Origin of the sequence: Moorella sp. E308F (assembly GCF_006538365.1) — a bacterium.
GTDB lineage: Bacteria > Bacillota > DSM-521 > Neomoorellales > Neomoorellaceae > Neomoorella.
Genome location: NZ_BJKN01000002.1, coordinates 820411 through 877786 on the forward strand (window position 1 = coordinate 820411; position 57376 = coordinate 877786).

A 57376-nucleotide genomic window follows, 5' to 3' on the forward strand; every position below is an offset into this window, starting at 1 on the left:
GTGTGCTCTTCCCGCTGCCGCCCCGGCCGCTAACAATCAATTTAGGCATCTTTAACCAAACCCCCTCAAATTTTTATTTTTTGAACCAACCAATACGCGCCCCCGAAATACTATCCACATCAGAAGAGTAGGGTTCTTTTAGAAAGTAACCCCACACTGCTGCTCGCCAACTCCCGGACAAAAGTAAGAGCCACGGAACCTCCCCTCCTCCATTTTCAAGGGGATTAGGCCTCCGTGGCCCATATACAGAGAAAAGCACCACTTGGATGCTCCTTCGTAAAGACTCAACACCTTCATGGTGCTTATCATTCTTCCTTGCTTCCTTAATTTTGCTTCCCGGCGGCTCCGGCCGCTTTTCTACTCTTGATTATATTCGCTACCTAACCTTAATTTCCTTCTAACCAAAGTTCGATCTTCCTGAAAGATAGCTGCCGAACAAAAGGCCCGCTCCACCTATGTGTGGCTCATTAATTTGTCTGATGACCCGGACGTTACCGATGTTCTGCGCTTCTTCAGGGAAAGAGAGTCGTCCACTTCCAGCGCTTCGGCGAGACGTTAAACCTGATCCAAGAGTACCTGGAGCGTAAAAAATACTATTAAAGCTAAAGCCTCGGTAAGGGGCTTTTCTCTTTATCTCCCACTTTCAATTGGATTGATTATTATTTTTATTGCGTCTTTAGTCATACTGTTGATCTAAGCAGGATTTTAGCGCCTTCTTGTCGTATAATACTATCATATCTTGCTAATAGTCTTAGGCGATGGAGTTCGCCTTAAATCTGCGGCAAGCAGTGATGACTCCTACCAAAAGGCGGGCTAATTTTATGCCCCGAAGGTAGGATTTTTTTGTTAGTTTTGCAACTCCATGTGGAGGTGATTAAGTTGCTCTACATATATATTGGTATTTTTGGCTTTTTGGGGGCCATAGCCAGGTTTGAACTTGGCCGCTCCATTGCTACCTTATGGCACTCATCCTTTCCTTTAGGGACCCTAATAATAAACATTTTGGGATGTTTCGCTATGGGCTTTATTCTTACCTATAGCTTAGAACGCTTTACCTTAAGTCCCGAATTAAGGTTAGGTATAACAACAGGCTTTATGGGCGCCTTTACGACTTTCTCCACCTTTAGTTGGGAGACGATAACCCTTTTAACTAGCGGTCATATTGCTTATGCCGCCATCTATATTCTGGTATCCACTTTGGGAGGTTTAATTGCTGCAAGGGCGGGAATAATCCTGGCTAGAATACCAATTTTATTGGCATTCAAAGTACAGCAAACCAGGGCAGAAAACAGGTAGGAGATAAGAATGCAGTATTTTTATGTAGGACTAGGCGGGCTTTTGGGTGCTATTACTCGATACGCTTTAGGACAGGCATTATCAGCAAGAAGCAGGGGTAATTTTCCTACAGGCACTCTAATAATTAACCTAACTGGCGCTTTTCTGTTAGGACTACTTTTAGGCACACCGGCATTTACCCACAGATTTGGTACCAGCTTGACTTTAGCGTTGACTACGGGGTTTTTAGGGGCCTATACTACCTTCTCTACCTTTTCCTATGAAGTTGTCCGGCTTCTGGAAGATGGGGAAGTTATAAACGCTTTAACCTATTTACTGGGCAGCATCATCTTAGGTCTTTTGTTCGCCCTGGCAGGGCGTGCTATCAATCTAATCTAATCTAATCCCTTAAATTTAAATTACACTTTACCCACCTCGACCCCATTATTCCCCACTTTCCCACCGCTTTTACTCCGGTTTTGCGTCTATTTTCATAATTAAATATGACTTAACCCTCCCAAACCGGTAACAGCCAAGCCAGGTATGCCAGTGTTGCTGGCAGCACTCAGGTGTCTAAATGCCAGGCCCCTGATCCTGCAAAGGTATCGTGATGCTAATGCAGGTGCCCTTACCTGGCGCGGTGTTAATCTTCATTTCGCCGTTTAAGAGCTGGACCCTCTCACGCATGCCTACGAGGCCGTAGCCATTACCATTTTTACCGCCCTGGACAGAGTTTAGATCAAATCCCTTACCCGTATCCCTGATTGAAACCGTAATCTTATCGGGCTGCATCTCCATCTTGACCACGGCGCTTTTGACCCGGGCATGTTTTTTAATGTTATTTACGGCCTCTTGAATAATGCGAAAAAGTGCTATCTCAATGGTGCTTTCTAAACGGCGCTCTTGTCCGAAGAAAAGAAACTCAATTTCCAACCCGTACTGTTCTTTATAGGAGGCAAAGTAACGCTTCAACGCCGGAGCAAGGCCCAAATCATCGAGAACCATGGGCCGGAGGTCAAAAATAATCATACGGACATCCTGCAAACTTAGCATGACTATATTCTGGAGGGCCAGCAATTCCTCTCGGACCTTTTCCGGGTCCCTGTCTAAAAGTTTCAGACAATATTCGGCCCGCATTATAATATTGGCCATGGTTTGGGCCGGACCGTCGTGAATTTCCCTGGCAACACGTTTGCGTTCTTCTTCCTGGGCCCGGATAATATCAAGGGCCATTTGTTGTGTTTGTTGCATTTCACCAATCTTCAAGCTCAAGTCATGGAGCCCGCCGTTCAAATAAGACAGAACCACTCCCACCTGCGAGATCAGCTTTTCTGCCTTCTGGATGGTCGCTTGTAAACGGCGCAAGCTCATTTCCAGATGATTGCGCCGGTATTGTAGCACTTTTTCTTTTTCCCTAAGTTTAATAAGTTCAATTTGCAAATTATAGGCTTTATCGTAGGCGGCTTTGATATCTTGCTCGGTATAGCGGTTAAAGTCTTTGCTTACTTCGGCCAAACGCAACCGGGCTCTTCTTTCCTCCCGCTCCAGCTTATCTACCTCCGCGATAACAGCATTTAACTCATTTTTGACGCCAGACAATTCACTACTAACCAGGTTCGCCTCAACCCGGGTATTTTCAGCGATTTCATAAATCTGTACCTGACTACGCTCAATGGCTTCAATAGTTTCTTTGACGATGCGATCGAGGGCATTGATGTCCAGCAACGGGTTCACCCCGCACCAAAGGATTCAGGTTTTATACTGCCATGCTAAAGCTTTGAGCCAACACCTTGCTGCTTACATTAGTATTGATTATATAATCTATGTTACCATAAGATGCAAGCTTGTGAACAAGATCCATTAAAAATCAAGACTTCCAAAATAAATATATTCGGCTTCAAGGAAAATTCAAGCAAACAAGTATTGATTGCCCGGCTACGGAATCACAGGGATACCTCATATCTTAAGACCTAATAATTTTAAAATTGACTCCGGCCTTTAAATGATCTAAAATGGCGATTGAAGAATTGAATTGCAGTTCATTGCTTGAAAATTGGGGGAAGGGTTTTTGGTTTACCGGCGGACGAAAAAGGTAGATCAAAAGATAGAGGCTCGCCTGCAGGCCATTATGCAGGCGGCAAGGGAAGAATTTGCCCGCAACGGGTTTTATGGTACTTCGGTTAAAGATATCGCTCGCCGGGCGGGGGTGGGCATCGGCACGATTTACTTGTACCTGCGCAATAAGGAAGCCCTTTTTACCGCCCTGGTCAACGAAGCTTATGAGATGGTCCTGGAACGTATTGCCCGGGCCCGCAAAAAAGCCACCGGTGGACGCCAAAAACTACAGGTCTCTATGGAGGCAGCCCTGGCGGTCTTACAGGAGAACCATGACCTGGCCCGGGTAATGCTGGTCCAATCGCCGGCGGGCCACCCGGCGGTGGCAGAACAACTCTACGACTTGTTACGCCGTCTAACCAAGCTTGTAGAGGAAGACGTGCTGGAGGGTATCCAGAGGAAGGAGCTACCACCCCAGGATGCCCATGTTGCAGCTTTAGCTTTTGTAGGTACCTTTTACCAGGTGGTCATTAGCTGGCTGAAAGATGGTATTCCGGCTGATTTAACGGCGGCGGGGAAAGAGCTGGTAGCCTATAACTTGCGCGGTCTGGGTTATCGCCTGGAAGGAGACTTGGAGAATGATTGAAGAAAGGGTGCAGGCGGATATTGGCTTTATCGGTGGCTCGGGCACCTTTAGCCTGGATTTTCCCGAAGCATTAAAGGATCCTGGAACAGAGGTACTGGCCCGGGATATGGTTTTTACCACCCCCTGGGGTCCCAGTGCACCTCTAACTCTTTTTACAACCGGCGACCCGCCACGGCGCGTGCTGGCGGCCAAAATGCATGGGAGGATTCCCGGCGTCTCCTGGGGCGAGAGTTCGCAGCGCCTGTTCCATGCCTTTATGCAGGCTAAAGTCCGGAAGATCATTGCTGAGGGCGGGGTGGGAAGCGTAAATCACCTCCTGGATCCCCGGGATATTGTAGTGGTTACAGATTATATTGATTTTTCCATGCGCCGGGATGTGGGGCTCCAGGAGGGCTTCCTGTCAATAATGCGCCAGCCTATTTGCCCTTCTCTGCACAAGACTTTGGTAGAAACGGCTAGAGAGACCCCTCTGGGGCGGATCTTTGACCGCGGCGTTTACCTGGTGACAGATGGGCGCCACTTTGAGAGCGTAGCCGAAGTAAACATGTTTCGCCAGTGGGGGGCGGATGTCGTAGGCCAAACCCTCTGCCCCGAGGTCTACCTGGCGAGGGAAATGGGGGCCTGTTACGCCGGCATCTACCTGGTAGTAAATTACGGGGAAGGTGTGGTGAAACCCTGGGAACACAGGGAGTTAAGGGAGATCTTTTTTGATGATGCTCCGGCTTTCGGCCGCATTATCCTGAAGGCCCTGGGACGAGTGACTTTTGATGAGGACTGTGGTTGCGCTACGCTGCGTAAACCCACCCTTTTGCGCCCGGAGAATATTGGTAAGTATTATAAACCCCGCATAGAAGGGAGTTGACAGGTCTTGTCAGCCTATATTGACCAAATACGTTCGGAACTCTCCCGGGGAGAATTGGCGGCCATAGCTGCCAAGGTGTATGCCGGGGAAAGGCTGAGCCGGGAAGACGGTATTCGCCTGTTCGAGAGCCAGGACCTCCTGGGCATCGGGTTCCTCGCCGACCTGGCTCGACGGCGGGTGTGCGGGGATGACGTTTACTTTATTAATAATGCCCACATTAATCATACTAATGTTTGTCAAAATCTCTGTGATTTATGTGCTTTTGGTAAGGAGGCAGGTAGTCCGGAGGCTTACACCCTTACCCTGGCTGAAGTCGAGGCCAAGGCCAGGGCGGCGGCTGCCGCAGGGGTCACCGAGATTCACATTGTCGGAGGTTTGAATCCGGAACTGCCTTATGAATACTACCTGGACCTGATCCGTACGGTGCGCCGGGTAGCGCCCCGGGCCTGCATCCAGGCCTTTGATGCCGTAGAAATTGACTTTATAGCGACCCAGGCCGGCCGGCCTGTAGCCGACGTGCTCCGGGAACTCCGGCAGGCGGGCCTGGATTCCCTACCCGGCGGCGGGGCCGAGATCTTTGCCCCGGAGGTACGCCGGCGCCTTTGTGCCAGAAAGATTGACGGCCAGCGCTGGCTCCTGATCCACGAAACCGCCCACCGCCTGGGTATACCCACCAACGCTACCATGCTCTACGGCCACCTGGAGACAGCGGCCGAGCGGGTGGACCACCTCCTGGCCCTCCGGGAACTCCAAGACCGGACGGGAGGCTTTTTGGCCTTTATACCCCTGGCCTTTCACCCGGCCAACACGGCCTTCAGCAACCTGCCGGGAACCACCGGGGTGGAGGATCTAAAGATGCTGGCCATCAGCCGCCTGCTCCTGGACAACTTTCGTCACATCAAGGCCTTCTGGATCATGATGGGACCGAAATTAGCCCAGGTGGCCTTGCATTTCGGGGTCAACGACCTGGATGGTACCGTACGGGAAGAACGTATTTTTCATGACGCGGGGGCCGCTACGCCCCAGTACCAGCCTGCCGAAAGCTTTTTGCGCAGCATCCGGGCCGCCGGTAGGATACCGGTGGAACGGGATACTCTGTACCGGGAAATCAGGCGCTATGCCTGAAAGGAGGATGGACATGGAATGGCCACGGCTGGGCCGGGTGAGTTACCTGAATTGCCTCCCGCTTTTTTACGCTCTGGAGACAGGACAGGTAAAAGTACCGGCCAAAATAATTGCTGACCACCCGGCGGTTTTAAATAAGGCCTTCCGGCAAGGGGAACTGGAGGTCACGGCCGTCTCTTCCCTGGCTTACGGGCAGTTTGCGGAAGAAGCCCTGGTTCTACCAGGATTATCTATCTCCTGCTACGGCAAGGTTGGCAGCGTGGTCCTGGTGAGCCGGGTACCGGCAAAGGAACTCGGGGGCCGACCCCTTTCCCTTACACCTTATTCGGCTACCAGCGTAGTTTTATTGCGTATCCTCCTGCAACGGTTTTATCATGTTGCGCCAGACCTATTTATTCGCCCGGCCGGCACGCCCCCGGATTGGGGCCAGCCGGAAGCCTTGCTTGCCATCGGGGATGAGGCCCTGCAGATTGTCCGGGCAGGTCGCTACCCCTTTGTTTATGACCTGGGTGAAGAGTGGCGCCAATTAACCGGCAAGCCAATGGTCTTTGCCCTCTGGGTCGCCAGGAAAGATTTTGCGGCTGCCCACCCGGAAAAGCTGGCCGGAATCTGGCGGTCCTTACAGAAGGCCAAGGCCTGGGGAAAAAGGCACCCGGGGACCTTGGCGGCAGTAGGGGCCCAGATGCTGAGGGTGGAACCGGAATTCATCGAGGATTATTTTACCCTGTTAAACTATGACCTGGATTGGCCGCACCTGGAAGGCCTTTTAACCTTCTACCGCCTGGCCCATGCTGAGGGCTTACTACTACATCCGGTAGCGCTGGAAATCTGGGGAGGAGAAGATGAAGGAAACTATCGCCTGCAAAGTGCTTGACGGTGAGCGTTTGAATTTTCACGAAGCGGAGCACCTTTATCAAGAGGCCGGTTTGCTGGAACTTGGTTACCTGGCCAACCGGGTTCGCCAGAAGCTGCACCCCGAGGGGACGGTCACCTTTGTCGTGGACCGGAATATCAACTATACCAATATCTGCGTAAACGCCTGCCGGTTCTGCGCTTTCTATCGCTTGCCCGGAGATCCGGAAGGGTACCTCCTCAGCCGGGAGGAAATCGGCCGTAAAATCGAAGCGACTTTGGCTGCAGGTGGGACTCAGATCCTGATGCAGGGGGGCCTGCATCCCGATCTAGACCTGGCCTGGTTTGAGGACCTCTTTTCGTGGATTAAATCCCGCTATCCGGTCACCCTTCATTCCCTATCCCCCGTAGAAATCGATGACCTGGCCAGGAAGGAAGGGCTGCCGGTGGCAGAGGTTTTGCAGCGGCTGAAGAGAGCGGGTCTCGATTCCTTGCCTGGCGGAGGGGCAGAGATCCTGGTCGACAGGGTTCGTAACCGGGTCAGCCCTAAAAAGACTTCCACGGCCCGCTGGCTGGAGGTGATGCGCACCGCCCATGCCCTGGGGATGAAATCAACAGCCACCATGGTTTTCGGATTGGGAGAAACAATGGCTGAGCGGATCGCTCACCTGGAGGCTATCCGGCAGCTCCAGGATGAAACGGGTGGTTTCACAGCCTTTATTCCCTGGAGTTTCCAACCAGGCAATACCGACCTGGGCGGTGAGGAGGCAGGCGCCTGCGAATACCTGCGGATACTCGCCCTTTCCCGGATTTACCTGGACAACTTCCCCAATATCCAGGTGTCCTGGGTAACTCAAGGAACCAAAGTGGCCCAGACGGCCCTTTTCTTTGGAGCCAACGACTTCGGTTCCACTATGCTGGAGGAAAACGTCGTCCGGGCGGCAGGGGCTTCCTTCCGCGCTGATCAGGAGGAGATCCTCCGCTGCATCCGGGCGGCCGGTTTCCGACCCGCCCAACGCGATAATGAGTATCACATTTTGCGCTACTACGAGGCAGGGTAGCAGCTGCTGCTTATTCCTGGGGGCCCATGACCAACCGGGCCAGCGGCTCAAAAAATTTGATGATTGCCTCCGAAGGAAAGAATATTTTATGCCCCAGGGACCAGGGAACCCCCAGGGCCAGCCCCATGAGGGAGAGGACGGCAAAAGCGAGTAGTTCCCGCCAGGCCCGGCGCCGGACCAGGGGCGGGACATCCAGGAGAAAAATAATGGTATATACAACCACTAAAATAAACAAGCCTGCCATTAAGGCACTCCTTACATAGCAAGTCTCAGAAGGGAGCCGGCTGCTTTAACTACTAGCGCGCCCCGGGCTGCCAGGGACGACCAGTCATACCAGTACGTCTCAATTTAGCTTCGACATTGATGGTAACAGGCAGCTTTTTAAATTCTTCGTTCCAGCGTCCCTGTAACTGGCGCCACAGTTCAGGTTGTTGGCGATGGAGGGCGCCGCCGAAGCCGAAAACATCAGTTCCCACCATCTTGGCCTGATTGAGGGCACTGCTGATTTCAGCCGTAATCTGAGCTGCCATGCGGCTTTCTAGCGATTTAATGGCCTCTTCCCTGGTAAATTCCAGGTTGCACTGCTGTTCCAGAAGCTCGCCCTCCACCCTGAGCTTGATCTTACCCTGGAGCTGGCTCCCTTGCATGTCGACGCTGACATCGGCGTGGGCTTCAGTTATATCTACGGCAACCTTGGTATTATTTCCCTGGCAACGTAACGCCAGTACGGCCCGCCGTACTTTATTGCGCACCCAGGCCCAGCCGCGGGCCTGATCTTTATCCAGCCACGCCACCAGTTTGTCGTGGTAAAAAAGGCCGGCGCCGTTGAGGCGCACCGTCCTTACCGTTTCCGGTTCCTCTACCCGTCCCTCTGTACCCCCGGTTCCCCGGGAACCGCCGCCGCTTGATGTCGCAGCAGTACCAATAAGGGGCGGGAACGGCTGGGGACTGAGCTCCAGTACCGGCAGGACAGTGGTTCCCGCTCCATTGGATAAATCAAAAAAAACGTCGTTAACATTAGGAATAAAACCGTAGCCACTGCTCTGCACCCACTTGCGGAGACCGCTTATTTCCTTGCCCAAGGTTGTTTCCATGTCCCCCTGCACTTTTATTAATATCTCCCGTGCCGCTCCCCGGGTAAGCATAATCAAAGTCGTGCGGCGCAATTCCGGGTTCCGGTCAATAAAATCGAGTAACTCTCTCAGGCCCTGGCGGGCCATTTCTTCTCCTACCAGGACCGCGTTAGTATGGGCAAGATAAACCCGGCGGGGAAGACCGGTGGTAATTTGCCGGCAGGCGGTTATAAGGGTTTCTCCCCTGCCACTGCGGAGGGTAGCCTGGCGATGAGGTAAAGTTCCCCCTCCTCCCCTTTCGCCCCCACCGGTAGCACCCGGCCGGACGAATTCATAGGTTAAAAGACGCTGCTCTCCTGCCAGGTCTACCGCCATGCTGGACAGGAAGGCCAGTTCATTTATCTCCCGGCGATCCCAGCAGCCGCTCAAGAACAAGGCCGTCAAAAGGGCTACCAGGCCAAAGGTTACGTATAAAAAATATTTGCTTCCGGCTTTAAAAACCAATATACCACTTCCCGGTCGATCTCGCCCATCAACGCCATAAGGCCTCTCTGGCAGTTAATTTATCTCTTCCTCGCCAGCTTCCTCGTTTTTTTTCTTCTTCCCTTCCTGGTGGTAACGCTTTTCCCTTTGCCTTCACCCAACTGCGTTTCCAGTTCATCCTGGGCATTTTTATCTCTAGCTGTAATAAAAGGGTGCAGGCCTGGTTTAATACGCCGCAAATCGCGCCAGCCGGTGAGTACAGGCCGCCAGAGCATGGCCCACCAGGGCACCCTCACCACCAGGTCTTTTTGCGCTTCCCAAATAAATGGTGCCAGGGGGCTGAGATAAGGCTCACCAAAACTCCTCAGGCTCACCAGGTGGATTAAAATGACCAGCAAGCCGGCAAAAATACCAAGCAGGCCCAGAAAACCGGCTAAAAGAATCATCGGCAGGCGAAGCATCCTCACGGCCTGGCTCAGGCCAAATGTAGGTATGGTGAACGAAGCGATGGCTGTAGCGGCAATAACAATAACCATTGCCGCCGACATCAGCCCCGCCCGGACGGCTGCTTCACCGATTACCAGGGCTCCTACGATGCTAATCGCCGGTCCGATGGCCCGGGGTAACCTTATGCCGGCTTCAATGAGAATTTCAAAGAGCACCTGCATGATTAAAGCTTCAACAACGGCCGGGTACGGCACCAGTTCACGCTGGGCAGCGATAGAAATTGCCAGGGGGGTAGGAATCATTTCCTGGTGGAAGGTAGTCAAAGCTACATAAAGGGACGGTAGGAGCAGGGCGATAAATATTCCTAAAAAGCGGAACAGGCGCACCCCTATACTTAAAGGCCAGCGCTCATAATAATCGTCCGGAGCATGCAACTGGGATACCAGGCTGCCCGGGAGGATCAGGGCAAAGGGTGTACCATCAGTCAAGACGGCTATCCTCCCTTCTAATAAATCGGCAACCAGTTTATCCGGCCTTTCCGTGCGGTTAAGCTGGGGAAAAGGAGAATGGGGAGCGTCTTCAATGAGTTCCTCAATATAGCCGCTTTCCAGGATACCGTCAATATCAATACGCTGCAACCGGCGGCGGAGTTCTTCCAGAATTCCCTTTAATACCAGTCCTTCCAGGTAACAGATAACCACCTTGGTGTGGGTGCGCCGGCCCAGGTTCATAGCTTCAAAACGAAGCTCGGGCGCACGCAGCCGCCGCCTGATGAGAGAGATATTCGTTGCTAAATTTTCAGCAAATCCCTCGCGGGGGCCACGGATACTAACTTCATTGACAGGTTCTTCGACCGGCCTTTTTTCCCAACCTTCTATACTGAGCAGCAGGCACCGGCTATATCCTTCAACCATTAAAACTGCCTTACCGTCCAGCAAGCCGGTGATTATCTTTGACCACAGCCTCTCTTCTTGAAGATCGCCGATGGTTAACCTGGCGCGGATCAACCGGCTAAATTTGGCCTCGTCCCCCGATAGCGGTATTGCCTGCAAGGCTAACAGGGAACGCAGGATATCCCGCTGGACCACATCCCGGTCGATCAGGGTTTCCAGGTAAACCAGCGCCAGTTTTTTACCTGGCAGTTCTATCTCCCTGATGACCAGGTCCTCACTCTGGCCAAAGGTTTTTTTAAGGTAATTAATGTTAGCATCAAGCCTGGTAGTTATCGGCAGGGCGTGTTCGTTCGAAGTTTGCTTGCCCGGGGTGGCTTGGCGCCATAAACGGTGCCATATCCAGAGCAAAGCCAGCACCTTCTCTAGCCAAAATTGTGGAACTGGATGGAACTAGTATGAAACCCGGTATGGCTTTATATACCAAAAGCAGCTGTATATTTTCCCTTTTAGTGGAAATATTAGTTATGAAATACTGGCTGGTCACCAGGGGGAAGCAATCGTGGGTGAAAAAGGCAGGATATCTCTCTGGCAATTTTTTTTGCTGGTTACCGGGTACCTTATTGGTACCTCTACCCTGATCGTCCCTGTCGGGCCGGCCAAACAGGACGCCTGGATATCTTATCTTCTAGCGGGAACCCTGGGCCTGGGTGCGGCCTATTGCTATACTGCCCTCGGCCGGCGCTTCCCGCGAGAATCACCGGTGCAATATGCCTCCCGGGTTTTGGGGCGATGGCTGGGAACCTGCTTGAATATTATTTTTCTCTGGTACGCCCTGCACCTGGCAGCCCTGGTTTTGCGTAACGTTGTTGATTTATACAAGCTGATCGTTTTGCCCCAAACGCCAATGGAAATCGTTGCCGGGGTTTTTGCCGGCCTGGCCGCCTACGCCGTTCGGCTGGGGATAGAAGTCCCGGCCCGGATGGGTGAACTCTTACTTCCTCTTGTAATTGTTGCCATCTTAGTTCTTACTGCCCTGGCTGAAGCTGTCCCGGGACTGGCTCACTGGGAAGCCCTCCTCCCGGTTATGGAAAGGGGGCCGCTACCTGTTCTGCGTGGGGTCTACCCGGCCTTTGTCTTTCCCTTTGGCGAGACCGTTTTCTTTTTGGTTCTTTTACCTTTTTTAACCGAACCCAAAAAAAGCTTTGCTCCCTTCGCCCGGGCCGTAATCATAGCGTCATTGCTCACTACGCTGGTACTGGTACGTAACATCATCGTCCTGGGCGCTTCCGAAACGGCGCGCATTAATTTCCCCAGCCTTATAGCCATCCAGATGATTAATATTGGCGACTTTCTGCAACGCCTGGAACCGGTCATCATTTTCGTCTGGAGCTTTACCATTTTATTAAAACTGACTGTTGTCTACTATACCTTTACCCTGGGCACGGCCCAGCTTTTAGGCCTGCAAGATTACCGCCCTCTGGTGTTGCCGGCAGGCCTTCTGCTAACCTTTTTAACCATGAGCCTCTATGAAAATTTTTCCCAAATGTTAATCTTTGCCGGTCGCGCCTTCCCGTTTTATTTCCTTCCTGCTTACCTGATCTACCCGGCTTCGCTGCTCCTGGTAGCTAAAATACGCAATATTAAAGGGTAAGACTACTGCCAGCAAGTACATAATTCCCTGCTTGTAACGGCACAATATTGCGGGGGTGATTAAAATGAGCCACAAAAAGGATAATGACCGGCTGCGGACGGAAAGACAGCTCGACAAATTGAAGTGGGAAACGGCCAAAGAATTGGGTCTGGATGATGACCTGGCCAACCCGGGGGATGAGTTGACCACCGGGGAAGCCGGTAAAATCGGCGGCAATATGGTGCGCAAACTGGTGAAGGCGGGGGAAAAGGCCCTGGCGGAAGAAGGCGAGCGTAAAGCCCGTTTAAACCTGCAGGATGAGCTGTAGCCGGTCATAAACCGGCTTATTTTTTTGGTTTTGTAGCCGCGGTCAGCTAAGCTGTACCATGGCCTTTTAGTCCGGGCAAAAAACTGTGTCTCCCGGCATAAAGTTTAGCAGGCAAGAAACTTCCGGGAGGGAGAGCCATGTTGACGGAAAGTATGGAAGATTACCTGGAGATGATCTACAGGCTAATCCAGGAAAAAGGTTATGTCCGGGCAGTCGACCTGGCTGAAGCCCTGAACGTCCAGCCCTCATCCGTTACCAGGATGATTCAGAAGCTCCATGAAGAGGGTTTTATCCAGTACGCAAAGTACCGGCATATTGCCCTCACCGATAAAGGGAAACGGCTGGGGTATTTTCTCGTCTGGCGCGATGCCGTGCTCAAAGAGTTTTTAACCCTCCTCAACGCCCGGGTAGGGGTGGAAGAACAGGTAGAAGGCATCGAGCATTACATCACGCCGCCTACCATGTGCCTGTTTCGCAACCTGGTCCAGTACTTTCGCACCCATCCCGAATGCCTGGAAGAGGTCCATGCCATGAGTCGGCTCAACAAGTATCCGGAAGGAGAAAAACTGGAGGACCTCAGGGCCTGGCTGTTCCGCCACAGCAGCGACTAAGTCCTACTTTCATCCCGCTTTTCCTGGAGGTACTCTTCATGGTGCCGGCAGGAGGTCATCCTGCCGCGACAATATCCAGCAGGCCTGCCAGCAGCTTTACCAGGAAGCAGGCAGCCAGGCCCAGGGCCGTCGGGATTACAGCCGCCAGGAGGGGCCATTTCAGGCTTTTCGTTTCTTTATAAATGGTCAGCAGGGTGGTCCCACAGGGCCAGTGCATAAGGGAAAACAGCATGACATTAAGGGCGGTAATCCAGGTCCATCCGTGTCGCACCAGGATTTCTCCCAGCGCGGCCAGGCTATTCACCTCTGTGAGCATACCTGTCGAGAGGTAACTCATCAACAGGATGGGGATGACGATCTCATTAGCCGGCAGGCCCAGGATGAAGGCCAGGAGGATGTAGCCATCCAGGCCAACCACCTTGCCTAAGGGCTGCAGCCAGCCGGCCATGTGGTCGATAATACTGAAAGCGCCCAGGTGGACATTGGCCAGGACCCAGGTAAAGGCTCCGGCCGGGGCGGCCACCAGGACAGCCCTGACCAGCACATAGAGGGTCCGGTCCAGGACGGAGCGGATGATTACCCGTAACACCTGGGGCGGCCGGTAGGGGGGCAATTCCAGGGTAAAGGATGAGGGTACACCTTTCAGGAGGGTCCGGGAGAGCAACCAGGAAGTAAAAAACATCAGTACAATACCCAGCAAGATAATCCCGACCACGGTGAGAGTTGCTGCCGCTACCCCGGCCGCCGTGGTGAGCAAACCGCCCATAAAGATGCCGGCCAGGGTAATTAGCGTGGGAAAACGGCCGTTACAGGGGGAAAAATTGTTGGTCAGGATGGCCAGTAGCCGTTCCCGGGGGGAATCGATGATGCGGCAGCCCACGACGCCGGCGGCATTGCAGCCGAAGCCCATGCACATGGTTAAAGCCTGCTTGCCATGAGCGCCGGCCTTTTTAAAGAAATTGTCCAGGTTGAAAGCAATGCGCGGCAGGTAACCCAGGTCCTCCAGGAGGGTAAACAGGGGGAAAAAGATGGCCATGGGCGGCAGCATGACGGCAACTACCCAGGCCAGGGTGCGGTACATGCCCAGGACCACGATGCCATGTAACCAGGCAGGGGCATCCAGCCGGTGAAATAAGCTGGTAAGTATATCTTGAAAAGCAAATAGTAAGCTGGCCAGCAGCGCGGAGGGGTAATTGGCCCCCTTAAGGGTCAGCCAGAAGACAACGGCCAGTAAAGCTAGCATGATGGGATATCCCCAGAGCCTGGAGGTTAAAATGGCATCCAGCCGCCAGTCAAGTTCCCGCCGCGGCGCAGGTGCCTCCTTGACGGCCCGGGAAGCAATGGCTTCCGCCCGGGCGTAAAGGGCCGCCACAATCCGGTCGCGGTAAGAATCCTCCAGGTCACCGGCCAGGCGCCGGGCCTCAACAAGTACCGGGTCGGTTTTCTGACCAGCCATTATACCAGCACCTCTTTTACCTGTAACTTTATCCCGGGCTCAGATAAGTCGACGCCTAAAAACTGTTGTATTCCCTGTAACAGAGTTGCGTCGCCTTCCAGCAGGCGCAGGGCCACCCACCGGGCATTAAGCCGGCCCCTTAAAAGCGGCTGCAATTGCTTTGCCAGCCGGCCGGCGGCCGCTTCAATATCGGCGTCATAAATTATGGGTGCGGGGCCCGGGCAGAGGGCGCCTGTTGCCACAGCAGCAATCGTATCTTTTAAATGAGCCAGCCCCTCCCCCCTTCTTGCCGCCGTTGGTACCACCGGCACTCCTAATTCCCTGGCCAGGAGGGGGACATCAATAGCTATCCTTTTTCGCCGTGCTTCATCCATTAGATTCAAGCAAACCACCACGGCGTTTGTCGTTTCTGTTACCTGGAGGACCAGGTTGAGGTTGCGTTCCAGGCAGGTGGCATCGACGACTACCACCGTGACATCGGGCCTGCCGAAGCAGATAAAATCCCGGGCCACCTGTTCCTCGACGGAATTGGCCAGTAAGGAGTACGTACCCGGGAGGTCTACCAGGGTAAAGGTATGGCCCTGGTGGGTAAATTTGCCCCGGGCCTGCAAAACAGTCTTACCGGGCCAGTTGCCGGTGTGCTGTTTTAAGCCGGTCAGGGCATTGAAAACCGTGCTTTTGCCGGCATTGGGATTCCCGGCCAGGGCTACCAGGTAGCCGCCGGTGCTGGCCGGGAGAAAGTTTTCCCGTAAAGTACGAAAGCCTGTTGCCTGGTTTGTTAGCCCCATTCCGGCCACCCTCCTGCCTTACACTTGCTGCACCAGGACCTCCCGGCCTTCTTCCCGCCGCAGGGCAATGGTCGCCCCGCGGATAAAAAAGGCCGTAGGGTCACCACTGGGACTGCGGCGTAAGGCCACCACCCTTGTGCCCGGTACCAGCCCGAGATCCAGGAGGCGGCGCCGGGCCAGGCCCCGGGCCTGTAAGGAAACTACTTCGCCGGAACTGCCCGGCCTGAGGTTGCTGAGGCTAGTGATCGTACTCATTGGCACTCCCCTCTTCATAGCCTGATAACTGATCGCCCGGCTTCCTTAACCCACATTTTTGCTTGCCACGCAATCCCTTGCCGGCCGGCAACTTTCTGATATCAGGCTATGCCGCCCGCCGGGCCAGTGTTACCCCTGCCTTTTAAACCGGGAAAGTAAAATTTTGGCTTAGAAAAAGTGTAGCTACACCATGGTGGTATAAATTCATGGTATAAATTTAAAAGGTCCTGAGTTCAACTCAGGACCCGCTTTCCTCTCTTTCCCGCAAATCGCCTGCTTCATATTTCTCAATTGCCTCTATTACCCGGATGCGACCGCGGTCTTTGAGCACCTTTACCTTTTTTTCCAGCCTGACGCCTGCTGCCTCAAGAAGGGCTAAAGCGTGCACGCTTATTTCCGGCTCCAGCTCCAGAGCCAGGCCGCACAAGGAACTCAGCTCCCGGGGCATTGGTATGAGCCGCCCTTGAAGTCCGGCACCCTGGACGGTCTTTTCCGCCTTTAGGGCATAATGGGTGGAAGGAAAGGTCAGCAATACCAGCTCGTCAGGCATCCCGCAGCACCCCTACCAGTTCCCGCACGGCAGCCAGGGTGGTCTCGATTTCGGCCGAGGTATTAAAGTACCCCGGGCTCAGCCGCAAGGTACCTGTCGCTAGGGTACCGGTGGTCTGGTGGGCCAGGGGGGCGCAGTGGAGACCTGAACGAGTTGCAATTTCATAATGATCCGCCAGCCAGGCGCTGGCCTCCCCTGCCGAGATACCCCGGATATTGATTGATATCACCGGTACCCGCCTTTCCGGCTCCGCAGGGCCGTAGACAGTCACTTCCGGGATTTGCTGCAAGCCCTCTAAAAGCTGGCCTGTCAGCTCCCGGGTATGCCGGCGGATCTTCTCTAACCCGGTTTCCTGGATAAATCTTACCCCCGCCCCCAGGGCGGCAATGGCCGGGGCATTGATAGTGCCGCTTTCAAATTTGTCGGGCATTATTTCTGGCTGGGTAAACAACTCCGAGCTGCTTCCCGTACCACCATAGATGAGCGGCCTGATAGTATCCGGGTAGCGGATATAAAGACCGCCGGTACCGGGAGGACCCATTAATCCCTTATGGCCGGTAAAGGCCAGCAGGGTAATCCCGGCCGTTTCTACATCTACGGAAATTTCCCCGGCCGTCTGGGCCGTATCTACCAGGTACTGGAGGTGGTGGCGGCGGGCGATCTCTCCCACTTCATGAATAGGCATAATGGTGCCAGTAACATTGGAAGCATGGGTGAGGCAGATCAGCCTGGTACGCGACTGGATTGCTTTTTCCACCGCCAGGGGGTCCAGGGTGCCGTCGGCGGCACAGTTAACGATGGTAAATTCCACTCCCTTGTTTTTCAGGGCGTATAAGGGCCGAACCACGGCATTATGTTCCATGCTGCTGATAATGACATGGTCCCCGGATTCCAGCAGTCCTTGGAGGGCCAGGTTCAGGGCTGCGGTAGCATTGACCGTGAAGACTATCTGTTCCGGCTCCCGGATGCCGAAAAGAGCTGCCAGCAATTCTCGCGTTTCCAGCACTACCCGGCCGGCGTCCAGGGCCCCTTTATTGCCCCCGCGGTTAACGCTGCCGCTCAACTGTCGTAACCTGGCATCAGCCGTCTGGTAGACGACTTCCGGTTTGGGCCAGGAGGTGGCGGCATTATTCAGGTAAATCATGCGCTAATCCCTGACGCTCCCTATCCCGGCTGGAAGAGCCGGGTTATTTTCCGGCAGGACTCTCCTGCTGTCATATAATATTCTTTTTTTAACCGCGATACCCTGTATACGTGGTATAACTTTTTGTTATAAGTCTTTCCTCCCCGGTAAGAAAGTTACTTCCAGCTTGCGGCGATAGCGCTGCAGTATTTTCACGAAGCTGGAGCCAAAAAGCAGATAAAAGGTAGCGTTGCCTGCGGCATGAAAGGTATCAAGCCAGAAACTGGCAGCATAAGTGGCCACCAAGGATTGCCAGGTCAGGGGATGAATAAAGCCCGTCCAGGTCCACAGGTTCATTATCCAGCCAAAAAGGTATCCCCACAGAAAGCTAAATACCGTCATAACCTTTTTGCCCGCCCGGGGGAAGATAATCCCCATCACCCCTGCCGAGGTGCCGGCCAGCCCCCAGGCAAACATCTGCCAGGGCGTCCACGGGCCCTGGCCCAGGAAAAAGTTGGATACCAGAGCCGCTGTGGAACCGACCATAAACCCGGCCCGCGGTCCGAAGACAAAGCCAGAAATGATTACCATAAAGGTGGCCGGCTGGATATTGGGCAAAGCAGCAAAAGGAACCCGGCCAACGGCGGCAATAGTACCCAGCATGGCGATTACGGCTACCTCCCGGGAAGAAACCCGTCCCTGTTCAAACCCCCAGTACAGCAAAACCAGAGCCATAATAATTATTACCGAAGCCAGCAAACCCCACCCCTGGCCCAAAAGAAGGGCGTTTATCTTGATACTGGCCAGCAACAAGCCCAGGATAAACACCAGGGCAAGGGGCAACAGCATTCTACGCCAGAAAGCCACAGGTAATAACCTCCCAAAACGCCAGCCGGGTCGTATAAGGCGGCACAGGCAGCCTGGAAAAAATCGCAAAGAACATCCCATGCAATGGGAAAGCCGTACTCGCTAACCGGCCCGCCGGTACGGGCCGGGCGGCGGTCCCTCCGGATCCCTCACCTTACTTCTGGAACTGCCTGCCTGGCAGGCCATACGGGTTCCAGCCTGTCCAGGGCATCTTGCAGGGTCAGGACACCGTCAACATAGCCGCGGCACATTTTACCAATCTGGGTGGAATAAAAAACCGACTGGCCCAGGACCTGGTGTTTAGATCCATCGGCTACGATCCGGCCGGCAAACAGCAGCAGCACCCGCGTGGCGTAGGCGGCGGCAAATTCTACATCGTGGGTCACCAATACCACACTTACTCCCTCCCTGCTTAAGCCCGTCAACATTCCTCCCAGCTCGTCTTTCAAACGATAATCCATCCCCCGGGTAGGTTCGTCCAGTACCAGAAGCCGGGGCCGGGTCACCAGTATCGAGGCCAGGGCTACCCGCTGGCGCTCGCCGCTGCTTAAATCGCGGGGGTTTACCCGCCGGTAGCGCTGTAAGCCGAGCTTCTTCAGGAGTTCGTCAACCACACCGTCATCGGTTAGACCGAAATTTTTTAAGGTGAATAGTAATTCCTCTTCCACGGTATCCTGGAAGAGATAATCATTGGGATTCTGGGAAAGGTAGGCAATCCTGCCGTCCCCGGGCCGGCACTCGTTACTCAGGTCGCGGCCCATTACCAGCACCCGGCCCCGTCCCGGTTTTAACAAGCCGGCCATGGTCTTCAGGAGGGTGGATTTACCGGCGCCGTTATTACCCAGGATAGCCACCAGCTCACCGCCGGCAATTTGCAAACTGATGTCCTGCAGGGCTTCTTTACCGTTGGGATAGGTAAACCATACCCTGCTCATGGTCAAAACCGGTTCTCCCGGATTTTCATTTACTACCGGCCTTAAAGGAGGAAACTTCCGGTAGTTAAAGTTGGACCGCAGTAACCGGCGTCCTTCCTTGACGGTAACGGGAACAGAGGGGAAACCTAGCCGGGCAAAAAAACGAGCCACGGGAGGAATAAAAGGAATTTCCCTTGCTACCGCCCAGCGGGCCAGTTGTTCCGGTGTACCCTCATATTTGACCTGGCCGTCTTCCATGAGCACTACCCGATCAGCAAGGTGGAAACACCTTTCCAGCCGCTGCTCGATTAAAATTATGGTCAGGCCCATCTCCTCATTTAACCGTTTAATGAGATTAAAAAATTCCTCGGCCGCTACTGGATCCAGCTGGGAGGTAGGCTCGTCTAAAACCAGCGCTCTTGGCTGCATGGCCAGGACGGCAGCCAGAGCCAGCTTTTGCTTCTGCCCGCCGGAAAGGTGCGCGGTAAATTCCTGTCTTACCTCTGCCAGATCCAGAAAGCTCAGGACTTCGGCTACCCGCCGGGACATTTCTGCCTGGGGCAAGCCCAGGTTTTCCAGGCCGAAAGCGATCTCGGCCTCGACACTGGTCATAACCAGCTGCTTTTCCGGATCCTGGAAGACTATCCCTACTTCCCGGGCCAGTTTTCGCCGGTCCATCTGGCCCATGTCCCGCCCTTGAAAATAAACCTTGCCCCCAAACCTGCCGCCGTAAAAGTCCGGGATCAGTCCGGCCAGCGCCCGCGCTAAAGAAGACTTGCCCGATCCCGAACCGCCGGTTATAAGCAAAAACTCCCCTTCCTCGATACTTAAATCAATGCCTTTTAAGGCCGGTTTTTCCCTATCCGGGTAATAATAGGTCAAATTTTCACATTGAAATAAGGGCAACGCTGCCACCCCCAGCTCAATACCATCGGAACGGATAAAGAAAGAATGATAATGATTAAAATAATTATGGTCATAGGGCCTTTAATCAAGTAGTCCAACTGCGGGTAAAAAATGAAGGTGCTGAATCCTTTGGCCTGACCATAAACGGCCGTTGCTAAAGCCAAGAGGGCCCCTCCAAGGCAAAGGCTGTCCCGCGGCCGCCAGGTATCCCGCCGGTAACAGGAGCGCCGGCCGCTGCCAAAGGCCCGCGCCTGCATAGCCTCGGCTATTTCCAGGGAATCTTCTAGGGAAGAGAGGAGCAGGATATTCATCAGAGCAGCATATCTGTGCAGCCTTTCTTTTAACGTTCCAGTATGAAAATCAACGCCCCTTATCATTTGCACTTCCTGGATGTTTGCCATTTGCCTGACCATGGTCGGAAACAATCTGGTAGCCAGGGACAGCACCAGAGCCGATCTGGAGGCAAAGCGTGCCAGCAAACTTAAAACTTTATCCGGGTGAACTATAAGATTATAGAGGCAAAAGATGCTGATGATGGCTAAAAGCCGCACGCTCATAGCCGCTCCGTAACAAATGGCTTCCAACGAGACGGTTAAGCGGCCGAAAACCGGCAGGCGCGGTCCCCACCAGATTATCGTCTTCCCGGCATGGGTCAACAGGGCGTTGACAATAATCACCGGCAACAGCAAGCCCAGGCTGAGCCGCAAATAAATTTCCCAGACCGCAAGACCCCGGGCAGCGCTAATGGCCAGGACAACGACCAGTAATAACCCCAGCAGGTAAAGGGGGTTGGTGAACACCAGGGCCAGCACAAATAAAATGCCCAAGTAAGTCAGGGCTGCCGCCGGATGCAGGCTCTGTAAAAAGAGACCTTTGTCCTGGTAAAAAAATTGATTGAACATCTTCAGTGAAGCCCTCCAAAATGTGCTCCTGCGGAAACTGAAATACTATTTTTCGCCCGTTGGATGTTCCTTGCGGAGCTGACGATTGCCGGCATCGGCTGTTGCCATAAAGGTGGTTTAGTTTGAATTTTTTATGCTCACCGTTTGGGAAATTGCATCCCAGTCTACCTGGTAGCCAAAGGCTTCCGCTACAAACCGGGCCGGGAGATAGGTACGACCTTCTCGCAGCAGGGGAGCGACGCCGATGCTCCTGGGCTGGCCATTGATGTAGCCGGTCTCTTCGCCAATAACAAGGGTTACTGTAACGCCATCCTTGCTCAGTTTAACAGCAGAAGATTTCTCATCCCAGCTAACACCATCACCAGGCACGTCCAGGGCATAAGCCAGGTAACGCACGGGTACATACGTCCGATCGTTGTCAATGAAAGGGGCTGCATCCATCGCCTTTACATCTTCTTTCCCCTCGGCCACAACTGTATAGCTCCTGTCGCCAACAATAAAACGTGCTTTATACCGGTTAGCAGCAGGCGGCGTGGCTAATCGAGCATAAAACGGCTGACCAAAATAGAGGCTGGCCAGGGCCATTAAGGCCTGACTGGTAGCCATTTCATTACTTCCCGCCCCAGTGATGTGTTCAAAGGAACCGTCAGGCAACTGGAAGCGAAGGAGGGCAGTTAAAATATTTCCTCCTGCTTTGTTAAAATTGCCTTGAAGTGGATCAATGCCAACTGCAGTCAGCCCTTCAATGACCATGCAGGAGCTTTCTGGATTTTCCGCCCCCCAGGACTCAAAACCGCCATTTTCTTTTTGGGCCTTAGCCAGGTAAGCCACTGCCTTTTGGACAACCGGACTATCTTTTTTTTCACCTAAAGCCCCCAGGGCCATTAACGCCATACCGGTAGAATCCACATCGGACGTTTCTTTATCTGTAGCGTCCCAGTAAAAGGAACCGTCGGCGTGCTGCCTGGCCACCAGCCAGCTTAGGGCCTTGCTCTTATCGGGAATATCAGCGCCGGCAGCATGCAGGGCCAATACCGCCCAGATATGGGCATTAACTAGCTGTTCACCGCCATGAGCTATATTGTCAGCAAACTTACCACTGGCGAGCTGGGCATCCTGGATCTTTTTTATAAGGTTCTGGCCCTGGTAATTATAGGGGTTCCCTCCAGCAGCCAGAACGGCCAGGACCAGGGTGGCATAATCATTCATTTCCCCGGATGCGGTAGCAGCAGCCAGCATTTTTTCACAGGCCTGGCCGGCCAGCGTACCTTTTAAATCCCTTCCTGACGCCGCCAGGGCAATATAGCTCCAGGGAGACAAAATACCTCTGGCCTTCTCTCTTGTTAACAAATAAGCGGCAGCGTTATTTAATGATTTTCCGGCGCTATCCAACCCGGCAAGGGCCCAGGCTGGCGTGGCGGCGCCAGCGATAAGTAAGAATAAAATTAAAAAAGCCAGTGCCAAATCTGAAATCCTCTGTTTTAACATGCCTGTGTACCCCTTTCCTGATAAATCAAGGTGAAGCCGCCTTCAACTCTTCCCAGGTGGGCCCGGTACTGTTCAGGGTTTCGCTATACCACCAGATAATCTTATCACCTGACCGAATCCCTTTCTCGCTGGCCGCCACCATGGGGATCTCCTCGTTAACCTTATACATCCAGCCGGCCATACCTTTATTGTCTTGCCCGGCTATACCCAGGACAAAATTGCCGTATACAGGGCTCATGCTGTATTTCAGGCCGCTGGCATCCAGGGCCCCGAGGGCCGTCAACCCCCATTTGTTGTTTTTAGCAACCGTCACCGTAGCAGGACCATAAAGGAGTTGCCCTTTCATGCCAACTACGGCAATATCCACCCGACACCCGGAGGCGGCAGGAGAATCCTGGTTATAACTGCTGTTGCCGTCTTTCTTAGCTGCTGGTAGAGGGGCGCTGCTGCCGGCATCACTCTGGCTGCCAGCACTCTGCGCCAGCTGTGTCGCCTGGGGAGTACCGGCAGGTCCCGAGGCTTTCCCCCCGCCGGTTATAGCGCTGTCACCTGACTTCTCCCCCGCCGTTTTTTCCGGCGGCTTGAGGGTCTCAGGCGCTTTTTGATTGCCGGCACTTTCCGGAACGCTGCCGGCAACAGCATTCTCCGCTGGTAAGGGAGCCCCGGTGGGTGGTGTCCGGACATTATCAGCCCCGCGTGGCCCGGTATAGAAATTGGAGATTGCCGGCCCTATTAAGGCCAGTAAGACGATCAGGGCCGCTACCAGGTAAATAAATTTTTTTTGCATTTACGATTCCTCGCTATGCCTGTATTATCAGTCCCGTTAAGGCCACCTTGTCTGGGCCCGTAAGATCTCTAGCAATGATGAGGAGCACCGCTGGACTCGCCGGCGCTCCCCACCGTTTTAATCATTCTTTTCTATCTACTCTGCTACTAGCATCCTGTAGACCATCACTGCACATTCTGCCCGGCTGGCCGCCTCTCCGGGCCGGAAAGTCCCATCTTCAAAGCCTTTAACCAGCCCGTGGGCGGCAGCTGCACCCACGCTCTTTCTGGCCCAGGCAGAGACTTTGTCGTTATCTTTAAAGGATAGTTTCTCCTCGCCCTCAGGCAAGTTCATGGCCCGTACCAGCATAACCGCCACTTCTTCGCGGGTAATGGTCTTTTCCGGGCGGAAGGTGCCGTCCTCATAGCCCTTGACCAGGCCGTTGCCGGCGGCGGCAGTTACTGCCCCGGCGTACCAGGCGTCACCTTTTACGTCCTTAAAGGGGTTCTTCGTCCCTTCTTTCACCTCCAGGCCCAGGGCCTTGACCAGGAGGCTGGCAAATTCCGCTCTGGTCACCGCCCGGCCCGGCTCGAAGCGGCTGCTGTCCACCCCAGCCACAATGCCAGCCCCGGCCAGGGTTTCAATGGTATCCTTCGCCCAGGCAAACGAATTATTAGTTACATCCTCAAAAGATTTCCTGGCTTCCTTTGCAAACACGGCATAGTCGGAGAAGTGGTTTATCCGGGCCAAGATTAAGCCTTTAGACATGTCGACCACGGCCGGTATAGCTACCCACTGGCCTTTTGTCTTATCGTACCAGGCCAGGGCCAGGTTTTCCGGTTTGGCCAGGGGCGGCAAGGCAATTTTTAAGTTTAAGGTCACCGGTATGTTGAAGGTAGTTCCGTCGGGTCCAAAATTGTAAATTGCCGATATTTGCTGGTAGCCTGCCGGCGGAGGAGCCTGGGCGGCATTACCCCCGTTATTTCCAGCGCTCGCAACAACAGTATTCTTCTTAATGGTAATCTCTAAATCGTTTTGTAATGCCTCGGCTGGTATGGACAGGGCTATTTCTTCTTTAGCATCAGTTATGATTGCTCCCGCTGAAGCGGTGACCTTCTGGGCCAGATCAATTTGGTTTTGGGCCAGTTCTTTTCTCAGGGCGGCAATTTCAGCACGGCTCATGGCTTTTTCGCCGCCAGTGACTACCACGGCTTTTTTAACTTCGCTTAAAGGAGCGATCTGGAAGGTACCCTCTGTTAATTCCAGCAACTGGTTAATTTTCGCTAATGCATCCACGGCAACTTGGGGGGCCTGTAGGGCTACTGGGAGTTTTTTATTTTGCTCCTTTAGATCGGCCGGTACAGACATAGCCGTCGAGGCAGATGTGCTGCTTTTTACCAGACTTTCCCACACTGGTCCCGAAGAGCTCCAGTCCGTACTGTACCACCAGATGATCTGGTCGCCCTCCTGGATCGCTTTCTGGGAAGCGCCCACTATGGGTACGCTGCCGTTGACTTTGTACATCCACCCGTTCATACCACTGTTGGCCTGGCCGGCGATGCTTTTAACAAAGCCGTTATCGTCGACGTAGGAAAGACCGGTGGCGTCCAGGGCTCCCAGGGCCGTCAGGCCCCACCTGCCGTTTTTGCTCACCATGACCGAGCCGGGCCCATAAAGGAGCTCGCCGTTCATGCCTACTACGGCAATGTCGACGATGCAGTAATCACGATCCGGAGTGGATGAGGTGGGTAAGGTAATATTGAGAATGGCCGTCGCCGTCAGGCCGTTATAAATAGCCTTTACCACCGTCTGGCCGGTATTGAGGGCAGTGACCAGGCCGTAGTCGCTGTCAGAAACACTAGCGATGCTGGTATCGCCCACCGACCAGACGGCCTCGTTGGTCACGTCGCTCCTCGTGCCGTCAAAATAAGCCAGTACGGCCTTAAACTGCTGCTTGCCGTTGAGATTGAGGCTGGCAGCAGCAGGTTGAACAAGAAGGCCCAGGGAAGTTCTGGGGTCGATTGTTCCAGCCAGGATAAGATAAGTATAAAGGGCCTCGCTGGCGTCCAAAACATTTCTATATGCACCAAAGCTACCATCATCGTTCAAGGCTTTGAGCATCATGTAGGATACCGGCGATAACCCCGTAGGGCTTCGCCAGCTCAAAAGATCATGTCCCAGCCTTTTCAGGGTAATAATCACTTCGGTGGTATCTACTACCGGATCTTCGGCCCAAGACTCGGTGCGATAATACACGCTGCCGTCAGGCTGCAGCCACTTCTTTAAATAGGCCAGGCCCTTATCGATGGCGCTCTGGATTTGCGGGTCATTTTGTTGATAACCTGGCAGATAAGTCAAGGCCCGGATCGCCTGGGCGGTAGACATAAAGTCGGGGTAAAAAGTGTTACCCACCGCCTCTCCCCAGGCGCCATAAGTGGCCTCGGCCACGCTTTGCTTGCCCAGGATGTAATCGTGGGCATAAACATCATTGATTAAGGTTATCTGGCCCGCTTCCCCCAGAGCAATATAGGCCCACATGTCGCTGTAAACGCTGTTGTCAAAACCGTTAGGAGAATGCCGTTCCTTTAAAAGATTTGCCAGCTTATTTACCCGTACTGTATCACCCCATCTATTTAAGGCCAACAAGCATTGGGCTATAGTTTTCGTTCTTGATCTTTTCACCCATGGAGAACTGCTGCCGGCATAATCATTATACGTTTTACCTAAAGATTTTAAGGCAATCAGGGTTTCGGCCGTAGAAAAGGTACTATCCCACTGGGCCGGGATAGCGCCAGTGTCTACGTCCTGGATATCTTTAAGGTAAGCCAGGCCCTCCTGGATGGTTTTATAAACGTCGCTACCTTCTACCTTCGCCCCGTCAAAGTAGCTGAGGGCCGTAAGCACCTGGGCCGTTAAATCCGGTTCCTCCGCGGTATAACCGCTCCATGCCGCTCCGGCTGGCTGCCCCCAGGCGTTTTTATGTTCATGTTTAAACCCATTAAGGTAGTTCAAGGCATACACCTGGTCAATGACACTAAGCCTGCCTGCTTTGCCAAGGGCGGTTAAAACTGTAACATCGTCATAAATGCTGTTGCCAAAATAAATCGTTCCATTAGTAGTCTTTTGTTTAGCAATAATGGCGTCGGCTAGCATATTAATGTAACTTGAAGTCGGATCTACGGCATAAAGGGCGGTTAATTCTTTCGCCAGATAGACGGCATCCAGTACGGAGGGATTGCTGGCAGCAGCCTCGGCAGAGGCAATAACGACATTTTTCAAAGATTTACCATTATAGACCCACCCGCCTCCAGAAAGGTCTTCACCGGCGTTGACCAGAGCTTCTACGCAGCGATAATCAAAGTTCCAACCGTTGACCTCATAAGTTAAACTGCCATTCTGGTAACGATTTTTAAAATAAGAAACTGCCTTGCTAATGCTGTCCTGGACCTGGTTATAAACAGGATCATTAACCGGCAAATCAGGTTTTACCAGCGCCAGGGCCTGCAGCGGTGCCTTGGTGCCATAATCATTGGCCAAAGGGCCAAAGCTACCGTCGGCATTCTGGGTCGCCATAATGTAAGTAATTAAACTATTATTATTGCCAAGTAAGTCGGCCAGTTTTTCGATGCTGCTTTTTAACGTTTCCTCATTCTTGGTCCATTTTACTTTATCTTCTAGATTTTCTCCCGCCAGGGTAAGTATGTAGGCCGTGTAGCCGTCAATCTTCTCCCCGGCCTGGTAGCGGTCGTTAATAAATTTTATGGCTTTGGCGGCCAGTTCTTGGGCAGTATAGGCAACGGCCTGATCCGCGGCCATAGCCTTGTCCGGGACAACAAAAGGTACAAGAAAGCTGAAAAGAAGGCAAACCGTTGTTGCCAGGGATATAAAACGCCTGTTGAACCTCTTATAGGACATTCCTGCCACCTTGCCTTTCATAAAATTTAGCCAGAGAATCAAAAGGGTCTTAACGGGTGTCACACCTTTACGACGTGCTCCAGACCCAGCACCTGTCTGCTTGCAAAAATGAAAAAGACGGCCTCATGCTAACACCTCCCTGCAATACTCCCCGGGTGGGTTAGAATAGGCCGTCCATCTACCGTTCCCGGCGCATCGTGAACATCCAGTTGTTGTCCCTTGTTGGAAGCTCCTTGCCGGGCCGGCTGGCAGCATTTAAGCCGGCCCCTCGGGGCCAGGCGCCTACCCTGATAAAATTAAAACCCCTGCTCCAAAGAAATCAGGGGTTATGCCGTTTCCCCATCCTGCGTAGGGAGCACCAGCTACTTCGGCAAGCACCAGGTCTCCTGGCTCGGGTTCACCGTTCCCCCACGCCTTCCCAGCCCGCACTCAGCCTAAAGAAGTTAACCCGTTACAAAAACGTACTGAGTAGCGGTCCAGTGGCCTGATGCGGGGTCACTCCCCCTTACAGTGGCGCGACCGCGCCGGATTTGCACCGGCTTCCCTTGATGCCTGCACCGTTATTCATTTTTCTTTATATAACCATTCTACAGATACTACCAGAATCCTCCCGGCAAGAACTTTTTTATTTGCCCCATATTTATTTGCCCCATAAAGTCCTCTTACTACTTTCCTATCCTTGCCAATTGTACCATCAAGCTATCCCACATGGCTTTGACGGCATTTGCTGCCGCCCCGTGGGAACAGGCCGTAAGCGGCACGGCATTTACCAAGGCCCTGGCCACGTCGGCATCGAAAGGTATTTTACCGGCTATGGTAAGGCCCTGCTCATAACAATAAGCTTCAATCTCCCGGCTTTTCTCAGGGGCCAGGTCATATTTGTTAATACAAACGGCCACCGGTACTTTAAAGTGGCCGGCCAGCTTCACCACCCGTTCCAGGTCGTGCCAGCCGGCTACCGTCGGTTCCGTCACCACCAGGGCCAGGGTTACCCCGCTCAGGGAGGATATGACCGGGCAGCCGATGCCGGGCGGGCCGTCGGTAATGATCAGCCGGGCCTTATTTTCCTCCGCCAGCCGCCGCGCTTCCTGGCGTACCTTCGTCACCAGCTTGCCGGAATTGTCCTCGGCCAGGCCTAGCTGGGCATGTACAAGAGGGCCGTGAGGTGTTTCTGAAATATACCAGTACCCGGCTAGGTTGGGTTTCATGGTAATGGCCCCTGCCGGGCACGTCAAGGTGCAGACCCCGCAGCCTTCACATGATAGAGAATCCACCTGAAAAACGGAGCCCCTTGACCCGTTATCTGCCTTCGTGATAGCGCCAAACCGGCAAACTTCGATACAGCGGCCGCACCCGGTGCAACGCCCGGCATCAGTAACCGCTTTGTTGGAGCCGTAAAATTCATTGACGCTCTCCACCTCCGGCCGCAGGAGCAGGTGCAGGTCGGCAGCGTCAACGTCACAGTCGGCCAGGACTTTATCCTCCGCCAGGGCTGCCAGGGCAGCAACGATAGAAGTTTTACCGGTACCGCCCTTACCGCTAATTACCAGCAGCTCTTGCATGTTGTGACACCAGCCTCTCTATCTCCTGCCAGAGGCCGACAAAAGGCGGTACCCAGTCGGGATAATCTTCCACCAGGCATCTCCCTCTGGCATAGGTGGCAGCATATCTTTTGTCAAAGGGGATTTTCAGAAGGACCGGAATCTTTTCCTGGCGGCAATAACGCTCCACCCGCAGGTCACCCAGGGTGGAACGATTGATAACCACCGCAAAAGGAATACCCAGTTCTCGCACCATGCCGACTGCGAGCTTGAGATCATTAAGGCCGAAAGGAGTGGGCTCCGTAACCAGCAGGCAAAAATCGCTGCCCTTCAAGGCAGCTACTACCGGGCAGGAAGTACCCGGCGGGGCGTCTATAAGGGTGAGCCCTTCTTTGTGGGCGAGCCTTTTGACCGCTCTGATCACCGGGGGTGCCAGGGGCACGCCCACATCAATCTTGCCGTGGACAAAATCAATCTTGCCGGCCTGGCCCCTGGCTACCGCCCCGATACGATAAGGTTTCTCTGTAATTGCACCCTGGGGACACACAATGGCGCAGCCGCCGCAGCCGTGGCACATTTCCGGAAAAGTAATAACCTTACCCCCGGCGACGGCCAGGGCGTGAAAAGCGCAAACTTCGCTGCACTTGCCGCAGCCGTTACATTTGGTATTGTCCACTTCCGGGACCGGCAGGGTCACTTCCTCTTCTTCCTGGAATACCGGATGCAGGAAGAGATGGGCATTGGGCTCTTCTACATCGCAGTCGAGTACCTGCACCGGTATTTTCCTGGCCAGGGCCAGGGCCAGGTTGGTAACAATGGTCGTTTTCCCCGTGCCCCCTTTGCCGCTGGCCACAGTGACAAGCATTCCCTTCACCACACTTTAATCAAGACTGAGAGCATTATTCGGGCACTCATCAACGCAGGCGCCGCACTCCAGGCACTCGTCGGCATTAATAGTCGCTACTTCTTCAACGGTAATGGCTTCTACCGGACAAACCTCGACGCAGCTGCCACAGCCGGTGCACTTATCTTCATCAACCCTGGCTGCCATGTTACTCTCCTCCGTTTATTTTAATGATTGCAGCCATCATGGTCATGGCTGCAGGTACTGCCGGTACTCTTGAGATTACCGCTCAGGTAAGCATTCACTGCCGCCTCTACGGGGCCGGAAGCACCGCTTATTACTTCAATGCCCCGCTCACCGAACAATTCCACGGCGCGGGCGCCGATGCCGCCGACAATAACGCAGTGAACACCTAAATTTGCCAGATAACCCGGTAAGAAGCCAGGCTGATGCCCGGGATTGGCAATAACTTCTTTACTTATTACTTTCCCGTCTTCAACGGTAAACAGGCTGTACTGGGAACAATGGCCAAAATGCTCGGCTACCATTTTTCCCTCGGTTGCTACGGCGATCTTCACCATCTGTTACCTCCCCGACCCATACCAAAATGAGACCCTACGTTAGCCTGGGAAAATAGCGTGGCCTCTCCGGCCTGCCACTGCTGCAACGCCGCCTGGACCGTCGGTGCTGTAGTTGAGTAAACCTTAACTCCGGCACCCTGCAAAACCCGCAGGGCATTGGGCCCAACATTTCCGGTAAGGACAACCTCCACACCCCGGTTGACCATGGCCTGGGCTGTAGCCACTCCCGCCCCGCCGCCGGCGGCCATGTTATCGTTGGCTACGGCCTCAAAGGTATTCCTTGCTGTATCGGCAATAACAAAATACTGGCAGCGACCGAAACGGGGGTCCACCGCTGCCGCCGCATCTTTACCCTGGGCCGTAATAGCCACTTTCATTAATTTCGCCCCCTTCTATAATGGTCATTTGTCCAATAGCATTATATAGTTATTTTGACCTTATGTCAATAAAATATTAAACAAAAAGAGCCGGGATGTAAATTTATGACCCGGCCCCGCATTTTGGGTTTACCTACAGGTCCTCATTTTCCGGATCGCGGGCCTTATCTTGCCGCTCTTCCTGCTGTAAAGCCTTCAGCTGTTCTTTGACCGCTTTGAGCTGGCCTTCAAGCACGGCCGCCTGCTGCTTTAAAAATTCCACATCAGGCGCCGCGCCCTGGGGCGGTAAGGCACCGGGAAAGGGTGCGCCCCACCAGCCACCGGGAAACCAGCCATAAGACGGCGGGGAAAAACCCCAGGCCCACCTGCGGCCCAGGCCCAGGCCTAAGCCCCGGCCGCGACCCAGCCCAAAACCCAGGCCCCGTCCAAAGCCGAAAGCAGGATTCATAAAGCCCGGTACGGGGAAACCGTTACAAAAGCCGGCTCCGCGGCCGGTGCGTGGCCCGAGACCCCACGGACCGGTCCTGTCACCACGTGGCATTTTTACACCCCCTTTCGGTCTTATGTTCATTATTAGTATAAGTCTATTATGGCCATTTGTCAATAATAATATGCCATAAATAAAAAACCCGGAGGCCATCTCCAGGGTGCGATGATTACAGTTAACCCAGCGGTATGATTACCGGGATGTTTCTCATTTTTGCCATCACCACCGGTACGCCGTAAACATGGGCGATGTTATGCGGCGTCATCTTTTCCATTCCACTACAGGCGAAAACCTTACAGTATTTCAGTAAAATGAATGCTAAACTTGACTAATATTGTTATTAACCCCATGGGCAAATTTAGTAATAAAGGGTATAATATAAATATATGTCTTGGGGAAGGAAGGGAGATATTTTGACGCTCCAGGAAACGTCCCGCTCACCGGAACCACAACGCAAAGCCGACATCAGCATAAAATTATCGGAATTTGAGATCCCTCCCATGCAGGACATTTTACTCGTTGGTAAAAGAGCCCCTATTGGTCCCGAAGCCGTCAGGCGGATGGTTGATGCAGTCTCGCCGGAACAATATGAGATTGTTCGCCTCAATCACGAAGTTTTTGAAGCTGTAGTAGTTAAAAAATCTCTTTTAAGGCTCCTACCCAAAGAAAAACTTTTGCCAGTTGTAATCGACGAAGGAAACCGCATCGCCAGCGAGAATATGGTAATTAAGGCACAGGTAAATATTACTATTCAGATCAGCAGGACGGTGGATTTGTAGTGCCCACGGTAGAAGGCCTGATAAGCGAGAAGCTTTATACCATCGACCCTGTGGCCAGTGTCGGCCGGGCGGCACTAATCATGGAGCGTTATGGTATAGGTAGTCTACCGGTAGTTGAAGAAGGAAAACTGGTAGGCATCATTACTTCAAGGGATATAAAAAGATCTCACCCCAACCGGCTGGTTGCCGATGCTATGACTCGCAAAGTGATTACTATACCGCCAACGGCTTGCCTCACTGAAGCGCAAAAATTAATGGCCAAACATAAAATTGAGCATCTGGTAGTTACCAGAGAAAGTGATATTATTGGTGTCGTTACTCACACTCAAATTATGTCAGAATTGGGTAAATATACCGATGGCCTTACCGGGTTAAATAAAGCCGAAATCTTTTACGAAAAAGCCCTGGAGTTATTAAAAAAAGGCCAGGAGATTACGGTAATCTTCCTGGATTTAGATAACTTTGGCTTTATTAATAAAGAGTACGGCCACATCTACGGCGACAATGTCCTGCGCCAGACTGCTCTAATCTTAAATAGCTTAATCGACAGCAATAAGGAAACTCTATGTCGCTATGCGGGCGACGAATTTGCAGCCGTAACTAACCGGCCCCTGCCCGAAGCCGAAAAACTTGCCCGGCAAATGGTCCTGGCCCATGCTAATGAAAACTGGCCCGGGAAAATAAAGGTCGCCATTTCTGCCGGCGTAGCCGGAGGCCGCTGTTCAGAACTACACAATTCTGGTGAAGACAGTAGTTACATAGTCAAATACCTGGTCAATACGGCCAGCCTGGCTTCAACCAGAGCCAAAAAACTGAAAAAACCGGTAGTAGCTGTGAAGGCAATTGAGTTTAATAAAACTGTAGGTATGTAGGTATATTGGCCGTGACCTGGCGACAGGTTTGCTCCCTGCACGGTTGTCTTTAGCGCCGTAAGACAGGTTGCCATTCATACCTTGAAGCGCCCCACTTGTTCTTCTAATCGCCTGGCTACCCTGAGGACCTCCTGGGCTGTTGAGGCTATCTCCTGGGTTGATGCTGACAGTTCCTCAGCCGAGGCCGAAATCTCTTGTGCCGAAGCTGAAGTTTCTTCCGACACAGCACTTATGCTCTGAACCCGTTCCAGCATCACGTCCTTGGCCTTCACAGTGTTGTCTACCTGACGGTACGTCTCATCGATCGTGGGTGCTATAGCGGCTACCGAATGGAGTATGTCGTCAAAGGATTTGACCGTTTTTTCTACATTTTCCAGTTGCGCAACTACCTGCCTCCTGACTTCCTCCGAAGTGTTCACAACTTCATTGGTCCCCGCGGCTATAGTGTCCAACAGCGCCCTGATCTTATCCGAAGAAGCACGGGACTGCTCAGCCAGCTTGCGGACCTCATCCGCCACCACTGCAAAACCGCGGCCGGCCTCGCCTGCGCGCGCCGCCTCAATGGCCGCGTTCAAGGCCAAAAGGTTCGTCTGGTCTGCTATCCCGTTGATCACTTCCAGGATCTCGCCTACTTGATTCACAGAGCTGCTTAAATCAGTTAATTTCTCCACGACCACCTTGAAGGCCTCGCGCACATCCTTGATGGAAGCAATCAGGATGTCCAGCTCTTTCTTGCCTACACCTGCCAGCCTGGAGGTCTCTTCGGTGTTAGCCTTAACGTAACCAAGTTCGGTGTACACCTTCTCCAGGTTGGAGGTTATATTTTCAACGAGGCCCAGTATTTCCTGCAGGTGACCCGCTTGTTCCGAGGCTCCCGAGGCCACCTGTTGGATGGCCTTGGCAACTTCGCCGGAAGAAGAGGCGATCTCTTCTGAAGCAGCGCTTAAGGCCTCCGAGTTGCCGGCCAGCGTTTTAGCGTCTTCTTTGAGTCCTGAAAGCAACGGTTTGAGGTCGGCCTGCAGGCGGTGCACCGCCCGGACGAGCCGGCCTATCTCATCCTTCATGCGGAGGAATTTTTCAGAAACGGGTCGGGTGAAGTCGCCACCGGCTATAAGCCCCAGGTCGTCGACAGCCAGGGCCAGAGGAGTGGTAATAGTTCTTGCCATTACAAGAGTCAGTACCAAGGCAACCAGGATTATGATCAGGGAGACAAACAGCACGGACCATTTAAGGCCGGCGATCTTCTCCAGCACCTCGACTTCGGGGGCGGCAACTCCCAAAGACCAGCCGGTGCTCTCAACAGGTGCGTAGGCTATAATTTCCTTTTGGCCCTGGAAGATGTAATTGCCGACTCCCCTTTCTCCTTGAATCATCCTGGACATTACTGCCGCCAGGGAATCCAGGGAAGGGTCAGACTTAACCGCCTCCACGACATTCTCCTCATTTGTGACCCTCTCCGCGTCCTTGTGAGCTATGGTCTTACCGGTACTGTCTACTGCAAACGCATACCCAGTACGTCCATATGTAATGTCCGCCACCAGCTCGCTGAACTTTGTCGCGTCCACTATACCAATCAGCACGCCGATTATTTCATCGGTGGCATAGTTGCGTATAGGTGTGGTATAAGCAAATATAACCGACTTGTCGATCTTGCTGACAATAGTGCTGGAGACGAAAGTCTTACCCTCCAGGGCAGCCCGGAAGTGTTCCCGGTCTGCGATGTTAGCTTTACTGCCGTCGGAATATACTGCGTTCCCTTCCTTATCAGCAATGCCAAACCGCCTGAAGCCCAGACTTCCCGCTTTTTTTTGCTCTTCCCGGAGAACATCCAACTTTTCTTCTAGCGTGGCTTCGCGGTCGCCCCATCGCCCACGGATGACGGTGTTATTGGCCAGGGTTTCCATAACGTACATCCGCGCCTGGATGCGGCTTTCCAAAGTTTCGGCGGCCTGCTGGGCCATCTTCAACATGGCCTCTTTAGCTTCGCTCTCCAGAGCGTTCCTGGCACGGTCGTAGCTTACAAATACCAGCACCAGGCATCCAACTAGAACGATCAGCCCGAAGAGCGCGGTCATCTTGCCTCGCAGACTTCCTGTAAGTTTTCCCATCATACTGCTGCCGGTCGCTCCCGCTCCTGGCGAACTTCGGTCTGCGGGGCGACCTATACCTCCTTCATTACATTTGTCTTGCTAGAACGACAATAGCTTTGCCTCAGCCTCACCCATTAAGGAACTAACCTAACGTTTTACCCCATTTTGCGTTTAAATTTAAACGGCCGCTTTCACGGCGGCCGTAGAGAACCTGTATTTAATTTCAACTTACTTACTCCCCCGGCAGCCTGGCTACCATATCCTTAAAACGGACTTAGGTCCGCGGCTTTGCGCCCCCGCCTTTCGACGAGTTTGCCTTTAGCGGTACTGGCTGTATTATGCAATGTGACGTGACACAATCACTACTTTACTACATTTGGTCGACATTTGTCAACAGAAACCCCGAGGTGTGTCATCGGATTGTGATGTTGTCACGAGCTTGCTTGCCACAAGGGGCGACACCATCGCCGTTGCTGCCCTTCCTCCGGTTTAAGGACCAGAGAAGCCACCGGAGATATAATTTTAAATAAAAGACTAGAAGCCAGGATTGCGGACCCCAGTCCCTCGAGGAGTAAAAAGAAAAAAGCCGGTGAAGATTTATCACCGGCAGAGGAAAGATATTTCAGCCTAGCCGGCCCGTATTTCCTGGCGCATAAAGAAGTAATAGGCCAGGGCAAAAATCAGCATGGTGGCTGCGATAAGCCCTACCAGGTGCGGCCAGATGAGAAGCAGGCTCTGGTCCAGTGGCAGGCTTCCGGGTATAGCCCCTTCTAACTGTTCCACCAGTACAGGTCCTAGGGTCCTTACCCCTGGGTTCAAGAGAGTTACTGTAGCTTCATCGTAAAGAGTCGTCGTCGAAAGGCGGCTAAGATTTTGTTTCAAAGTCGCATTGTGCAGGACCCGGGCCGGCGCGGCATCTTCACTTACCGGAAGGAGACCGTCGGCAATGAGCCCCGCCAGCATCCCGGCAAAGAGGGCGAAAAACAGCCATACGGCTATCCCGGCCAGGGCCGAGGTGGCCGTCTGGCGGAACAACAAAGAAAATAGGAGGGAGACACTCAACCAGAAGGCTACATAAATAATGGTGACCAGGAGGTAAATAAACAACCGCCCGATTTCCTCGCCCGTGGGAGGAACGCCAATTAGCAGCAGCCCCAACCCAGCCACTAAGAGCCCCAGGGCCATGATGACCAAGGCCAGAACTACCAGACCGGCCAGGAACTTGCCGTTGATGACATCGTCCCGATAGATAGGCTGGGCGAGCAACCGGCTCAAGGTACGTTTATTATGCTCACCGTTAATGGCATCAAAACCAAGGGCCAGGCCCAGCAGGGGCCCCAAAAAAGAAATAAAAGTGATGAAGGGTGGTAAGGACCCGCCGCTGGTGGTAAAAAGGCGCAGGAAGACAAATTGAGGATCACCATCCCCTGCTGTCTGGCGGATGCTCTGGGCTGCTACGTAAAAGGCACCAATGCCGGCCACGGCCACCAGGAAAACCAGGATCGTAAAGCGGGTGCTGCTCAGGTTGTCCGCCAGTTCCTTCTGAAAAACAGTTTTCAGGCCACCGCTGAACCACTCCTGTTGCCGGAACCAGTCCAGCCAATCTTTTAGTTTAGCCTGCCATCGTGCCATGGTAACCCTCCCCCTGGAAGTACTCCCTGTATATATCGTCCAGGTCATAGCCCCGGGCGCGCAAATAGAGCAGGGTAAATCCTTTACCGGCCAGGTAAGGCGTAAGCTCGGGGCGGATATCGCGGCCCGCGGCGCAGCGGACCCGGATAAAGGCTCCGTGACGCTCGACAGCGGTCACGCCCTGAAGGGACCGGAGGGCAGAAAACAAATTGTCATTGTCCGGCTCGGCCTGCAGTTCAATCTCCAGGGGCTTGCCCGCCATGACTTGATGCCCGAGTAAAGCCACCGGCCCCGCGGCCAGGAGTCTGCCACCGACAAAAATTCCCACCCGGTCGCAGATTTGCTGCACCTGGTGCAGGAGATGGGAGGAGAGGAGAACTGTTTTTCCGCCTTCCCGTGCCAGCCGGACAATCAGGGCCAGCATCTCCCGTACGCCCTCGGGATCAATGCCCAGGGTAGGTTCATCGAGGATAATAATCGCCGGGTCCTTTACCATGACATCGGCAATGCCCAACCGCTGGCGCATCCCGCGAGAAAACTCCTTCACCTTGCGGTGGGCGTAATTGCTTAAGCCCACCTGGTCCAGGCTTAAAGCCACGCGCTTTTCAGCTTCCGCCGGGGGGATCAGGTTCAGACCGGCGGTATAGAGAAGGTTCTCCCGTGCCGTAAGGTCGTCGTAGAAGCCGACATTATCGGGTAAATAGCCCACTATCCTCTTAACCTCCAGGGGGTGACGGGTGGCATCTAAGCCCTTTACCAGGGCCTGGCCGGACGTCGGCTCAGTCAACCCCAGAAGCATTAAAATCGTCGTCGTCTTGCCGGCACCATTGGGCCCCAGCAGGCCGAAAATCTCTCCCTCTCTGATTTCCAGGTTGAGGTCCTGGACGGCAGTTATGGAGCCATAATGCTTGGTAAGGTTCCGGGTGACAATGACTGCTTCCTGTCCTGCCATGGCTATCGCCGTCCGTACTTCCGGAAAGTTCGCCCAACAGCACCAATTACACCAAGAACCAGGATTACCCCCACCAAACCCCATAGGGTAGAGGTCCGCACACTGACCCGCAAATCGGCGCTGCCACTAGTTTCCTGGGTACTGGCCGTAAGGCGCACCACGTAGTCACCGGCTATGGCCTTGGGCGAGGGTTTGATAAAAGCCGTTACCTGCTGGCTGGCGCCAGCCGGCAGCATGTCAATCTTCTCCGGTTTAAAGGTGACCGCCCAGCCGCTGGCTGCATTGGCGGCAAAGGTAATGTTGGCCAGGTCGGCGCTGCCAGTATTTCTCACCACCATGGTTACCGGGCTCTCTTTGCCGGCAATGGCGTCAGCGTTCAGGCGTCCAGACGGGGTAGTCAGTTCCAGGCTATAGGTGCCGGTAATGTTAACTTTGAGAACAACGCCTGCTTTACTGCTCCCCGAAATGGCTTGGATAGGAATATTATAAGTGCCTTCCTTGACGTTCTGGGGCGGCTTGACGGTCACATCCAGGTCCTGGCTCTTACCAGGCTTTAGACTTAAACTAGCAATCTGCTTGCTGTCATAAGCCGGGCTAAAGGTTACCTGCCAACCTGGGGGCGCCTGAGCGCCCAGGCTGTAGGAACGCTCCTGGGCGCCATTATTGGTCAGGCTAACCCGGAACTGGAAGCTTGTGCTACTGGTTCCGCTCAATACCGGGTAGTCGGTGGTCATCTTGTCACTGCCGGAAGCCACCTCTTTAATGAGCACCTGCAGGTCAAGGCGGGAAGAGGCGCTGCGCCCACTGGCCTGGACCACAAAGCTGTAGTTCCCGGGTTTAACATCGGCCGGCACTTCTACCTGGAAATCAACGCTGGCCGGATTATCAGTATCGGCAAAAGCCTGGCTGACAACCATGCCGCCGCCTTTAAACAGGGCCTGCCACCCTTTGGGGGCGGAAACAACTTTCAGATCAACTTTTTGAGGTACACCGCTATTGCGTAACTCCAGGGGAAAGGTAATCGTTTCCCCGGGTTGGGCCTCAATGCCCGGGAAGGCCGTGGATAGAAGCAGGCCGTTATCCGCCCTGGCTGTCTCTACAAAGGGACTGAAGGCCAGGGCCAGGAAAAATAAAAGAGTAGTCAGGACTAAACATGAGCGCTGGCGAAGCAAAATAATTCCCCCCTATCGCAGATATCAATAAATAAATTCTATACTATAGACGTCCGGTTAGGCCGGGAGGTTACAGCTTGGACAAAAAATTAGGGCGTTTTTAGCGCCCAGTCCCCGTAATCTTATCCTCCTCCCGATAGGGTATTACCTTGTCGCCGTCGAACTCCAAAATCAGGTAGTGGTATTCCGGCCCCCATTGCTCCTGGTAGGTAATCAGGATCAAGGCGCTCCTGCTGGTATCTGAACGTATCACCTGCACGGGTAAGACCAGGTAGGCATCGAGGGGTTGCGTATAGATAAGTTGCCAACCTACGGGCTGCCGGCGCTTGCTGATGGAAGCCAGGAGCTGGTTGGAACCCTCTACCTGACCGATGCTTACCAGGGCTTCGGGCTCCGGGCCGTTTAAGCTAACCATGCGGTATTGGAGTGGTGTAACTTTAAATCCTGCTGGCGGCTCAGGTGCAGTAGCCGACCATTGCCACCAAACCAGGAATAAAAAGACCAGCACCAGGGCCGCTGCCCCGGCCAGGGACCACTTCACCTTCCGCTGCCGGGTAGATACGGTAGGTACCTCTGTCATTGGTAAGGAAGCCACCCTATTTTGTACCCGCCGCCGCATGGCGGCTGTAAAATGCCAGCCAGCAAGGGGCGGCGGGACTTTCCCCGGTAATCCGGCCAGTAGTTTATCCAGGCGGTCCCGGCGTTTAGGCATCACCCTCACCTACCTTAAAAACTTGCTGCAGGCGCTGGCGGGCCCGGTAAAGACGGATCTTTACAGATGGCAGGGATATACCCAGGATTTTAGCAATATCCTTAAGGCTTAACTGCTCGTAATAATGGAGCCAGATTACCTCCCGGTAGATAACCGGCAAATTTAAAATAGCGCGCCATAATTCCTGCTGTTGCAGGTTTTCCAGCACCCGGTCCTCCACACCGGCAAAGGTATGCTCTGGCGGCTTAACGAGTTCTACGTCGCGACGACGGGTCCGGGCCCGCAGCTGGTCGCGGCAAAGGTTGACAGTTATATGGTATATCCAGGTATAAATGGAACTACGACCCTGGAATTTATCCAGGTTGGTGTATATACGGATAAAAACCTCCTGGGCTACATCTTCGGCCCAGTGGAGGTCATGGAGATAGGAATAGGCCAGGTAAAGGACTTTATCGCCGAAGCGCCGCATCAAGTATTCCAGTTGTTGCTGGCGGTTCTCTAGTTCCAGGGGGGCCGCTTGCGGCTGGATAGAGGGTTCATACATACCCATCTCCATTTCCCTCCCCTGAGGTGCTGTTATTAATATATTTTAGCGTTTTGTTATAAGGTTTAAAAGACCACTTAAAAAAGCGGCCGAGATATTAATCGGCCGCTGGTTGAAGTATTATGGTGCTGGGATTACTGGACTGCGGTTACCGTTAATTTCGTAACAGTAACTGATAGGCATGGCTTTTTTCAAGGTATTGACCATACCACAGTACTTGCTTAAAGATAACTCGATGGCGTGCTTGACCTGATCTTCAGGGAGTTCGGGCCCGGCCAAGCGGTAAACCAGAGTAGCAGCAGTAAAGATTTTAGGATGCTCTGGAGCCCGTTCAGCCTCGACGTCAATGGCAAAGGAAGCCAGGGACAGGCGTTTTTTCTTGAGGATGCTCAGGACATCCATAGCCGTGCACCCGGCCATACCCATGAGCAGGACCTCTGAAGGCCTGGCCCCCAGGTTCTGGCCACCATGCTCAGGGGCGGCGTCCATGGTTACCGGCTGGCCGGAAGCCCCCAGCCCCTTTAAGCGCATATGTTCCCCTTCCCAGGTTACGGTTACTTTCATCTTTATCCCTCCTGGTACTATTTTTGTTATTATACATCAGGAGCCGTATAGAAGCAATTTTGGGAAACCTGTCACACCTGACTACCGTCTTCTCCCGCATCATAAGCCAGCTCATAAGCCTTACGGGAGATTTCCTGGTAATAGCTATTTAAAAGCTGATAAAAATCCCGGGCATAGCGCCCAAAGGGAGGAGGACCCAGGCGTTTTAAAACAACCCCGGGAACGGCAGGTGGGTGCATATTAACCTGGAAGGCATCCAGCCCTTCCCCGGACTGCCAAAAATCAACCGGGTCGACAGGTAACTCCGGTGGGGAGCTACTTTCTTCTGGGACCGGCTCCATCTCTTCTTCTTTTTTAACTGGTAGGGAGGGGCCGCCGGCAAGGGCTGCACGCTTCTCTCTGAGAGCCTTGATTATCGCTTCTTTTTCCCGTCCGCGCAAGAGGAAAAGTAAAAAAGGGTCGCTATCAAACTTTTCACCCAGCAAATAATAGACGGCGGCGATATGCTTGCAGGGGTTGGCCCAGTCAGGACAGGTGCAGCTGGTCACGATATCTCCTGCAGCATGGGGGAAGAGGGACAGGCTCACCCCGGTAAAGGCCTCCTCAATATCATCAGGCATTTCGCCAGCCAGCAAGCGAGCAGCAAAAGCTGCCTGACTGGCGAGGGCCTCTATTACCCGTGTCCATTCTCCGTCTGACAGGGGCTTAATTTTAATTTTTACATCGTAGGGTCTGGGTCTGCTCCCCTGTACTTTAGCCTTGACCAGCCCTGGGGCGAGGTCTATACTTAAGACGTTACCCCGCCGCGCATAGGCCCGGCCACGCTGCAGGCGGCTGGCCCAGCCAAAGGACTCCAGGACATCCAGCCAGCGTCTGGCCCACCAGTTGTTACCGAAATTTCGCCGGGAAGTCATTCTTTAACCTCCAAAAAGCTTTTAATCGAATTTGTTTTTTACGGTTAAAGTTCTATTCCCTCGCTCCGTAAAGCCAGCAGTTCCCGTAAGTCTCCAATTGACAATTCCGTAAGCCAGCCTTCACCGGTACCGATAATTTGCTGCGCCAGGGAACGTTTTTCCTCGATCAGGGCGTCAATTCTTTCTTCAAGCGTCCCGGCGCAGATAAATTTATAAACCTGTACATTTTTCTTCTGGCCGATGCGGAAGGCGCGATCGGTAGCCTGGTCTTCTACGGCCGGGTTCCACCAGCGGTCAAAGTGAAACACATGGTTGGCCCGGGTGAGGTTTAGTCCCACCCCGCCAGCCTTGAGGGAAAGGATGAAAAAGGGCGGCCCATTGTTTTCCTCCTGGAAGCGGCGGATTAGCTCCTCCCGTTTGGCCCTTGCCAGCCCCCCGTGGAGGAAAAGGACTTCCCGGTCAAAAGCCGCCTCTAAATATTCTTGCAGCATTTGCCCCATGACGGTAAACTGGGTAAAGATGAGGGCTCGTTCCCTGGCTGCCAGGACCTCTTCTAGCATCTCCTGGAGCCGGGTAAGTTTCCCGGAGCGCCCGTCCAGGTGGCTACCGTCACCCAGGAACTGGGCCGGGTGGTTGCAGATTTGTTTTAATTTGGCCAGGGTAGCCAGGACCAGCCCTTTACGCTCGATGCCGGTGGCGGCTTCTATCTTTTGGAGCATGTCCTGGACAACAGCTTCGTAGAGGGTAGCCTGTTCCCGGGTCAAATGGCAAAAGACCTTGATCTCCTGCTTTTCCGGCAGGTCCTGAATGATTGCCGGGTCAGTCTTGATCCGGCGTAGGATAAAAGGTTGGACCAAGCGCTGCAGCCGTTCCGCCCGCTCCCGGTCCCGGTAACGTTCTATGGGGATCATAAAACGGTTGCGAAAATCGGCCAGGCTGCCCAGGTAGCCGGGGTTTAGAAATTCCATTATGGACCAGAGTTCGCTTAAGTTGTTTTCCACCGGTGTACCGGTAAGGGCGATTCTGAAACCGGCCTTTAAGCGTCGGATGCTCCGGGTCTGTTTGGCTTCCGCATTTTTAATATTCTGGGCCTCGTCGAGAACCACCCCATCCCATTCTACGGCTGCCAGTTCCCTTTCATCCCGGTGAACAAGGGTATAGGTGCTGATTATCAGGTCCCGTCGGGCTGCCTCCCGGATAAATTCGTCGCCTGAGAGGCGCTCACTGCCGTGGTGGAGAAGGACTCGCAGTGAGGGGGCAAAACGCGCTACTTCCCGCTGCCAGTTGCCGGCCACTGAAGTGGGACAGATAAGGAGAACCGGGCCGCTGGCCATTCCCTGTTCCTTGCGGTAAAGCAGTAAAGCCAGGAGCTGGATGGTCTTGCCCAGGCCCATATCGTCGGCCAGGCAGGCACCCAGGCCCAGTTCAGTAATAAACTTCAGCCAGGAAAAACCCCGCACCTGGTAAGGGCGAAGGCTACCCCGGAATCCGGAGGGCTGGGGCAGGAGGGCAATTTTTTGGTTGTCGTGCACCTTTTCTAGAATGGAATTAAGCTGACCCTCTGATTCAATACCCAGTAGCGGGAGACTGGCGAGGGCTACTTCGCCTTCAGGTTGCTCTTTACCTGAATCTGGAACTACCCCGCCCAGCAGGCTGAGACGTAAAGCCTCACCCAGGCTCATGGTCCCCTGGATGGCTTGCTTTTTCCAAAACCTGTCCAGGGCCGCCAGTTCCTCCGGCCGGAGCTCCACCCACTGGCCCCGTACCCGGACCAGGGGCACCTTTAAAGCAGCCAGCCTGGCAAATTCCTTCCTGTCGATGACGGTATCCCCCAGGGCCACTTCCCATTCATAATCGACCAGGGCGGACAGGCCCAGGCCCCCGTATGCAGCCGGCCTAATCATCCGGGAAGCGTTTTTGCCCCGCTCACTGGTCTTCAGCTTTAAGCGCAGCCCCAGGCGGGATTTATGCTGCCCCCACCAGGAAGGCACCAGTACGCCAAAGCCGCTTTCGGCCAGGAGGCCGGCCGCTTCCCGCAAGAAGGTATAGGCTTCTTCAGTAGTAAGGAGACAGCCTTCCGGTGAAGGGTCTTTCAGGCTCTTTTCCAGGGGCGGGAATAACCTTGCCGCCCGGCCCAGGTCGGCCAGGAGCCTTTCCTGGGGATTGGCGAAGCGCCGGTTCAGGAACTCCAGCACGCTGCCCTTTTCGCGCCAGACCTCCCCGGCTGGCACCAGGAGGCTGGGATCATCGCTGGCCTGGAGTAAAAATTGCAACTGCCAGGAAGGCTGGCCTTCTTCTCCCGTTCTTTCCGGTGGTTCCAGGCGGAAACAGGTGCGAAAGGCTACGGTCCCCGGCTGGCTGAACAGGGTCTTCGTCCAGCCATTGATTTGCTCCTTCAGGTCTTTCATTTCCAGCAACGGCCCGCTAAAGGTGGCTTTTTCTGCCGTCAGGGCCATAGCCCACTTAGCCGGGGTATTATCGTCCCCGAGCCCCTTGGTCCTCCCCTCGAGAGGCGAAATCATAAGCCAGTACCGGGCCATGGCATCGACGGTGCCGTGCAGGAAATCTTCCACCAGGAGGCGAGGATGCGGGAGCGGAGTACTCGCCACGGCCCGGCAGGCGGGCGGCATACCGGCCGCCAGTAAGTCCACCCGGCGGGCATCTTCAGGTTGGTCTAAGAGGGCTCGCCAGGAAGCCCTTAATTCCTGCCTCAGCGGAGTTTTTGCCCCGGCCCTCTTCCCCGCCGGTGCTTTTACCTCCTCCAGTACCACCGGGATAAAGCGTTCCCGGACCAGGAGTTCCAGGGCCAGCTTGGCTGCCAGGCTCCAGAACAGGAAATCGGGTGCTAAAATATTACCTTTAATTTGCCCGGCACTTCCTTCCCCCAGCCGGGTCAGGACATTGATAACCCATACCGGTGATACTGCCAGGCCTTTGACCTCCCAGGGGGTTAAGACCAGGTTGCTTTCCCGTAAAGATTGACCCCTCCGGGCAATCTCGCCGCTACCGGGCAGATGCCTTAGCTGCGGCGAAGGCAGGGGTCCAAGATTGGTTGAGGGGAGTAACAACTGGATTTTATCCAGGCCCGGCGGAATAAGGGGTATGCTTTTATAAAGGCCCGCGCTTAAATTAAGGAGGACGGTGATAAGTTCCTGGTCGGAAGCCTGAAAAGGATGAAGGGGCACTTTATTTTTAGCTGGCCTGGGCAGGTAGAGTTCCTTTTGCTGACGAGCGGCGGCCAGGGATTCCCCCCAGACAAAAAAGCGGCCATTTACTTCTTTATTGCTATCTTTAACCCAGGTCCCATGGACGACAATCATTGCCAGTATGCTCCTGCTGAAATATATCTTGCAATTATTCGCCGCGAGGATTAATTTTTCCTGCCGTTCCTCCCTTTAACCTTGACTTTCAATGCAACATTTGTTACATTGTAACGAATGTTACATCATGGGTGAGAATAATGAACCAGGACATTACCGGCCGCGGCAACAAATGGCACCTGTTCATCTATAAAGTACCCGGCGAACCATCGAGCAAGCGCATTTACCTCTGGCGGGAACTCAACAGGCTGGGAGCCCTCTACCTGCAGCAGGCCGCCTGCCTCCTCCCGGCACGCCCCGGACTACTGGAAAAACTGGAACAACTAAAGTCACGGGTAGAAGAATTCGAAGGCACTGCCTATCTCTTCCCCAATCTCAACCTTGATCCCGGGCAAGAAGCTCAGATAATAGAGCAATTCAAGGAAATGCGCAATAAAGAATACCAGGAAATAATTAAAGAGATTAACAAATACCTGGCAGAACTGGAAAAGGAAGTGCGTATTCAGAACTTTTCTCCGGCGGAAATAGAAGAGGAGGAAGCCGAACTGGAAAAAATCGAACGCTGGTACCAGCGGGCCCGGGAGCGCGACTGGTATAATGCCCCCCTGGGTGAACAGGTCGCCTCCCTTATAGACGAAGCCCGGGTAGCCCTGGCGAGGTTTACCACTCTTACCTATGGAGCCTTAAAAGAAAGGGAGATTAATTGATGCCGGCCCCTTGCCCCTGGAGCCAGGCGCCGGAAGATGTTCTGGCCTGGCAGCAGGTAGATCCGGAGGAGGGTCTAAGTGCCGCTGAAGCCCAGAGGCGCCTGAAAATTTACGGTCCCAACCGCACGCTGGTCCGTCCCGTCCTATCCTTCTGGCATATCTTTGCCGAAGAAATCCGCGAGCCCATGATCCTTTTACTCCTGGCGGTAGCTGCCGCCTATTTCCTCCTGGGAGAACTGGGGGAAGCCCTGGCCGCAACGTCCATTATCCTGGGTATCGTCTTCATTGAGGTAGGCACCGAGTTTCGCGCCAAGAAGGCCATTGCCGCCCTCCAGGACCTGAACGCCCCCACTACCCCGGTCCTGCGCCAGGGCAAAGTAAAGGCCATTAATACTGAAGACGTTGTCCCCGGCGACATTCTGGTGCTCCAGCCCGGCAACCGCGTGCCGGCCGACGCCCGCCTCCTGGTGAGCGCCGGCCTGGCCGTCGATGAGTCCCCCCTTACCGGGGAATCCCTGCCGGTGGAAAAACACACCCGGCCCCTGGACCCGGAAACCCCTCTATCCGACCGTCACAATATGGTTTATCAGGGTACGGTAATATCCCGGGGTGAAGGCCTGGCCTGCGTGGTAGCCACAGGTCTGGAGACCGAACTGGGGCGGATTGTTGGCCTTACGCGCCGGGCCCGTGAGCCCCGCACCCCCCTGCAGCAGTTTATGCGGGAACTGAGCCGGGTCCTGGCGCTAGTTGCCCTGGGTTTTGCCGTGCTTATCCCTTTCCTCCAGTTCCTGGTGGCCAGGGAACCCTGGCCCCGGGCGGTCCTCACCGGCCTGAGCCTGGCCTTTGCTACAATACCCGAAGAACTCCCCATCCTGGTGACCATGGTCCTGGGCCTGGGGTCTCTAAAGCTCGCCCGGGAAAAGGCCCTGGTCCGGCGCCTGCGAGCCGCTGAAACCCTGGGATACATCACCACCGTGGTCACCGACAAGACGGGTACCCTGACGGCCAACCGCCTCACCCTGGAAGCCATCTGGCTGCCGGGGAAAGGAAAACTCCTGTCCCCTACCCTGGCCCGGCAGGATAACGCGGCCGGGGAATTACTCCTGGCCGCCCTCCTGACCCAGAGCCCGGTTACTGCCTTGGAAGCCTGTGACCCCCTGGAAAAGGCCCTGGCCGAAGGGGGAGGACACCTGGACCTGCCCCGGGAAGAGTTGCTGGCTTTTTACCCTTTAAACCAGGATCAACGCTGGGTAGGGGCCCTGCGCGCTAACCAGGCCGGGGCTACCCTATACGTCAAGGGAGCGGCGGAAGAAGTGCTGGCCATGTGTACCGATCCTTCCACCCAGGAGGCTACCGCCGCCACCCTGGCGCAACTTGCCGGCGAAGGCAAGCGAGTCCTGGCAGTAGCCAGGCGCTTTTTCTCCAGCCAGGACCTGCCGGCAGAGGCTGCTGCAGCCGGCCAGGACCTCACTTTCCTGGGATTTTTAATCTTTGCCGACTCCTTACGCCCTGAGGCTGCCGCGGCAGTGGGCGCCGTGCAGCAGGCCGGGATCAAGGTCTACCTGGCCACCGGCGACCACCCCGAGGCAGCCCGCCGTATTGCCCGCCAGGTAGGTATCCCGGCAGAGAAATTGCTGGCCGGCGCCGAACTGGAGCAATTAAGCCCTAAGGATTGGGATCCCTTTCTCCAGGAAACCCGTGTCCTGGCACGCATAACGCCGGAACAGAAACTCCAGTTAGTCCAGGCCCTGCAGGCTAAAGGGGAAATAGTCGCCATGATCGGCGATGGTATTAATGATGCCCCGGCCCTGGCCGTAGCCCACGTAGGCCTGGCCATGGGCCGCCAGGGTACCGATGTCGCCCGGGAGGCCGCCGGCGTGGTTTTAAGCGACGACTGCTTTTCTACCCTGGCCACGGCCATCCGCCAGGGGCGGGGCCTCCTGGCGAACCTGCAAAAGTCGGTGCGCTATTACCTGGCAGTGAAGGTAGCCCTCATCGCTACTATGCTGGTACCTGCCGCCCTGGGGCAACCGGCTCCCTTTTCGCCCCTGATGATTATTCTCCTAGAACTGTTCATGGACCTGGCGGCCTCAACTGCCTTTGTCATCGAGCCCCCGGAGGAGCCTCTCATGGAACGCCCCCCGCGCCGGCCCGACCGGCCCTTCCTGGACCGGCCCATGGTCCAGGTGATCTTTGCCGGAGGCCTGCTCCTGGCCCTGGCAGTAGGGCTGGCCTACCAGGGCCTCGAACTCTGGTGGGGACCGGCCCCTGTACCTATAAGGCAAACTGCCGCCTTTGCTACCTGGATGCTGGGGCATGTCCTGCTGGCCTACGCCTTAAGGACCCAGAGCCTGCCCCCTTACCGCCAGGGGTTCTTTAGCAACAGTGTCCTTAATCTCTGGGCCCTGGGAGCGGCAGCAGTAACCCTGATGGCTGTCTACCTGACACCCCTGCAGGCTGTCCTGGGTACCGGCACCCTACCCACCGGGGCTTGGGGGCTGGTGGCCGGGGCCGCCCTGCTGCCCGGCCTGGTGATGCTGTTCTACTGTCCCGGACAATGAGGGGAGGTTTGCAGTAATAAGAACTGCTATTGCCCGTCCCGGGAGATAATGGTACAATTGTATCAGGGAGGGAAAAATATGCCTGAAGAAGCCAGGAAAGAAATAGCTGCCGGGACAGATGAAATATTCTACCCCAGAGGTTTTGACCCGTTTAATTACCTGGTCCAGCAGCTTAATAACATGGATGCACGCTGGGAAACCAGGTTTAGTAAGGTGGAAACCCAGTTTACCGAGTTAGAGAAAAAATTCGAAAGTCGGTTTGCCGAGTTAGAGAAAAAGTTTGAAGGTAGGTTTGCCGAGTTAGAGAAAAAGTTTGAAGGTAGGTTTGCCGAGTTAGAAAAAAAGTTTGAAGGTAGGTTTAACGAACTAGATAATAAATACGAAAACCGGTTTACCAGAATAGAAACAGAAATGGGGACGTTACGGCAAGCGATTGGTATTCTGCGGGAGGAAATGCTACGCGAATTCCGCAGTGTTCAGCGCTGGTCTTTTGGTACTATCGCAGCAGTAATAGTCGGATTTGTCGGTATTATCGCTTCCCTGCTCGCTATCCTGGCCAGGTTACCATAAAACCAGCTCTGGTAATTGAGCATTATCTGCCTGGAATATATTTCCAGGCGATCGTTTTTGTAGCTTATATACAAAAGCCCGGGACACCCCGGGCTCAGGAGTTGATAGTTTTATTGTAATTCGACGATAAAAGCCTTTAGCCGCTCCAGGCCGGCTTCGATCTGGGTCATCGAGGTGGCATAGGATAGGCGTAAGAATGGGTCGGCGCCAAAGGCAATGCCAGGTACCACGGCTAACTGGTATTCATTAAGGAGAACCGTAGCCACGTCGGTAGAACTGGCCAGCACCTGGCCGCGGAAGCGGCGGCCAAATAGCTTGCCGATGTACGGGAAAACATAGAAGGCTCCACCGGGCTGGTTGCATTCTACTTCCGGCAGTTCCCTTAATCCTGCCAGGATGCGGTTGCGGCGCTTTTCAAATTCGCAGCGCATTGCCTCCACCGGTTCCTGGCTGCCGGTCAGGGCAGCCACCGCCGCCTTCTGGGCTATAGAAGTAGGGTTGGAAGTCGAGTGGCTCTGCAGGTCGGTCATGGCCTTGGCAATAGGCCGGGGAGCGGCGGCATAGCCAATCCGCCAGCCGGTCATGGCATAGGTTTTGGACACGCCGTCGATGACGATGGTGCGCTCTTTTATTTCCGGCCCCAGGGCGGCGATGCTGGTATGGTTGAGACCATCGTAGAGCAGGGCGGCGTATATTTCATCGGAAATAACCATCAGCCCATGGGCCAGGACTACTTCCGCTAGGGCTTCTAATTCGTTCCGGCTGTAGACCACCCCGGTGGGATTGCAGGGCGAATTAAGGATTAAGAGTTTGGTCCGGGGAGTCAGGGCTGCCTTCAGGGCCGCCGGGGTTAACTTGAAATCCGTAGTAGCATCGGTATTTACTACCACCGGTACTCCACCGGCCAGTTTAATTTGCTCGTAATAACTTACCCAGTAGGGAGCACTGATGATTACTTCATCCCCATCATTAAGTAAGACCTGCATGGCGTTGTAAAGGGAGTGTTTGGCGCCGCACGATACCACTATATCGGCAGGCTCATAGCTCAAACCCCGGTTTTTCAGGTTGTCACAGACTGCCTGGCGCAGTTCCGGGATCCCGGCCACGGGCGTGTAACGGGTAAAGCCGGCCTTCAAGGCGTCAATGGCTGCCTGCTTGATATGTTCGGGCGTGTCGAAATCAGGCTCACCGGCACTAAAGTTGATTACCTGAATACCTTTAGCCTTCATGGCTTTGGCCTGGGCATCTATAGCCAGGGTAGGAGATGGGCTGATGCCGGCAGCCCGCCGGGCAAGTTCCACCATAAATCCCTCCAGCGTCGATGATATTTTTATTATTTCTCTTACCGTTGAATTTGTAAAGGCTTTTTTACCTCTGGCCAGGACGGATTCTGTCGCCGGAACCGGACACCCTTCCCGCCTGGTTATCCCTTCCTGCCGGTGCTGCATGGTTCTAATCCTGCCAGAGGTGCATTCCTGGCTCTAAACTCATAATAAAGGCACCCGGCAGTTATCAGGGTTGCGCCTGCATCGGCAATAGGAGCGGCCCACCAGATACCTTCCAGCCCCCAAAACCGCGGCAGGATTAGCAGTAGAGGTATAAAGAGCAGTACCTGCCTCGACAGAGAAAGAATCGTAGCCTGCACCGGTTTTCCTACCGCCTGGAAATATCCTGCACCGACAATTTGAAATCCGATCACGGGGAGGACAAGAAAAAGTCTTTGCATGGCATGGCTGCCCAACTCTATTAACTGGACATCCCCACGGCTGAATAGCGCTATCAGATGTTCCGGCCAGATTCTAGTGAAAATATAGCCGGACCCCACAATTACCGTCGCCCAAAAGCTGGCCAGCTTTAAAGTGGCCTTAACCCGGTCAAATTGCCGGGCTCCGTAGTTAAAGCCGATGATCGGTTGCGCGGCCTGGGAGATTCCTATCACAGGCATGAACATAAAGGTCCCCAGGCTAAAAACAACGCCGACAGCAGCTACGGCCAGGTCTCCTCCATAAAAAGTAAGGCTCTTGTTGAAAAGCACCTGCTGCACGCTGTGTACCAATTGCAGGGCGAAGGGGGGAAAACCCACCGCAAAAATATTAAGACACACAATCGGTTGCAGAGTAAAATTCTTCGAGCGCAACTTGATCAGGCTTTTCCCGGACAGGTAATAATAAAGGACCCAGCTGGCGGAGACCCCCTGGGAAATAACTGTAGCTAGAGCCGCGCCTTTAATCCCCATTTCCAGTAGGAAGATAGCTATATAATCGAGAAGAATATTGGTAATCCCGCCAATTAATATTGTGTACATGGCAATTACCGGCTGGCCCTCAGCCCGAATCATATTGCTCATGCCGAAGCCGATGGACATTAAAACATTACCTGTTAAAATTACTCGCAAATAATCCGCTGCATAAGGCATTACAACTTCGCTGGCTCCAAAGGCGGATAAAACGGGTTCTAAGAATCCCAGGAACAGAAGCGATAAAACTGCTGCAATTAAAACCAGCAATACCAGGCCGTTCCCGGCTATCTGTTCGGCCTCTTCCTTCCTGCGCTCACCAAGGCGGATGGATATTAATGAAGTAGACCCCATGCCGATAAGCATGGAAAAGGCCATCAGCACAATCATTACGGGAAAACTTATGGTTATCCCCGCGAGGGCCATGGAGCCTACTCCCCGTCCGACAAATATCCTGTCCACCACGTTATAAAGAGCATTTACCAGCATGCCTGTTATGGCGGGCAACGAAAATTTCCACAGCAGCTGACCGATGTTGCTTTCACCAAGCTGCTTCGAACTATCCATATTTTCTCAAACCCCTTTATAAATGCTTTATGTAGTGTTTTGAAATTGCATCTTCTATGTTACGCTTCCCCTTTGGGGAATTCTATCATAACTGCGGCTCAAGTCAATGTAGAATGCAAATTGTTTTTGATGAAAAATGAAATTTATGATATAAAATGAATATATGAGTAGACAGGTTTGCATGCACTTTATTGCTTGCATATTGTTGACCGCTTAAAAAATCTTAGCGGGATGGCCATGGGCTAAAGTTTTTTGTAAGTAACGTTAGTGATAATTACCGAGCAATGATCCTGTTAACCAGGCTCCCTATCTTTTCCACCCTAATTTCAATGGTATCGCCCACCTGCATGGGACCCACCCCTTCCGGCGTGCCGGTCATGATTACATCTCCGGGTAATAAGGTCATTACCTGAGAGATAAAACTCACCAGAAAAGGTATAGAAAAGATGAGCTGGGAAGTACGGCCGTCCTGCTTTAGTTCGCCGTTTAAAAAAGACTGGACGCGAAGGTCGGAAACGTCAATACCCCGCACAATATAGGGTCCAAGGGGTAAAAATGTATCGAAGCTCTTAGCCCTGGTCCACTGGCCGTCTTTCTGCTGCAAATCCCTGGCTGTAACGTCGTTTCCAACGGTATAGCCGAAAATATACTCCCAGGCTTCTTCTTCTTTTACATTATGGGCCTCACGGCCGATAACCACGGCCAACTCTGCTTCATAATCAAGGCGTTTAACCACGGGCCAGTAAATTATATTTTCATTAGGGCCAATTACACAGGTTGACGGCTTGATAAAGATGACCGGCTCTTCCGGCACTTTCTCGGCCATTTCTTTAATATGATTGCTATAATTCAGCCCTACACATACAGCCTTACTGGGCCGGCAGGGAGCCAATAGACGCACTTCGTTTAAACTGAAGCACCGGCCATTTTCCCAGTGCTCCCCGAAAATATCACCTTCAAAGGCGACAATCGTCTCTCCCTCCAGGCGGCCGTAAAAGATATCTTTCCCGGCAGCAAAGCGAACCAATTTCTCGACTTTCACCATTACTTTTGCCTCCTTCTGCCCTTTTATTATCACAATAATATGTTTCAGGACCCCAGTTTATTTAGTTCAAACTCCGAGGATAAAATCCTCCTCATTGTTAAAAATAAAATTACCAGGGGTATTTAAAAAGCCTCCTCACGGGAGGCAGGAGGCTAAAATAGTTCCAAACTCAGGTCCAGGGCGGCAACGCTATGGGTCAGGGAGCCAACGGAAATATAGTCGACGCCGGTAGCCGCTACTTCCGCTACCCGGTCCAGGGTGATGCCGCCGGAAGCCTCTACTAAGGCCCGGCCGCCAATCACTTCTACGGCCCGGCGCATCTCCGGGGGAGACATGTTGTCCAGCATAATCAGCTCCACCCCAGCGGCCAGGGCCTCTTCGACCTGAGCCAGGTTTTCAACTTCCACTTCAATTTTCGTCGTCAGGGGAATAGCCCGGCGGACCCTGGCTACCGCCGCGGTAATACTCCCGGCCGCTTTAATATGGTTATCCTTAAGCAGGACGGCATCGCCCAGGTTCAAGCGGTGGTTTACCCCGCCCCCCATGCGGACAGCGTATTTATCCAGGAGGCGCAGGCCGGGAACGGTCTTGCGGGTATCGCAAATTTTTGCTTTATAGGGCTTAACCAGCTCTACATAACGGGCCGTCAGGGTAGCGATGCCCGAGAGGCGCTGGAGAAAATTTAAAGCCACCCTTTCGGCCCCGAGGATGGCCACCAGAGACCCCTCTACCAAGGCTACCCTTTGCCCGGCGGCAACCTGGCTCCCATCGGTTACCAGGGGTGTAAAGGTACAGCCCGGGGGTAGCAGCTGGAAGGCCAGTCCGGCTACCGGCAGGCCGGCAATAATGCCCTCCTGGCGGGCGATGATTTCCCCCCGGCCGCGGTCGGCAGGGGTAAAAAGGGCGCTGCTGGTCAGGTCTCCCGCGCCCAGGTCTTCTTCCAGGGCTCTTTTGACTATTTCTGTAACTGCGAGCATATTGAGCATGATTTAGCAATCCCCCTTCTACAGGACCGGGACTTCCCTGGCTTCCTTCTCCCTGGCCAGCACCAGCCGTTTCCGGTAGGCGGGATCGGTTTCCGGGAAGTCCTCGCGGTAATGAGCGCCCCGGCTTTCCCGGCGCCAGGTGGCGGCAGTAATAATTAAATGGGCCACAGTCAGCATATTGCGGATCTCTACCGCCAGTCGATCCCTGGCTGGATAACCCAGTAACGGCCACCAAGATTCCAGGGTGCTGGCAGCCTCTTGTAAGCCCTCCCTATTGCGGATTAAACCTGCCCGCTGCTGCATAATTTCCTGGACGGCCAGCCAGTTGCCGGTATCCTCCTGGCCGCCATCTTTTAGCGTGTTGTATTTTAGCCGTGGACAGGGGGATGGCTTGAGTTCCTGGTTTAAAAGTTCGGCGGCTATCCGTCCGCCAAAAACCAGGCCTTCTAGCAGGGAATTGCTGGCCAGGCGATTGGCGCCGTGGACCCCGGTACAGGCCACTTCGCCGCCGGCATAAAGGCCGGTAATATTAGTCCGCCCGTTTAAGTCCGTTCGTACCCCGCCCATAAAGTAATGGGCCGCCGGGGCCACGGGCAACCATTCCTTTAGCGGGTCTAATCCCAGCTCCCGGCAGGTGGAGGTGATGGTGGGAAAACGGCGTTGCACCAGTTCGCCCTCGAGGTGGGTCAGGTCCAGATAAACGTGGCCGGACCCGTGCCGGGCCATCTCGCTGGCTACCGCCCGGGCGACGACATCCCGGGGGGCTAGCTCCCCCAAGGGGTGGTAGGCAGGCATAAACCTTTCGCCGGCCTGATTGCGTAAAATCGCCCCTTCACCACGGACGGCCTCGGAAATCAAGAAACCGGGTGCGCCGGGGTGCACCAGGACGGTAGGGTGAAACTGGTAAAACTCCACGTCCATGACCTCAGCCCCGGCGCGGTAGGCCATGGCCACGCCGTCGCCGGTAGCTACTGCCGGGTTGGTCGTAACGGGGTAAATTCGGCCGGCGCCGCCGCAGGCCAGGACAACAGCTTGAGCCAGGATAGCCTTCAGGGTTCCCGCTCCGGTTAACACCAGGGCGCCGCAGCAGCGGCCTTCAACAACCAGCAGGTCCAGGGCCATGGTCCCCGGCCACAGCTGAATGTTTGTGGCTCCTGCCGCCCTAGCTGCCAGGCCCTGCCAGATGATAGCCCCGGTGGCGTCGCCGCCGGCGTGAAGGATGCGCCGCCGGCTATGGGCTCCTTCCTTACCCAGAGCTACCTTATCGCCTTCACGATCGAAGGGTATACCCCATTCAATCAGCTCCTGGACCCGTCCGGGCCCTTCTGTTACCAGCACCCTGGCGGCAGCAGGGTCCCCCAGGCCGGCAGCCGCCGTTAAAGTATCTTCCAGGTGTAATGCGGCGGAATCTTCCTCATTAATGGCAGCGGCAATTCCCCCCTGGGCCAGGTCGGTAGCGCATTCCGCCGGGTTATCTTTAGTTACCAGGACCACCCGGTAGCGTCCGGCTACCTTTAAAGCTGTATAAAGGCCGGCAATGCCGCTGCCGATAATCAAAATATCAGTCTCTTCCCGGGGTAAACCAGTAAGATTAAAATTGACGAGATAACGGGGAACCCTTTCCCAGTCCATACTTCAAATAATCTCTCCTCAAAGTAGACATTCATGCCGCCTGGACGGCACCAGCAGAGGATGAAAAAGGCAGCCGTAACAACTTGTTCCCCAAACCAGTAACTGCTCCTCATTTTGACCGGGCTTAGCTTTATCCTTAAAGCCAATTACACGGCCAGCATGCGCTCCAGGGCGCGGTAGGCCCGGCTGCGGATGGTTTCCGGCACCTGGACTACCGGCTGCATCTCCCGTAAGCAGCGGGCTATTTTCTCCAGGGTGGTAAGCTTCATATTAGGGCAAACCAGCCCCGGGGACAGGAGATAAAATTTTTTCTCCGGATTATCTAGCTGCAGGCGGTGGAGAATGCCCATCTCCGTACCGATTAGAAACTCTTTAGCCCTGCTTTCCCGGGCATATTTGATAATGGCCCCGGTACTGCCGACAAAGTCGGCCGCCCGGGCGACTTCCGGCCGGCACTCGGGATGGACCAGGATTTCGGCCTCCGGGTGGGCCGCCCTGGCCCTATCTAGCTCGTCGAGGGTTACCCGGTAATGGGTAAGGCAGCCGCCATCCCAGGGGATTATCTCTTTGTCGGTAAACCGGGCGACAAAACTGGCGAGATTCCGGTCCGGGACAAAAAGTATTCTTCGCCGGGTCAGGGACTGAACGACCGCCACGGCATTGCTGGAGGTACAGCAAATATCGCTTTCGGCTTTAACATCTGCTGAGGTATTAACATAACAGACTACCGCGGCATCCGGGTATCTAGCTTTAGCTTCCCGCAGGGCCTCGACATCAATGCTATCGGCCAGGGGACAGCCGGCCTGGCTGTCCGGCAGGAGGATTATTTTTTCTGGTGCCAGGATGCTGGCACTTTCCGCCATAAAGCGTACCCCGGCTAAAACTACCACCTTGGCCCTGGTAGTGGCAGCATAACGGCTGAGGGCCAGGGAATCGCCCACAAAATCCGCTATATCCTGGACGGCATCCTGCTGGTAATTATGGGCCAGGACTACCGCCTGGCGTTCTTTTTTTAGTTTTTCTATTTCTTGAACCAGTTCCGACATAAGTTCTCCCCTTCCAAAAGTGCTCAGGACCGTACGGACATCCCCGGTGTAATCTCCAATCCTAAAGATAGCCGCCAGACCAGTCCTGCTAGAGGTTAAATTTATTGGTTCTGTCTTATCAGCTGTCTTGTCACTTAAGGTTATTATAAATCCCGTTTATTACTCCGTCAAGAAAGGGGATTATTCTACCTGGCCGGGGAATAATAAAACCAACAGTAAATATGATTTTTGAAGGAAGGGAGGTTTTCTTTTGCACGTTAAAGTAGTAGAACTGGTGGGCGAATCGCCCCATAACTGGAAGGATGCCGTCCAGCAGGCAGTGGCTGAAGCTAGCCGGGAGGTAAAAAACATCTCTGGCGTAGAGGTTTATAACCTGACTGCCAATGTTAGAGACGGCAAACTAACCGAATTCAAGGCCAATGTGAAAATCGCTTATGCCGATCATAGCGCCGATCTATAAATGTAAGCCCCGGGAATCGCCGGGGCTTTATAGCAGCTAAAAACTCCAACCCAGGTACTTAACAATATAGCGGGCAAACTGACGAAAATCATCAAGGTGGTGGTTCATGATATCGGCCACTTTTTCCATATCTACCTTGCCATATTCATGGACCAGAATATTTCTAAATCCTGACATGCCGGAAATATCCCGGGCAAATTTTTCAGGTAAAACCCCTAGTTCGGCAAGTTCACCAAAAATATTGCTATATTCATCTACAATAATTCCTTCTTCAGCCAGGATATGCGTACCTATATCCAGTACAACCTGGATGCTTAGTTGCAAACCATGTTCTACGATCCAGGCTAGTTCCATATTTTTTTCCAGGTCAGGGGCCTTAACATGTTTATGCTTCTCCAGTTGAGCTAGATAACTTTCCAGCTGTTGCAATTTTCGATTGATAACGGCCGCATCAACCATCCCTTGCACCCCCAAAGCGTCCTTCGGCCATTCTCTTGTGCAGGTACTCCACTTGAATCTTCTGCATGGGCCGGAAATCAAGGTAATCCCGCATGGTTTTTTCGTGGAAAGTTATCCGAACCCGGGTATCGCGGCAGAATAGGAGTTTTCCATCCCGCAGGACACGAAAACGCAGGGGTAAAGGTGCTTCATTAAGGATAACAAAATCCAACGGTTCCCGCAGCTCCTGTCTCATGGCAACAAGCAACTCACTTTTATAACCATAGTGACCCACCGGCGGTAAACGGAGTTCATCCAGAAAAACGGCCACGTCTACATCACTCAGTTTATTCGCCGTTCCCCGGGCGTGGGAACCAAAGAGATAAGCAAACATAATTTCTTTTCTCGTTATCAAGGCCTCCCGCAAGCGTTCTTCCAGCGAAAGGGAAGTATTCTCCATTTAGCTCACCGCTTCG

General features: G+C 53.9%; 54 protein-coding genes, 1 pseudogene and 3 riboswitches. Of the genes and pseudogenes, 17 read left to right on the plus strand and 38 right to left on the minus strand.

Annotated features, from left to right (window positions below):
* Positions 1-424: 424 nt before the first annotated feature.
* The 3 genes and pseudogenes from E308F_RS16930 to crcB (E308F_RS10630) all read left to right on the plus strand — a co-directional run.
* Positions 425-600: pseudogene (locus E308F_RS16930) on the plus strand (manganese catalase family protein); the annotation flags it as partial.
* A gap of 145 nt (positions 601-745) precedes the next feature.
* Positions 746-808: riboswitch (Fluoride riboswitch) on the plus strand.
* Positions 809-870: 62 nt separating this feature from the next.
* Complete coding sequence (gene crcB / locus E308F_RS16935) at positions 871-1296, plus strand: fluoride efflux transporter CrcB (RefSeq protein WP_373995961.1); 426 nt, start codon at positions 871-873, stop codon at positions 1294-1296.
* Positions 1297-1305: 9 nt separating this feature from the next.
* Positions 1306-1674: a fluoride efflux transporter CrcB gene (gene crcB / locus E308F_RS10630; protein WP_141264873.1), complete on the plus strand. Its 369-nt coding sequence runs from the start codon at positions 1306-1308 to the stop codon at positions 1672-1674.
* Between the two features lie 174 nt (positions 1675-1848).
* Here crcB (E308F_RS10630) and E308F_RS10635 read toward each other — a convergent pair whose 3' ends face one another.
* Positions 1849-3009 (minus strand): sensor histidine kinase, encoded by a 1161-nt coding sequence (locus E308F_RS10635; protein WP_253256482.1) that lies wholly within the window; start codon positions 3007-3009, stop codon positions 1849-1851.
* A gap of 334 nt (positions 3010-3343) precedes the next feature.
* On the opposite strand from E308F_RS10635, the gene E308F_RS10640 reads away from it, so the two are divergent.
* From E308F_RS10640 to mqnC, 5 genes are read left to right on the plus strand one after another with little or no spacing between them, the layout of a single operon-like run.
* Positions 3344-3976: a TetR/AcrR family transcriptional regulator gene (locus E308F_RS10640; RefSeq protein WP_141264875.1), complete on the plus strand. Its 633-nt coding sequence runs from the start codon at positions 3344-3346 to the stop codon at positions 3974-3976.
* Positions 3969-4838: an MTAP family purine nucleoside phosphorylase gene (locus E308F_RS10645; RefSeq protein WP_141264876.1), complete on the plus strand. Its 870-nt coding sequence runs from the start codon at positions 3969-3971 to the stop codon at positions 4836-4838. The genes E308F_RS10640 and E308F_RS10645 overlap by 8 nt, the downstream gene beginning before the upstream one ends.
* Before the next feature lie 6 nt (positions 4839-4844).
* Positions 4845-5963, plus strand: a complete 1119-nt coding sequence (gene mqnE / locus E308F_RS10650) for an aminofutalosine synthase MqnE (protein WP_141264877.1) — start codon at positions 4845-4847, stop codon at positions 5961-5963.
* A 13-nt stretch (positions 5964-5976) separates the two neighbouring features.
* Positions 5977-6837, plus strand: a complete 861-nt coding sequence (locus E308F_RS10655; protein ID WP_141264878.1) for a menaquinone biosynthetic enzyme MqnA/MqnD family protein — start codon at positions 5977-5979, stop codon at positions 6835-6837.
* Positions 6806-7876 (plus strand): cyclic dehypoxanthinyl futalosine synthase, encoded by a 1071-nt coding sequence (gene mqnC / locus E308F_RS10660; RefSeq protein WP_141264879.1) that lies wholly within the window; start codon positions 6806-6808, stop codon positions 7874-7876. Before E308F_RS10655 ends, mqnC begins: the two co-directional genes overlap by 32 nt.
* 10 nt (positions 7877-7886) lie before the next feature.
* Here the strand turns inward: mqnC and E308F_RS10665 are convergent, their stop codons facing one another.
* From E308F_RS10665 to E308F_RS10675, 3 genes are read right to left on the minus strand one after another with little or no spacing between them, the layout of a single operon-like run.
* Positions 7887-8120, minus strand: coding sequence for a hypothetical protein (locus E308F_RS10665; protein ID WP_141264880.1), 234 nt, complete (start codon positions 8118-8120; stop codon positions 7887-7889).
* Between the two features lie 52 nt (positions 8121-8172).
* Positions 8173-9453 carry a Ger(x)C family spore germination protein gene (locus tag E308F_RS10670; protein ID WP_172613901.1) on the minus strand — a complete coding sequence of 427 codons (1281 nt, stop codon included), beginning with the start codon at positions 9451-9453 and terminating at the stop codon, positions 8173-8175.
* A 59-nt stretch (positions 9454-9512) separates the two neighbouring features.
* Positions 9513-11180 carry a spore germination protein gene (locus E308F_RS10675; RefSeq protein WP_141264881.1) on the minus strand — a complete coding sequence of 556 codons (1668 nt, stop codon included), beginning with the start codon at positions 11178-11180 and terminating at the stop codon, positions 9513-9515.
* A gap of 151 nt (positions 11181-11331) precedes the next feature.
* Between E308F_RS10675 and E308F_RS10680 the strand changes: the two genes are divergently transcribed.
* The 3 genes from E308F_RS10680 (at position 11332) to mntR (ending at position 13341) form a co-directional block, all read left to right on the plus strand.
* Complete coding sequence (locus E308F_RS10680; RefSeq protein WP_141264882.1) at positions 11332-12423, plus strand: GerAB/ArcD/ProY family transporter; 1092 nt, start codon at positions 11332-11334, stop codon at positions 12421-12423.
* A gap of 64 nt (positions 12424-12487) precedes the next feature.
* Positions 12488-12730, plus strand: a complete 243-nt coding sequence (locus E308F_RS10685; RefSeq protein ID WP_141264883.1) for an alpha/beta-type small acid-soluble spore protein — start codon at positions 12488-12490, stop codon at positions 12728-12730.
* A 137-nt stretch (positions 12731-12867) separates the two neighbouring features.
* Complete coding sequence (gene mntR, locus E308F_RS10690; RefSeq protein ID WP_141264884.1) at positions 12868-13341, plus strand: transcriptional regulator MntR; 474 nt, start codon at positions 12868-12870, stop codon at positions 13339-13341.
* A 55-nt stretch (positions 13342-13396) separates the two neighbouring features.
* On the opposite strand, the gene E308F_RS15885 is transcribed toward mntR, so the two are convergent.
* The 17 genes from E308F_RS15885 to E308F_RS10770 form a co-directional block, all read right to left on the minus strand.
* The gene (locus E308F_RS15885; RefSeq protein WP_172613600.1) at positions 13397-14797 is read right to left on the minus strand and encodes a nucleoside recognition domain-containing protein; all 1401 of its coding nucleotides are present in this window, start codon (positions 14795-14797) and stop codon (positions 13397-13399) included.
* Entirely contained in the window at positions 14797-15585 is a 789-nt protein-coding gene (locus E308F_RS15890) for a FeoB small GTPase domain-containing protein (RefSeq protein ID WP_172613599.1), read from the minus strand. The genes E308F_RS15885 and E308F_RS15890 overlap by 1 nt, the downstream gene beginning before the upstream one ends.
* 18 nt (positions 15586-15603) lie before the next feature.
* The gene (locus tag E308F_RS10700; protein ID WP_172613598.1) at positions 15604-15840 is read right to left on the minus strand and encodes a FeoA family protein; all 237 of its coding nucleotides are present in this window, start codon (positions 15838-15840) and stop codon (positions 15604-15606) included.
* A 238-nt stretch (positions 15841-16078) separates the two neighbouring features.
* A complete protein-coding gene (locus E308F_RS10705) occupies positions 16079-16390 on the minus strand; it encodes a DUF3343 domain-containing protein (RefSeq protein WP_141264886.1) in 312 nt (103 codons plus the stop codon).
* Positions 16383-17534, minus strand: a complete 1152-nt coding sequence (locus tag E308F_RS10710; protein ID WP_141264887.1) for an aminotransferase class V-fold PLP-dependent enzyme — start codon at positions 17532-17534, stop codon at positions 16383-16385. Before E308F_RS10710 ends, E308F_RS10705 begins: the two co-directional genes overlap by 8 nt.
* 126 nt (positions 17535-17660) lie before the next feature.
* Complete coding sequence (locus E308F_RS10715; protein WP_172613725.1) at positions 17661-18362, minus strand: ECF transporter S component; 702 nt, start codon at positions 18360-18362, stop codon at positions 17661-17663.
* A gap of 167 nt (positions 18363-18529) precedes the next feature.
* A complete protein-coding gene (locus E308F_RS10720) occupies positions 18530-20200 on the minus strand; it encodes an ABC transporter ATP-binding protein (protein WP_141264889.1) in 1671 nt (556 codons plus the stop codon).
* Entirely contained in the window at positions 20173-21102 is a 930-nt protein-coding gene (locus tag E308F_RS10725; protein WP_141264890.1) for an energy-coupling factor transporter transmembrane component T, read from the minus strand. Before E308F_RS10725 ends, E308F_RS10720 begins: the two co-directional genes overlap by 28 nt.
* Positions 21103-21219: 117 nt before the next feature.
* A complete protein-coding gene (locus tag E308F_RS10730) occupies positions 21220-22590 on the minus strand; it encodes a stalk domain-containing protein (protein WP_141264891.1) in 1371 nt (456 codons plus the stop codon).
* 25 nt (positions 22591-22615) lie between these two features.
* The gene (locus E308F_RS10735; protein WP_141264892.1) at positions 22616-23377 is read right to left on the minus strand and encodes a DUF4430 domain-containing protein; all 762 of its coding nucleotides are present in this window, start codon (positions 23375-23377) and stop codon (positions 22616-22618) included.
* A 135-nt stretch (positions 23378-23512) separates the two neighbouring features.
* Positions 23513-27271 (minus strand): S-layer homology domain-containing protein, encoded by a 3759-nt coding sequence (locus E308F_RS10740; protein ID WP_172613902.1) that lies wholly within the window; start codon positions 27269-27271, stop codon positions 23513-23515.
* Positions 27272-27650: 379 nt separating this feature from the next.
* Positions 27651-27817: riboswitch (cobalamin riboswitch) on the minus strand.
* Between the two features lie 119 nt (positions 27818-27936).
* Entirely contained in the window at positions 27937-28833 is an 897-nt protein-coding gene (locus E308F_RS10745; protein ID WP_141264893.1) for an ATP-binding protein, read from the minus strand.
* The gene (locus E308F_RS10750; protein ID WP_253260449.1) at positions 28811-29689 is read right to left on the minus strand and encodes an ATP-binding protein; all 879 of its coding nucleotides are present in this window, start codon (positions 29687-29689) and stop codon (positions 28811-28813) included. The genes E308F_RS10745 and E308F_RS10750 overlap by 23 nt, the downstream gene beginning before the upstream one ends.
* 3 nt (positions 29690-29692) lie before the next feature.
* On the minus strand, positions 29693-29863 hold the full coding sequence (locus E308F_RS10755) for a 4Fe-4S binding protein (protein ID WP_141264895.1): 171 nt from the start codon (positions 29861-29863) through the stop codon (positions 29693-29695).
* Between the two features lie 20 nt (positions 29864-29883).
* Positions 29884-30237 carry a NifB/NifX family molybdenum-iron cluster-binding protein gene (locus tag E308F_RS10760; RefSeq protein WP_141264896.1) on the minus strand — a complete coding sequence of 118 codons (354 nt, stop codon included), beginning with the start codon at positions 30235-30237 and terminating at the stop codon, positions 29884-29886.
* The gene (locus tag E308F_RS10765) at positions 30231-30614 is read right to left on the minus strand and encodes a NifB/NifX family molybdenum-iron cluster-binding protein (RefSeq protein WP_141264897.1); all 384 of its coding nucleotides are present in this window, start codon (positions 30612-30614) and stop codon (positions 30231-30233) included. Before E308F_RS10765 ends, E308F_RS10760 begins: the two co-directional genes overlap by 7 nt.
* A gap of 133 nt (positions 30615-30747) precedes the next feature.
* A complete protein-coding gene (locus E308F_RS10770) occupies positions 30748-31254 on the minus strand; it encodes a DUF5320 domain-containing protein (RefSeq protein ID WP_307722588.1) in 507 nt (168 codons plus the stop codon).
* Positions 31255-31514: 260 nt separating this feature from the next.
* Here E308F_RS10770 and E308F_RS10775 point away from each other — a divergent pair, with 260 nt between their 5' ends.
* Positions 31515-31880 (plus strand): hypothetical protein, encoded by a 366-nt coding sequence (locus E308F_RS10775; RefSeq protein WP_253256479.1) that lies wholly within the window; start codon positions 31515-31517, stop codon positions 31878-31880.
* Positions 31880-32752, plus strand: a complete 873-nt coding sequence (locus tag E308F_RS10780; protein WP_141264900.1) for a GGDEF domain-containing protein — start codon at positions 31880-31882, stop codon at positions 32750-32752. The genes E308F_RS10775 and E308F_RS10780 overlap by 1 nt, the downstream gene beginning before the upstream one ends.
* 74 nt (positions 32753-32826) lie before the next feature.
* Here the strand turns inward: E308F_RS10780 and E308F_RS10785 are convergent, their stop codons facing one another.
* The 9 genes from E308F_RS10785 to E308F_RS10825 all read right to left on the minus strand — a co-directional run bounded on the left by E308F_RS10785 (position 32827) and on the right by E308F_RS10825 (position 44652).
* Positions 32827-34827: a methyl-accepting chemotaxis protein gene (locus E308F_RS10785; protein WP_253260450.1), complete on the minus strand. Its 2001-nt coding sequence runs from the start codon at positions 34825-34827 to the stop codon at positions 32827-32829.
* A 254-nt stretch (positions 34828-35081) separates the two neighbouring features.
* Positions 35082-35169, minus strand: a riboswitch (cyclic di-GMP riboswitch).
* A 300-nt stretch (positions 35170-35469) separates the two neighbouring features.
* Positions 35470-36474 (minus strand): ABC transporter permease, encoded by a 1005-nt coding sequence (locus E308F_RS10790; RefSeq protein ID WP_141264902.1) that lies wholly within the window; start codon positions 36472-36474, stop codon positions 35470-35472.
* Positions 36455-37426 carry an ABC transporter ATP-binding protein gene (locus tag E308F_RS10795; RefSeq protein ID WP_141264903.1) on the minus strand — a complete coding sequence of 324 codons (972 nt, stop codon included), beginning with the start codon at positions 37424-37426 and terminating at the stop codon, positions 36455-36457. The genes E308F_RS10790 and E308F_RS10795 overlap by 20 nt, the downstream gene beginning before the upstream one ends.
* Before the next feature lie 2 nt (positions 37427-37428).
* On the minus strand, positions 37429-38598 hold the full coding sequence (locus E308F_RS10800; RefSeq protein WP_141264904.1) for an NEW3 domain-containing protein: 1170 nt from the start codon (positions 38596-38598) through the stop codon (positions 37429-37431).
* Positions 38599-38698: 100 nt separating this feature from the next.
* The gene (locus tag E308F_RS10805) at positions 38699-39313 is read right to left on the minus strand and encodes a hypothetical protein (protein ID WP_216364517.1); all 615 of its coding nucleotides are present in this window, start codon (positions 39311-39313) and stop codon (positions 38699-38701) included.
* Positions 39303-39860, minus strand: a complete 558-nt coding sequence (locus E308F_RS10810; protein WP_172613596.1) for a sigma-70 family RNA polymerase sigma factor — start codon at positions 39858-39860, stop codon at positions 39303-39305. Before E308F_RS10810 ends, E308F_RS10805 begins: the two co-directional genes overlap by 11 nt.
* Positions 39861-39974: 114 nt before the next feature.
* On the minus strand, positions 39975-40418 hold the full coding sequence (locus E308F_RS10815) for an OsmC family protein (RefSeq protein ID WP_141264907.1): 444 nt from the start codon (positions 40416-40418) through the stop codon (positions 39975-39977).
* Between the two features lie 71 nt (positions 40419-40489).
* Positions 40490-41332 (minus strand): SWIM zinc finger family protein, encoded by an 843-nt coding sequence (locus E308F_RS10820; protein ID WP_141264908.1) that lies wholly within the window; start codon positions 41330-41332, stop codon positions 40490-40492.
* A gap of 44 nt (positions 41333-41376) precedes the next feature.
* On the minus strand, positions 41377-44652 hold the full coding sequence (locus E308F_RS10825; protein WP_141264909.1) for a DEAD/DEAH box helicase: 3276 nt from the start codon (positions 44650-44652) through the stop codon (positions 41377-41379).
* 140 nt (positions 44653-44792) lie between these two features.
* On the opposite strand from E308F_RS10825, the gene E308F_RS10830 reads away from it, so the two are divergent.
* The 3 genes from E308F_RS10830 to E308F_RS10840 all read left to right on the plus strand — a co-directional run bounded on the left by E308F_RS10830 (position 44793) and on the right by E308F_RS10840 (position 48490).
* Positions 44793-45359: a Chromate resistance protein ChrB gene (locus E308F_RS10830; protein ID WP_141264910.1), complete on the plus strand. Its 567-nt coding sequence runs from the start codon at positions 44793-44795 to the stop codon at positions 45357-45359.
* The gene (locus tag E308F_RS10835; RefSeq protein ID WP_141264911.1) at positions 45359-47920 is read left to right on the plus strand and encodes a cation-translocating P-type ATPase; all 2562 of its coding nucleotides are present in this window, start codon (positions 45359-45361) and stop codon (positions 47918-47920) included. The genes E308F_RS10830 and E308F_RS10835 overlap by 1 nt, the downstream gene beginning before the upstream one ends.
* Before the next feature lie 78 nt (positions 47921-47998).
* Positions 47999-48490, plus strand: a complete 492-nt coding sequence (locus E308F_RS10840; RefSeq protein WP_141264912.1) for a hypothetical protein — start codon at positions 47999-48001, stop codon at positions 48488-48490.
* A gap of 110 nt (positions 48491-48600) precedes the next feature.
* Here E308F_RS10840 and E308F_RS10845 read toward each other — a convergent pair whose 3' ends face one another.
* From E308F_RS10845 to nadA, 6 genes are all read right to left on the minus strand, one after another.
* Positions 48601-49791: a pyridoxal phosphate-dependent aminotransferase gene (locus tag E308F_RS10845; RefSeq protein WP_141265254.1), complete on the minus strand. Its 1191-nt coding sequence runs from the start codon at positions 49789-49791 to the stop codon at positions 48601-48603.
* A 122-nt stretch (positions 49792-49913) separates the two neighbouring features.
* Entirely contained in the window at positions 49914-51293 is a 1380-nt protein-coding gene (locus tag E308F_RS10850) for an MATE family efflux transporter (RefSeq protein ID WP_141264913.1), read from the minus strand.
* A 274-nt stretch (positions 51294-51567) separates the two neighbouring features.
* Entirely contained in the window at positions 51568-52338 is a 771-nt protein-coding gene (locus tag E308F_RS10855) for a fumarylacetoacetate hydrolase family protein (protein ID WP_141264914.1), read from the minus strand.
* Positions 52339-52490: 152 nt separating this feature from the next.
* Positions 52491-53324, minus strand: a complete 834-nt coding sequence (gene nadC / locus E308F_RS10860) for a carboxylating nicotinate-nucleotide diphosphorylase (RefSeq protein WP_141264915.1) — start codon at positions 53322-53324, stop codon at positions 52491-52493.
* 18 nt (positions 53325-53342) lie between these two features.
* Positions 53343-54956, minus strand: coding sequence for an L-aspartate oxidase (gene nadB, locus E308F_RS10865; protein WP_141264916.1), 1614 nt, complete (start codon positions 54954-54956; stop codon positions 53343-53345).
* Positions 54957-55102: 146 nt separating this feature from the next.
* Complete coding sequence (gene nadA, locus E308F_RS10870; protein WP_141264917.1) at positions 55103-56002, minus strand: quinolinate synthase NadA; 900 nt, start codon at positions 56000-56002, stop codon at positions 55103-55105.
* A gap of 250 nt (positions 56003-56252) precedes the next feature.
* Here nadA and E308F_RS10875 point away from each other — a divergent pair, with 250 nt between their 5' ends.
* Positions 56253-56462, plus strand: a complete 210-nt coding sequence (locus E308F_RS10875) for a dodecin family protein (RefSeq protein WP_083476461.1) — start codon at positions 56253-56255, stop codon at positions 56460-56462.
* Between the two features lie 36 nt (positions 56463-56498).
* On the opposite strand, the gene hepT is transcribed toward E308F_RS10875, so the two are convergent.
* Complete coding sequence (gene hepT / locus E308F_RS10880; protein WP_141264918.1) at positions 56499-56921, minus strand: type VII toxin-antitoxin system HepT family RNase toxin; 423 nt, start codon at positions 56919-56921, stop codon at positions 56499-56501.
* Positions 56914-57360, minus strand: a complete 447-nt coding sequence (mntA, locus tag E308F_RS10885; RefSeq protein ID WP_141264919.1) for a type VII toxin-antitoxin system MntA family adenylyltransferase antitoxin — start codon at positions 57358-57360, stop codon at positions 56914-56916. Before mntA ends, hepT begins: the two co-directional genes overlap by 8 nt.
* Positions 57361-57376 lie beyond the last annotated feature (16 nt).

Excerpts from the sequence above, each read along its gene's own strand:
- crcB (WP_141264873.1), top strand. The coding sequence starts at position 1,306 with ATGCAGTATTTTTATGTAGGACTAGGCGGGCTTTTGGGTGCTATTACT.
- E308F_RS10645 (WP_141264876.1), top strand. The coding sequence starts at position 3,969 with ATGATTGAAGAAAGGGTGCAGGCGGATATTGGCTTTATCGGTGGCTCG.
- E308F_RS10655 (WP_141264878.1), top strand. The coding sequence starts at position 5,977 with ATGGAATGGCCACGGCTGGGCCGGGTGAGTTACCTGAATTGCCTCCCG.
- mqnC (WP_141264879.1), top strand. The coding sequence starts at position 6,806 with ATGAAGGAAACTATCGCCTGCAAAGTGCTTGACGGTGAGCGTTTGAAT.
- E308F_RS10665 (WP_141264880.1), bottom strand. The coding sequence starts at position 8,120 with ATGGCAGGCTTGTTTATTTTAGTGGTTGTATATACCATTATTTTTCTC.
- E308F_RS10685 (WP_141264883.1), top strand. The coding sequence starts at position 12,488 with ATGAGCCACAAAAAGGATAATGACCGGCTGCGGACGGAAAGACAGCTC.
- mntR (WP_141264884.1), top strand. The coding sequence starts at position 12,868 with ATGTTGACGGAAAGTATGGAAGATTACCTGGAGATGATCTACAGGCTA.
- E308F_RS15885 (WP_172613600.1), bottom strand. The coding sequence starts at position 14,797 with ATGGCTGGTCAGAAAACCGACCCGGTACTTGTTGAGGCCCGGCGCCTG.
- E308F_RS15890 (WP_172613599.1), bottom strand. The coding sequence starts at position 15,585 with ATGGGGCTAACAAACCAGGCAACAGGCTTTCGTACTTTACGGGAAAAC.
- E308F_RS10700 (WP_172613598.1), bottom strand. The coding sequence starts at position 15,840 with ATGAGTACGATCACTAGCCTCAGCAACCTCAGGCCGGGCAGTTCCGGC.
- E308F_RS10705 (WP_141264886.1), bottom strand. The coding sequence starts at position 16,390 with ATGCCTGACGAGCTGGTATTGCTGACCTTTCCTTCCACCCATTATGCC.
- E308F_RS10710 (WP_141264887.1), bottom strand. The coding sequence starts at position 17,534 with ATGATTTACCTGAATAATGCCGCCACCTCCTGGCCCAAACCGGAAGTC.
- E308F_RS10715 (WP_172613725.1), bottom strand. The coding sequence starts at position 18,362 with ATGCTGTTGCCCCTTGCCCTGGTGTTTATCCTGGGCTTGTTGCTGGCC.
- E308F_RS10725 (WP_141264890.1), bottom strand. The coding sequence starts at position 21,102 with ATGTTCAATCAATTTTTTTACCAGGACAAAGGTCTCTTTTTACAGAGC.
- E308F_RS10730 (WP_141264891.1), bottom strand. The coding sequence starts at position 22,590 with ATGTTAAAACAGAGGATTTCAGATTTGGCACTGGCTTTTTTAATTTTA.
- E308F_RS10735 (WP_141264892.1), bottom strand. The coding sequence starts at position 23,377 with ATGCAAAAAAAATTTATTTACCTGGTAGCGGCCCTGATCGTCTTACTG.
- E308F_RS10740 (WP_172613902.1), bottom strand. The coding sequence starts at position 27,271 with ATGTCCTATAAGAGGTTCAACAGGCGTTTTATATCCCTGGCAACAACG.
- E308F_RS10745 (WP_141264893.1), bottom strand. The coding sequence starts at position 28,833 with ATGCAAGAGCTGCTGGTAATTAGCGGTAAGGGCGGTACCGGTAAAACT.
- E308F_RS10755 (WP_141264895.1), bottom strand. The coding sequence starts at position 29,863 with ATGGCAGCCAGGGTTGATGAAGATAAGTGCACCGGCTGTGGCAGCTGC.
- E308F_RS10760 (WP_141264896.1), bottom strand. The coding sequence starts at position 30,237 with ATGGTGAAGATCGCCGTAGCAACCGAGGGAAAAATGGTAGCCGAGCAT.
- E308F_RS10765 (WP_141264897.1), bottom strand. The coding sequence starts at position 30,614 with ATGAAAGTGGCTATTACGGCCCAGGGTAAAGATGCGGCGGCAGCGGTG.
- E308F_RS10770 (WP_307722588.1), bottom strand. The coding sequence starts at position 31,254 with ATGGCCTCCGGGTTTTTTATTTATGGCATATTATTATTGACAAATGGC.
- E308F_RS10785 (WP_253260450.1), bottom strand. The coding sequence starts at position 34,827 with ATGACCGCGCTCTTCGGGCTGATCGTTCTAGTTGGATGCCTGGTGCTG.
- E308F_RS10790 (WP_141264902.1), bottom strand. The coding sequence starts at position 36,474 with ATGGCACGATGGCAGGCTAAACTAAAAGATTGGCTGGACTGGTTCCGG.
- E308F_RS10795 (WP_141264903.1), bottom strand. The coding sequence starts at position 37,426 with ATGGCAGGACAGGAAGCAGTCATTGTCACCCGGAACCTTACCAAGCAT.
- E308F_RS10810 (WP_172613596.1), bottom strand. The coding sequence starts at position 39,860 with ATGGGTATGTATGAACCCTCTATCCAGCCGCAAGCGGCCCCCCTGGAA.
- E308F_RS10815 (WP_141264907.1), bottom strand. The coding sequence starts at position 40,418 with ATGAAAGTAACCGTAACCTGGGAAGGGGAACATATGCGCTTAAAGGGG.
- E308F_RS10820 (WP_141264908.1), bottom strand. The coding sequence starts at position 41,332 with ATGACTTCCCGGCGAAATTTCGGTAACAACTGGTGGGCCAGACGCTGG.
- E308F_RS10825 (WP_141264909.1), bottom strand. The coding sequence starts at position 44,652 with ATGATTGTCGTCCATGGGACCTGGGTTAAAGATAGCAATAAAGAAGTA.
- E308F_RS10830 (WP_141264910.1), top strand. The coding sequence starts at position 44,793 with ATGAACCAGGACATTACCGGCCGCGGCAACAAATGGCACCTGTTCATC.
- E308F_RS10835 (WP_141264911.1), top strand. The coding sequence starts at position 45,359 with ATGCCGGCCCCTTGCCCCTGGAGCCAGGCGCCGGAAGATGTTCTGGCC.
- E308F_RS10840 (WP_141264912.1), top strand. The coding sequence starts at position 47,999 with ATGCCTGAAGAAGCCAGGAAAGAAATAGCTGCCGGGACAGATGAAATA.
- E308F_RS10850 (WP_141264913.1), bottom strand. The coding sequence starts at position 51,293 with ATGGATAGTTCGAAGCAGCTTGGTGAAAGCAACATCGGTCAGCTGCTG.
- E308F_RS10855 (WP_141264914.1), bottom strand. The coding sequence starts at position 52,338 with ATGGTGAAAGTCGAGAAATTGGTTCGCTTTGCTGCCGGGAAAGATATC.
- nadC (WP_141264915.1), bottom strand. The coding sequence starts at position 53,324 with ATGCTCAATATGCTCGCAGTTACAGAAATAGTCAAAAGAGCCCTGGAA.
- nadB (WP_141264916.1), bottom strand. The coding sequence starts at position 54,956 with ATGGACTGGGAAAGGGTTCCCCGTTATCTCGTCAATTTTAATCTTACT.
- nadA (WP_141264917.1), bottom strand. The coding sequence starts at position 56,002 with ATGTCGGAACTGGTTCAAGAAATAGAAAAACTAAAAAAAGAACGCCAG.
- hepT (WP_141264918.1), bottom strand. The coding sequence starts at position 56,921 with ATGGTTGATGCGGCCGTTATCAATCGAAAATTGCAACAGCTGGAAAGT.
- mntA (WP_141264919.1), bottom strand. The coding sequence starts at position 57,360 with ATGGAGAATACTTCCCTTTCGCTGGAAGAACGCTTGCGGGAGGCCTTG.